The 54,616-nt window shown below is 67.5% G+C and carries 52 protein-coding genes, 1 tRNA gene, 1 other RNA gene and 1 pseudogene (1 of these 55 running past the window's edge); 27 read left to right on the top strand and 28 right to left on the bottom strand.

Features of this window, described 5'->3' with window-relative positions:
• The 6 genes from AC1DRO_RS04310 to AC1DRO_RS04285 form a co-directional block, all read right to left on the bottom strand.
• A protein-coding gene (locus tag AC1DRO_RS04310) for a PEP/pyruvate-binding domain-containing protein (protein ID WP_476949952.1) crosses the window boundary here: on the bottom strand, positions 1 to 2,780 show its 5' portion. Its footprint begins 1 nt before the window's first position; 2,780 of the gene's 2,781 nt are visible here — the first part of the coding sequence; the start codon lies at positions 2,778 to 2,780; only part of the stop codon is in view: it crosses the left edge, with 2 bases visible at positions 1 to 2.
• Between the two features lie 166 nt (positions 2,781 to 2,946).
• The gene (locus AC1DRO_RS04305) at positions 2,947 to 3,264 is read right to left on the bottom strand and encodes a hypothetical protein (RefSeq protein ID WP_079552423.1); all 318 of its coding nucleotides are present in this window, start codon (positions 3,262 to 3,264) and stop codon (positions 2,947 to 2,949) included.
• 145 nt (positions 3,265 to 3,409) lie between these two features.
• Complete coding sequence (locus AC1DRO_RS04300) at positions 3,410 to 4,465, bottom strand: zinc-dependent alcohol dehydrogenase family protein (protein ID WP_459383703.1); 1,056 nt, start codon at positions 4,463 to 4,465, stop codon at positions 3,410 to 3,412.
• A gap of 133 nt (positions 4,466 to 4,598) precedes the next feature.
• Positions 4,599 to 5,789 carry an acetyl-CoA acetyltransferase gene (locus tag AC1DRO_RS04295; RefSeq protein ID WP_476949951.1) on the bottom strand — a complete coding sequence of 397 codons (1,191 nt, stop codon included), beginning with the start codon at positions 5,787 to 5,789 and terminating at the stop codon, positions 4,599 to 4,601.
• Positions 5,786 to 6,466 (bottom strand): CoA transferase subunit B, encoded by a 681-nt coding sequence (locus AC1DRO_RS04290; protein ID WP_459383705.1) that lies wholly within the window; start codon positions 6,464 to 6,466, stop codon positions 5,786 to 5,788. Before AC1DRO_RS04290 ends, AC1DRO_RS04295 begins: the two co-directional genes overlap by 4 nt.
• Positions 6,467 to 6,547: 81 nt before the next feature.
• A complete protein-coding gene (locus AC1DRO_RS04285; protein WP_476949950.1) occupies positions 6,548 to 7,294 on the bottom strand; it encodes a CoA transferase subunit A in 747 nt (248 codons plus the stop codon).
• Between the two features lie 249 nt (positions 7,295 to 7,543).
• Between AC1DRO_RS04285 and AC1DRO_RS04280 the strand changes: the two genes are divergently transcribed.
• The gene (locus tag AC1DRO_RS04280; protein WP_230010098.1) at positions 7,544 to 8,326 is read left to right on the top strand and encodes an IclR family transcriptional regulator; all 783 of its coding nucleotides are present in this window, start codon (positions 7,544 to 7,546) and stop codon (positions 8,324 to 8,326) included.
• Between the two features lie 135 nt (positions 8,327 to 8,461).
• Entirely contained in the window at positions 8,462 to 9,367 is a 906-nt protein-coding gene (locus tag AC1DRO_RS04275) for an NADP-dependent oxidoreductase (RefSeq protein WP_476949949.1), read from the top strand.
• Positions 9,368 to 9,419: 52 nt separating this feature from the next.
• On the opposite strand, the gene nadE is transcribed toward AC1DRO_RS04275, so the two are convergent.
• Positions 9,420 to 10,241, bottom strand: a complete 822-nt coding sequence (gene nadE, locus AC1DRO_RS04270) for an ammonia-dependent NAD(+) synthetase (RefSeq protein WP_026539367.1) — start codon at positions 10,239 to 10,241, stop codon at positions 9,420 to 9,422.
• 243 nt (positions 10,242 to 10,484) lie between these two features.
• Positions 10,485 to 10,688 (bottom strand): annotated as a pseudogene (locus AC1DRO_RS04265) (substrate-binding domain-containing protein); the annotation flags it as partial.
• Between the two features lie 240 nt (positions 10,689 to 10,928).
• Between AC1DRO_RS04265 and AC1DRO_RS04260 the strand changes: the two are divergent.
• The 5 genes from AC1DRO_RS04260 to AC1DRO_RS04240 all read left to right on the top strand — a co-directional run bounded on the left by AC1DRO_RS04260 (position 10,929) and on the right by AC1DRO_RS04240 (position 15,544).
• Complete coding sequence (locus tag AC1DRO_RS04260; protein WP_476949948.1) at positions 10,929 to 12,176, top strand: FAD-dependent oxidoreductase; 1,248 nt, start codon at positions 10,929 to 10,931, stop codon at positions 12,174 to 12,176.
• A 71-nt stretch (positions 12,177 to 12,247) separates the two neighbouring features.
• Positions 12,248 to 12,832 (top strand): orotate phosphoribosyltransferase, encoded by a 585-nt coding sequence (pyrE, locus tag AC1DRO_RS04255; RefSeq protein ID WP_476949947.1) that lies wholly within the window; start codon positions 12,248 to 12,250, stop codon positions 12,830 to 12,832.
• Positions 12,833 to 12,926: 94 nt separating this feature from the next.
• Positions 12,927 to 13,736, top strand: a complete 810-nt coding sequence (locus AC1DRO_RS04250; RefSeq protein ID WP_243181431.1) for a GAF and ANTAR domain-containing protein — start codon at positions 12,927 to 12,929, stop codon at positions 13,734 to 13,736.
• A gap of 95 nt (positions 13,737 to 13,831) precedes the next feature.
• Positions 13,832 to 14,377, top strand: a complete 546-nt coding sequence (locus tag AC1DRO_RS04245; RefSeq protein WP_476949946.1) for a hypothetical protein — start codon at positions 13,832 to 13,834, stop codon at positions 14,375 to 14,377.
• Positions 14,378 to 14,515: 138 nt separating this feature from the next.
• The gene (locus AC1DRO_RS04240; protein ID WP_476946555.1) at positions 14,516 to 15,544 is read left to right on the top strand and encodes a thioesterase domain-containing protein; all 1,029 of its coding nucleotides are present in this window, start codon (positions 14,516 to 14,518) and stop codon (positions 15,542 to 15,544) included.
• A 23-nt stretch (positions 15,545 to 15,567) separates the two neighbouring features.
• Here the strand turns inward: AC1DRO_RS04240 and AC1DRO_RS04235 are convergent, their stop codons facing one another.
• Complete coding sequence (locus AC1DRO_RS04235) at positions 15,568 to 16,398, bottom strand: HAD-IIA family hydrolase (RefSeq protein ID WP_028277432.1); 831 nt, start codon at positions 16,396 to 16,398, stop codon at positions 15,568 to 15,570.
• A 58-nt stretch (positions 16,399 to 16,456) separates the two neighbouring features.
• On the opposite strand from AC1DRO_RS04235, the gene AC1DRO_RS04230 reads away from it, so the two are divergent.
• The 3 genes from AC1DRO_RS04230 (at position 16,457) to AC1DRO_RS04220 (ending at position 18,819) form a co-directional block, all read left to right on the top strand.
• Positions 16,457 to 17,134, top strand: coding sequence for a TrmH family RNA methyltransferase (locus AC1DRO_RS04230; protein WP_079555318.1), 678 nt, complete (start codon positions 16,457 to 16,459; stop codon positions 17,132 to 17,134).
• A gap of 237 nt (positions 17,135 to 17,371) precedes the next feature.
• Positions 17,372 to 18,391: a class II fructose-bisphosphate aldolase gene (fbaA, locus tag AC1DRO_RS04225; RefSeq protein WP_243181434.1), complete on the top strand. Its 1,020-nt coding sequence runs from the start codon at positions 17,372 to 17,374 to the stop codon at positions 18,389 to 18,391.
• A gap of 2 nt (positions 18,392 to 18,393) precedes the next feature.
• A complete protein-coding gene (locus AC1DRO_RS04220) occupies positions 18,394 to 18,819 on the top strand; it encodes a DUF3151 domain-containing protein (protein WP_476949945.1) in 426 nt (141 codons plus the stop codon).
• Positions 18,820 to 18,995: 176 nt separating this feature from the next.
• Here AC1DRO_RS04220 and AC1DRO_RS04215 read toward each other — a convergent pair whose 3' ends face one another.
• Together AC1DRO_RS04215 and AC1DRO_RS04210 are read right to left on the bottom strand one after the other, a co-directional pair.
• Positions 18,996 to 19,628: a uracil-DNA glycosylase family protein gene (locus AC1DRO_RS04215; protein ID WP_028277428.1), complete on the bottom strand. Its 633-nt coding sequence runs from the start codon at positions 19,626 to 19,628 to the stop codon at positions 18,996 to 18,998.
• Between the two features lie 187 nt (positions 19,629 to 19,815).
• Positions 19,816 to 21,024: a cobalamin-independent methionine synthase II family protein gene (locus AC1DRO_RS04210; RefSeq protein WP_476949944.1), complete on the bottom strand. Its 1,209-nt coding sequence runs from the start codon at positions 21,022 to 21,024 to the stop codon at positions 19,816 to 19,818.
• A gap of 403 nt (positions 21,025 to 21,427) precedes the next feature.
• Here AC1DRO_RS04210 and AC1DRO_RS04205 point away from each other — a divergent pair, with 403 nt between their 5' ends.
• On the top strand, positions 21,428 to 22,717 hold the full coding sequence (locus AC1DRO_RS04205; RefSeq protein WP_223983709.1) for an adenylosuccinate synthase: 1,290 nt from the start codon (positions 21,428 to 21,430) through the stop codon (positions 22,715 to 22,717).
• Between the two features lie 143 nt (positions 22,718 to 22,860).
• On the opposite strand, the gene AC1DRO_RS04200 is transcribed toward AC1DRO_RS04205, so the two are convergent.
• Positions 22,861 to 23,523, bottom strand: a complete 663-nt coding sequence (locus AC1DRO_RS04200) for a GntR family transcriptional regulator (protein WP_476949943.1) — start codon at positions 23,521 to 23,523, stop codon at positions 22,861 to 22,863.
• A 105-nt stretch (positions 23,524 to 23,628) separates the two neighbouring features.
• Here AC1DRO_RS04200 and AC1DRO_RS04195 point away from each other — a divergent pair, with 105 nt between their 5' ends.
• The 4 genes from AC1DRO_RS04195 to AC1DRO_RS04180 all read left to right on the top strand — a co-directional run bounded on the left by AC1DRO_RS04195 (position 23,629) and on the right by AC1DRO_RS04180 (position 26,937).
• On the top strand, positions 23,629 to 24,639 hold the full coding sequence (locus AC1DRO_RS04195) for a 1-aminocyclopropane-1-carboxylate deaminase (protein WP_476949942.1): 1,011 nt from the start codon (positions 23,629 to 23,631) through the stop codon (positions 24,637 to 24,639).
• 285 nt (positions 24,640 to 24,924) lie between these two features.
• Complete coding sequence (locus tag AC1DRO_RS04190; RefSeq protein WP_476949941.1) at positions 24,925 to 25,443, top strand: hypothetical protein; 519 nt, start codon at positions 24,925 to 24,927, stop codon at positions 25,441 to 25,443.
• Between the two features lie 130 nt (positions 25,444 to 25,573).
• Entirely contained in the window at positions 25,574 to 26,122 is a 549-nt protein-coding gene (locus AC1DRO_RS04185) for an RNA polymerase sigma factor (protein ID WP_476946016.1), read from the top strand.
• On the top strand, positions 26,119 to 26,937 hold the full coding sequence (locus AC1DRO_RS04180) for a hypothetical protein (protein WP_476949940.1): 819 nt from the start codon (positions 26,119 to 26,121) through the stop codon (positions 26,935 to 26,937). The genes AC1DRO_RS04185 and AC1DRO_RS04180 overlap by 4 nt, the downstream gene beginning before the upstream one ends.
• Before the next feature lie 120 nt (positions 26,938 to 27,057).
• Here AC1DRO_RS04180 and AC1DRO_RS04175 read toward each other — a convergent pair whose 3' ends face one another.
• Genes AC1DRO_RS04175 through acs form a run of 4 tightly spaced genes read right to left on the bottom strand, consistent with a single transcriptional unit; the run spans position 27,058 to position 32,132 of the window.
• The gene (locus AC1DRO_RS04175) at positions 27,058 to 27,552 is read right to left on the bottom strand and encodes a CoA-binding protein (RefSeq protein ID WP_018776128.1); all 495 of its coding nucleotides are present in this window, start codon (positions 27,550 to 27,552) and stop codon (positions 27,058 to 27,060) included.
• A complete protein-coding gene (locus AC1DRO_RS04170) occupies positions 27,552 to 28,892 on the bottom strand; it encodes an O-acetylhomoserine aminocarboxypropyltransferase/cysteine synthase family protein (RefSeq protein WP_476949939.1) in 1,341 nt (446 codons plus the stop codon). The genes AC1DRO_RS04175 and AC1DRO_RS04170 overlap by 1 nt, the downstream gene beginning before the upstream one ends.
• Entirely contained in the window at positions 28,892 to 30,085 is a 1,194-nt protein-coding gene (gene sfnG, locus AC1DRO_RS04165; protein ID WP_476949938.1) for a dimethylsulfone monooxygenase SfnG, read from the bottom strand. The genes AC1DRO_RS04170 and sfnG overlap by 1 nt, the downstream gene beginning before the upstream one ends.
• 10 nt (positions 30,086 to 30,095) lie before the next feature.
• Positions 30,096 to 32,132, bottom strand: coding sequence for an acetate--CoA ligase (acs, locus tag AC1DRO_RS04160; protein WP_476949937.1), 2,037 nt, complete (start codon positions 32,130 to 32,132; stop codon positions 30,096 to 30,098).
• A gap of 283 nt (positions 32,133 to 32,415) precedes the next feature.
• Between acs and AC1DRO_RS04155 the strand changes: the two genes are divergently transcribed.
• The 7 genes from AC1DRO_RS04155 to AC1DRO_RS04125 all read left to right on the top strand — a co-directional run bounded on the left by AC1DRO_RS04155 (position 32,416) and on the right by AC1DRO_RS04125 (position 36,354).
• Entirely contained in the window at positions 32,416 to 32,841 is a 426-nt protein-coding gene (locus tag AC1DRO_RS04155) for a CoA-binding protein (protein WP_476949936.1), read from the top strand.
• Between the two features lie 85 nt (positions 32,842 to 32,926).
• Positions 32,927 to 33,337, top strand: coding sequence for an MmcQ/YjbR family DNA-binding protein (locus AC1DRO_RS04150; protein WP_476949935.1), 411 nt, complete (start codon positions 32,927 to 32,929; stop codon positions 33,335 to 33,337).
• Positions 33,334 to 33,888 carry a DUF1990 family protein gene (locus AC1DRO_RS04145; RefSeq protein WP_476949934.1) on the top strand — a complete coding sequence of 185 codons (555 nt, stop codon included), beginning with the start codon at positions 33,334 to 33,336 and terminating at the stop codon, positions 33,886 to 33,888. Before AC1DRO_RS04150 ends, AC1DRO_RS04145 begins: the two co-directional genes overlap by 4 nt.
• A gap of 14 nt (positions 33,889 to 33,902) precedes the next feature.
• Positions 33,903 to 34,505, top strand: coding sequence for a hypothetical protein (locus AC1DRO_RS04140; protein WP_476949933.1), 603 nt, complete (start codon positions 33,903 to 33,905; stop codon positions 34,503 to 34,505).
• A gap of 81 nt (positions 34,506 to 34,586) precedes the next feature.
• A complete protein-coding gene (locus AC1DRO_RS04135; protein ID WP_079555298.1) occupies positions 34,587 to 34,904 on the top strand; it encodes a putative quinol monooxygenase in 318 nt (105 codons plus the stop codon).
• Positions 34,905 to 34,979: 75 nt separating this feature from the next.
• Entirely contained in the window at positions 34,980 to 35,273 is a 294-nt protein-coding gene (locus AC1DRO_RS04130; RefSeq protein WP_028277999.1) for a DUF503 domain-containing protein, read from the top strand.
• Positions 35,274 to 35,412: 139 nt separating this feature from the next.
• A complete protein-coding gene (locus tag AC1DRO_RS04125; RefSeq protein ID WP_476949932.1) occupies positions 35,413 to 36,354 on the top strand; it encodes a hypothetical protein in 942 nt (313 codons plus the stop codon).
• 88 nt (positions 36,355 to 36,442) lie between these two features.
• Here the strand turns inward: AC1DRO_RS04125 and purL are convergent, their stop codons facing one another.
• Genes purL through purS form a run of 3 tightly spaced genes read right to left on the bottom strand, consistent with a single transcriptional unit; the run spans position 36,443 to position 39,784 of the window.
• The gene (gene purL, locus AC1DRO_RS04120) at positions 36,443 to 38,776 is read right to left on the bottom strand and encodes a phosphoribosylformylglycinamidine synthase subunit PurL (RefSeq protein ID WP_476949931.1); all 2,334 of its coding nucleotides are present in this window, start codon (positions 38,774 to 38,776) and stop codon (positions 36,443 to 36,445) included.
• Positions 38,773 to 39,531 carry a phosphoribosylformylglycinamidine synthase subunit PurQ gene (purQ, locus tag AC1DRO_RS04115; protein ID WP_026539321.1) on the bottom strand — a complete coding sequence of 253 codons (759 nt, stop codon included), beginning with the start codon at positions 39,529 to 39,531 and terminating at the stop codon, positions 38,773 to 38,775. The genes purL and purQ overlap by 4 nt, the downstream gene beginning before the upstream one ends.
• Before the next feature lies 1 nt (position 39,532).
• Positions 39,533 to 39,784: a phosphoribosylformylglycinamidine synthase subunit PurS gene (gene purS / locus AC1DRO_RS04110; protein WP_018776110.1), complete on the bottom strand. Its 252-nt coding sequence runs from the start codon at positions 39,782 to 39,784 to the stop codon at positions 39,533 to 39,535.
• A 276-nt stretch (positions 39,785 to 40,060) separates the two neighbouring features.
• On the opposite strand from purS, the gene AC1DRO_RS04105 reads away from it, so the two are divergent.
• The gene (locus AC1DRO_RS04105) at positions 40,061 to 40,246 is read left to right on the top strand and encodes a hypothetical protein (RefSeq protein WP_028278002.1); all 186 of its coding nucleotides are present in this window, start codon (positions 40,061 to 40,063) and stop codon (positions 40,244 to 40,246) included.
• 331 nt (positions 40,247 to 40,577) lie between these two features.
• Positions 40,578 to 43,715, top strand: coding sequence for a S8 family serine peptidase (locus AC1DRO_RS04100; RefSeq protein ID WP_476949930.1), 3,138 nt, complete (start codon positions 40,578 to 40,580; stop codon positions 43,713 to 43,715).
• Positions 43,716 to 43,806: 91 nt separating this feature from the next.
• Here AC1DRO_RS04100 and AC1DRO_RS04095 read toward each other — a convergent pair whose 3' ends face one another.
• Genes AC1DRO_RS04095 through AC1DRO_RS04080 form a run of 4 tightly spaced genes read right to left on the bottom strand, consistent with a single transcriptional unit; the run spans position 43,807 to position 46,230 of the window.
• Positions 43,807 to 44,187, bottom strand: a complete 381-nt coding sequence (locus AC1DRO_RS04095; RefSeq protein ID WP_476949929.1) for a serine protease inhibitor — start codon at positions 44,185 to 44,187, stop codon at positions 43,807 to 43,809.
• Positions 44,184 to 45,164 carry a 3-methyladenine DNA glycosylase gene (locus tag AC1DRO_RS04090; protein ID WP_476949928.1) on the bottom strand — a complete coding sequence of 327 codons (981 nt, stop codon included), beginning with the start codon at positions 45,162 to 45,164 and terminating at the stop codon, positions 44,184 to 44,186. The genes AC1DRO_RS04095 and AC1DRO_RS04090 overlap by 4 nt, the downstream gene beginning before the upstream one ends.
• Positions 45,133 to 45,714: an SSI family serine proteinase inhibitor gene (locus AC1DRO_RS04085; protein WP_476949927.1), complete on the bottom strand. Its 582-nt coding sequence runs from the start codon at positions 45,712 to 45,714 to the stop codon at positions 45,133 to 45,135. Before AC1DRO_RS04085 ends, AC1DRO_RS04090 begins: the two co-directional genes overlap by 32 nt.
• 27 nt (positions 45,715 to 45,741) lie before the next feature.
• On the bottom strand, positions 45,742 to 46,230 hold the full coding sequence (locus AC1DRO_RS04080; protein WP_476949994.1) for a MarR family winged helix-turn-helix transcriptional regulator: 489 nt from the start codon (positions 46,228 to 46,230) through the stop codon (positions 45,742 to 45,744).
• Positions 46,231 to 46,348: 118 nt separating this feature from the next.
• On the opposite strand from AC1DRO_RS04080, the gene AC1DRO_RS04075 reads away from it, so the two are divergent.
• Positions 46,349 to 46,573 carry a hypothetical protein gene (locus tag AC1DRO_RS04075; RefSeq protein ID WP_028278007.1) on the top strand — a complete coding sequence of 75 codons (225 nt, stop codon included), beginning with the start codon at positions 46,349 to 46,351 and terminating at the stop codon, positions 46,571 to 46,573.
• Positions 46,574 to 46,716: 143 nt separating this feature from the next.
• On the top strand, positions 46,717 to 46,911 hold the full coding sequence (locus AC1DRO_RS04070) for a hypothetical protein (protein WP_043436631.1): 195 nt from the start codon (positions 46,717 to 46,719) through the stop codon (positions 46,909 to 46,911).
• 213 nt (positions 46,912 to 47,124) lie between these two features.
• Here AC1DRO_RS04070 and AC1DRO_RS04065 read toward each other — a convergent pair whose 3' ends face one another.
• The 4 genes from AC1DRO_RS04065 to ffs all read right to left on the bottom strand — a co-directional run bounded on the left by AC1DRO_RS04065 (position 47,125) and on the right by ffs (position 52,910).
• Positions 47,125 to 48,477 (bottom strand): aspartate kinase, encoded by a 1,353-nt coding sequence (locus tag AC1DRO_RS04065; RefSeq protein WP_476949926.1) that lies wholly within the window; start codon positions 48,475 to 48,477, stop codon positions 47,125 to 47,127.
• A 595-nt stretch (positions 48,478 to 49,072) separates the two neighbouring features.
• Complete coding sequence (recR, locus tag AC1DRO_RS04060) at positions 49,073 to 49,672, bottom strand: recombination mediator RecR (protein ID WP_018774392.1); 600 nt, start codon at positions 49,670 to 49,672, stop codon at positions 49,073 to 49,075.
• Positions 49,673 to 49,723: 51 nt separating this feature from the next.
• A complete protein-coding gene (locus AC1DRO_RS04055) occupies positions 49,724 to 52,786 on the bottom strand; it encodes a DNA polymerase III subunit gamma and tau (RefSeq protein WP_476949925.1) in 3,063 nt (1,020 codons plus the stop codon).
• A gap of 27 nt (positions 52,787 to 52,813) precedes the next feature.
• Positions 52,814 to 52,910: signal recognition particle sRNA small type (ffs, locus tag AC1DRO_RS04050), an RNA gene on the bottom strand.
• A 349-nt stretch (positions 52,911 to 53,259) separates the two neighbouring features.
• Between ffs and AC1DRO_RS04045 the strand changes: the two genes are divergently transcribed.
• Positions 53,260 to 53,344, top strand: a tRNA-Ser gene (locus AC1DRO_RS04045).
• Between the two features lie 192 nt (positions 53,345 to 53,536).
• Here AC1DRO_RS04045 and AC1DRO_RS04040 read toward each other — a convergent pair.
• A complete protein-coding gene (locus tag AC1DRO_RS04040; protein ID WP_476949924.1) occupies positions 53,537 to 54,448 on the bottom strand; it encodes an oxygenase MpaB family protein in 912 nt (303 codons plus the stop codon).
• Positions 54,449 to 54,616: the final 168 nt, after the last annotated feature.

Here is a 54,616-nt window from a genome sequence, read left to right as displayed (position 1 = left end):
CAGCCAGCCAGGCTGCCGGCGGCCGTCGCGGGGGAGAGCGGGGCATCCACCTGCCGCACCGTTCCGGCCGATCCGTCCACGGTCACGGTCTCACCGGTCCGCAAACGGGTGGTCGCGTCCGGCACGCCCACCACCGCCGGGATGCCGTATTCGCGGGCCACCACGGCGCCGTGCGAGATCACCCCGCCCATTTCCATCACCAGGGCGCCGGCTGTCATGAACAGCGGCGTCCAGCCGGGGTCGGTGGAGGGTGCCACGAGGATTTCCCCGGGCTCGAGGTGCGCGCCCACCGGATCCAGGATGACGCGGACCGTTCCGGTGGCGGTGCCGGCCGACGCCGGTGTCCCGGCGAGGGCGCCGGAAGCGGGGGACTTGGCCATCACGGCCGCCTCCACGTCCGTGCCGTCGGAGAGCAGGAGCCGGGGAATCCGGCGCCGGCGTAGTTCGACGTCGTAGATCCGGTGGCGGCCCGCGACGATGCCCTTCAGGTCGGCACCCCGCAAACCCACACGGACCTCGTCGAATTCCAGGAAATACACGTCGTCCGCGGCGGCGATCGCACCGGACCGGGCCAGCTCGATGCCGATCGCGTTGAGCTGGCGGTGCATTTCCGCGAGGGCGAGGATGATGTAGAACTTGGGCAGTTCGCGCAGTCCGGACAGCTGGCGGGTCCGGCGCAGGCAGAATTCCACCAGCCGGGCACGGATCCGGCCACGGGCCCTGGTCCGTTCCACCAGGCTGCGGATCCTGGCCTCGGCATGTTCCTCGGCGCGGGCGAACTGCCGGTCGGGCGCTTGCTCAGGGTCGGCCACATGAAGGTAGTTCGAGATCATCCCGAGGATATGGTCCGGTTTTTCCGACCACCGCGGCATGCCAAGGTCGATCTCTGCCACGGCGCGGTGGCCGTAGCGGTCCAGGAACCCGTGCAGGCCGGTCTGTGCCACTGCGGGCAGCGAGCCGGCCTTGTACAGGGCGGCCAGTTCCCTTGGCCCGTGGGCCAGGAACACTTCCCGGGACGCGGCATTCGCGCCGACGGTGACGGCCAGTTGCCAGAGTTCGAGGTCCATCTCGGTGGTGACATTGTTGGGCAGACCCCGCAACACGGCCTCGAGTTCCCGCGGTGCCGCGATGCCGCGCAGCAGCCTGCGCGCCCCGGCCAGCATGAGGTACCCAACGGACGGTCCGGGCAGCGTCGCCAGGATCAGCCCGTCCACGGTGTTCTCCAGGATGCGCTGGGCGTGATCGAGCCGGCCAAAAGTGGTGGCCGGTTCCGGCAGGACAAGTTCGGATTGAAGGCGATCTCCGTAATCGAAGGCGCGGCGCAGTTCGGCGGACGGCCGCACCGCGGCCCGCACCAGGGACGGAAGCAGCCGGACCGTCAGGCCCAGGCCGGCCATGGTTCCGGGATCGCGCCCTGCGCTATTGCCCGCTGCGCCGCTGCCGGTCCCCGGCCGCCGGGGGGCCAGCCTGCCCGCCGCGCCGTGCCGTGGCCGCCGGGACGGCCGTTTGCGCACGCCGAACCGCGGGTCATCCAGGAGTGCCGGAAAAACCGCGCCGGACCTGCCGTCCGCCAGCGGAAGCATGCGCAGCAGGTAGCGGCGGCCGTACCTGTTGCGCACCATGGGCGTCACGTCCACATACATCCGCAATCCCGGGTTGACGTACCGCCACGGCCCGTTGCGGTTCCGCATTGAGCCCAGCACGGAGAGCCCCATGGGGGTCAGGGGCCTGGTCAGGCCCTGGAGCAAGGTGCCGCACAGGTAGACGTGGGGGTCGACGTCGGCTCCTGCCTCCGCGCCCAGCGGTTCGGCGGCCGCAGGCTCCGGCAGCGGATACAACGTGGTGATGGGCCGCGACTGGGTCACCCAGATCCTGCCCGCGGCGTCGATCACCCATTCCACATCCTGGGGTGCCCCGAACAGCCGCTGGACGGTATCGCCGAGGGCCGTGAGTTCGCGGATCCGGGCGTCGTCCAGGCTCGGCCGCCGCCGGACTGACGTCCCCTTCGGTGAACGGAGGAGGATGCGTCCCGTGGCCGTATCCACGACGAAATGGTCCGGGTTGACGCTGCCGGAGACCACCGCCTGGCCGGGCCCGGCGCTCGCATCGATGACCGTTTCGGTCCGGGTGCCCGTCACGGGATTGGCGGTGAAGAGCACGCCGGCGCTGGTGGCGGTGATGAGGTCCTGGACGACGACGGCGAGGCCCACCTCACGGTGGCTGATCCCGTTGGCGGCGCGGTAGGCCACAGCCCGTTCGGTCCAGAGTGAGGCCCAGCAGCGCCGGACCGACTCGACCACGGCGTCGGCTCCGGAGATGTTCAGGAAGGAATCCTGCTGGCCGGCGAAGCTGGCGAAGGGCAGGTCCTCGGCGGTGGCGGAGGATCTGACTGCCACTGTGGCCCGGTTGCCGAGCACTGCATACGCGCCGCGAAGGGCGGCATCGACGTCGGCGGGAATCGGCGCGGTCACGATCATTTCCCGCGCCTGCCGGGCCAGTTCGCCCAGGTCCGGTCCGGGCCGGTGCAACCCGGGGCGGCCTGGCTGGCCGGGGCGGGATTCGCCGTCGTCTGTTTCGCCGTTGTTCGACGGGTGGGGCTGCGCGGCGTCCAGCCGGGCCGCCAGCGCGTCGAGTTCGGCCGGGGCCGCCTTCCGGTAGGCAACCGTGGTGAGGCAGAATCCGCGGGGTACGCGGAACCCGGCGGTCGTGAGCTTGCCGAGGTTCAGGGCCTTTCCGCCCACGAGCGGCAGGGGAGCGGAACCCAGTGCGCTGAGATCCATGACGAGACTTTCCGGCGCCCTGCCATCTGCAGAACCCATTTCCCTGCTCCCACGTCCTGTCCGCGTCTTCAAGCCACGTGTTCACGCCACGTATTCAAGCCGCGGGCGGCCGCCGGGTCCTCAGTCCGGCGGCGCGGCGGCACCTCTGCCAAGCGAGCCTGCCGGCCTACTGGCCGGCGTCGGCCTCGCCGGTGTCTTCCCACATAAGATCCAGGTTGCGGAAGACCGGAGGGCCGTCGCACAGGGCGGCCATCTGCGCGGCGAATTCGGAGGTCTCGGGCCGGTTGGAGTTCTCCATGGCCGACTCGTAGGAGTCGAATTCCACGATCGTGAGGTACGTTCCGGGGCGGTCGCGGTCTGCGGTGGCCATGATCCGGCGGAAGGTCGGGGCAGTGGTTCCCTCCGTCCTGGAGGGCCGGCCGAGTTGCTCGATCTCCTCAATGCGGGAGGTCTGAAATTCGATGATCTGCACGAACCTGGCCATGACGGCTCCCTTGACGGCGGCGGATGCTGATGCGCTTCACGCTAGACCCTCGTCCTTGCCCGTGCAAGGGCGGGAGCCAGCAGTACAGCCAGGGCCGGCGCGGGCGGCCGCGCGGGTGCAAGCGCGGCCGCCGTCGAGAGCCCGGCTACGGGGTCAGGAGGACCTTGATGGCGCGCCGTTCGTCCATCGCGCGGTAGGCCTCGGGTGCCTCCTCCAGCGGCATGACCGAGTCGAACACGCGGCCCGGATTGATGGTGCCGTTCAGCACGTCCGCCAGCAGTTCCGGAATGTACGTCCGGGCCGGGGCCATGCCGCCGCCGATCGAGATGTTGGTGTCGAACAGGAAGCGCAGCGGGGCTTCGGCGCCGCCGGTGGGGACGCCGACAAAGCCGAGGGCGCCTCCCGGGCGGACGCTGTGCAGGGCCTGTTCCATGGATTCCTTGGTCCCCACGCACTCCAGCACGGAGTCGGCCAGAACGCCGCCGAGCAGTTCGCGGACCTTGGCGACGCCCTCGTCCCCGCGTTCGGCGACGATGTCCGTGGCCCCGAATTCGCGGGCGATCGCCTGGCGGTCGGCGTGCCGCGACATGGCGATGATCCGCTCCGCGCCGAGGCGCTTGGCGGCCAGGACGCCGCAGAGCCCCACGGCGCCGTCGCCGACCACCACGACCGTCCGGCCGGGACCGGCCTTGGCCGCGAGTGCTGCGTGGTGGCCGGTGGCCATGACGTCGGAGAGCGTGAGCAGGCTGGCGCGGAGGGCGTCGTCCGGGTCGGTGACGCCTGGGACCTTGACCAGCGTGGACTCGGCGAGCGGTACGCGCACGGCCTGGCCCTGGCCGCCGTCGATCCCGTGGCCAGTGTCATCCTTGCCGCCCCAGCCGGCGAGGTGGTCGCAGGCCACCGTGACGCCGTCGAGGCACTGTGGGCACGCGCCGCAGCTGACCACGAACGGAGCGATCACGAAGTCGCCCACGGCGAGGTCTTTGATGTCGTCGCCGACGCTTTCGACCGTCCCGATGAACTCGTGCCCGATCGCGGACGGCTTGTGGGTGGGCTTGACCCCGCGGTACGGCCAGAGGTCCGAGCCGCAGACGCAGGAGGCGGTGACCTTCACGATGACGTCGGTGGGCAGCTGGAGGGTGGGGTAGTCGCGGTCTTCGACTCGGATGTCGCCGGGACCGTGGATGATGGTGGCGCGCATGGGTGCTCCTCGCATTGTGGTGGATGGGCTGGGAACGAGTTTAGTCCCGTGGCATCCCGGCCACGCAGGCGAGGACAAGCAACGCGGGGTCAGATCCGGCCCATTAAGGGCCGTATCTGACCCCCGCGTTGCTTTAGAGGGCTTCGAGCACGCTGACGTAGTTGGCGATGCCCACGCCACCCATGTTCTGCACCGCTGCCCGGCGCGGGTTGGCCAGCTGCATGTCTCCGGCCGTGCCGGTGAGCTGCATCGCGGCGATGACGTGCTGGGAGACGCCGGTGGCGCCGACGGGGTGGCCCTTGGCCTTGAGGCCGCCCGAGACGTTGACCGGCAGCTTGCCGTCCTTGAAGACCCAGCCTTCCTCGAGCGCCCGGGCACCCTGGCCGCGTTCGGTCAGCCCCATGGCCTCATACATGAGCAGTTCGGCAATGGTGAAGCAGTCGTGGACTTCCGCGAAGTCGAGCTCCTCCAGCCCGACGCCGGCCATCCGCAGGGACCGCTGCCAGGAGGCACGTGTGGCGGCGAATTCGGTCGGATCCCGGCGCTCGGCGGGGAAGAAGTCGTTCGCCTGGCCGAAGCCGGCGAGCCGCACCGGCGCGGTTGCCCCGCCGGTCGGGGCGACGCTGAGGACGACGGCGGCGGCGCCGTCGGAGACGGGGGAGCAGTCGGTGCGGCGCAGCGGGTCGGCCACCATCGGGTTCTTGTCCGAGACGGTGCGGCAGAAGTCCTCGCCGAGGTCCTTGCGGAGCTGGGCGTAGGGGTTGTCGACGCCGTTGCGGTGGTTCTTCGCCGCGATGGTGCCCAGGACGTCGCCGAGGCTGCCGGCGCCGTAGCGCTTGCCGTAGTGCTTCGCCACCTCGGCGAAGAGTCCCGTGAACCCGGTGGTGGAGGCCTTGCCGGCCATGTCGTAGTCCGCGCCGAGCAGGGCCGCGCCCACGACGTCGGCCCCGGCCTGCGTCATCTTCTCGGCACCGATCACCAGGACGGTCTTCGCGGTGCCGGCAAGCAGGGACTTGGTGCCCTGCTGGAACGCGGCAGAGCCGGAGGCGCAGGCGTTCTCGACCCTGGTGGAGGGAACGTTGGCCAGCTGATCCGAGACCTGCAATGCGAGGGAGGACGGGAAGGCCAGCGGCATCATGCCGGAGTTGAACTGGCCGAGGTAAATCTCATCGATCTGGCCGGGCTCGATCCCGGCGTTGCCGATCGCCTCGGTGGCGACCTCCACGATCAGGGACTCCAGGGTTTCTTCGCTCAGCTTGCCGAACCGGCTGTGGCCCCAGCCGGTGAGCAGGACGTCCTTGCCGAACTGGTCTTTGAGGCTCATGCCGTCGCTCCTTCAAATTCGAGCGCGACATCGAAGTCGGCTTCGGTTTTTTCGCGGATTTCCTCCACGGTGACGCCCGGCGCGAGGCGCGTGAGCGTGAGCTTCCGCCCGCCGTCTGCTTTGTGCTCATTCTTCACAAGGTCGAAGACCGCGAGGTCGCTGATGATGCGGTCCACGCAGCTGAGCCCGGTGAGGGGCAGCGTGCATTCCTTGACGATCTTGGCGGTGCCGTCCTTGGCGTTGTGCTCGGTGAGGACCACGACGCGCGGGGTGCCGGCCACGAGGTCCATGGCACCGCCCATGCCCTTGACCATCTTGCCGGGGATGGTCCAGTTGGCGAGGTCTCCGTTCCCGGAGACCTGCATGGCGCCCAGGATCGCGACCTTCACGTGACCGCCGCGGATCATGCCGAAGGACGTCGCGGAGTCGAAGATGCTGCCGCCGGGCAGAACCGTGACGGTCTGCTTGCCGGCGTTGATCAGGTCCGCGTCTTCCTCGCCCTCGAAGGGGAACGGGCCCATGCCGAGGAGGCCGTTCTCGCTCTGCAGGACAACGCGGACGCCGTCGGGCAGGTTGTTGGCCACCAGCGTGGGGATGCCGATGCCAAGGTTGACGTAGTCGCCGTCGTTCAGTTCTTCGGCCGCGATTGCGGCCATTTCATCTCGGGTCCAGGCCATGGTGGTTCTCCTTGGAAAGTCAGGGTGCAGGGGTGGGGCGCCAATGCCGGCGCGCCCGGGGTGGGCGGCGCTCGGGCCGGATTAGACGGTGACGGCGGAGGCGGCCTGCGCCGGCTCTGTTTCCGCTGCGGGCCGCGGGCGGACGGTGCGCTGTTCGATGTCCTTGACGCGGCCGCTGGCCTGGACCAGGCGCTGGACGAACACGCCGGGGGTGATGATGTGGTTCGGGTCCAGCTGGCCGGGCTCGACGATCACTTCGGCCTCGGCGACGGTCACGGCGGCGGCCGTGGCGACCACGGGGTTGAAGTTCTGCGCGGTGTACCGGTAGATCAGGTTGCCGTCGGTGTCGGCCGTGTGGGCGTGAACCAGGGCGACGTCGGCCTTGATGGCGCGCTCCTGGACATAGGTCTCGCCGTCGAACTCCGCCAGCGGCTTGCCTTCGGCGACGAGGGTGCCCACGCCGGTCTTCGTGTAGAACGCCGGGATGCCGGCGCCGCCGGCGCGCAGCCGCTCAGCAAGGGTGCCCTGCGGGGTGAACTCCACCTCCAACTGGCCGGCGAGGTACTGCTCGGCGAAGAGCTTGTTTTCCCCAACGTAGGACGCGATGACCTTGCGGACCTGGCCGCCTTCGATCAGGACCCCGAGGCCCTTGCCGTCCACGCCCATGTTGTTGGAGACGACCGTCAGGTCCTTCACCCCGGAATCCCGCACCGCCTCGATCAGATCAGCGGGGATCCCGCTGAGCCCGAAACCGCCGACGGCGAGCGTCATGCCGTCGCGCAGTACGTCCTGCAGAGCGGCCGCTGCCCCGGATTTCACCTTTGACATTGCATCTCCTCATTGAGCTCGTCTTGCTATCCACTCCGGCAATCCACTTTGTGGACTCCATGCCTGAAGAAGGAGCCTATGGTGTGTCACGGACCACTGTCAACGTGGAGTTTCCCCGCAAATTGGCGGAGTTTATAGTGTGGACGCTACCCTTGGCACTATCCATTATGTGGATACCTGATGGTAAAATCGGGTAAAAGCAACGTGGGTGACAGCATCACCCAGTTCCTGGCCGACGTGAGGCAAGCAATGAATACAACCCCCGTCCAGGGCGCCCAGGTGGTCAGCCGGGCAGCCGGCCTGCTGCGCCTGGTCGGCCGGAAGCCGGAGGGCTGCCCCCTGGTGGAGCTCGTGCGCGAATCCGGCCTGACGCGGCCCACCGTGCACCGGCTGCTGAGCTCGCTCGCGGCCGAGGGGCTGCTGGACCAGGACCCGGGCAGCGGCAACTGGGTCCTGGGTCCTGAGATCCTGCTGCTGGGGTCTGTGGCCTCGGCGCGCTTCCCCCTGGAGGACATCGCGAGGCCGAGCCTGCGCCGCCTGGCCGAAGAGACCGGCGAAAGCGCTTTCTTCTCCATCCGCCGCGGCAACGAGACCGTGTGCCTGCTCCGGGAAGAAGGCAGCTTCCCGGTCCGTTCCTTCGTGCTGCACGAGGGGGTGCGGTTCCCGCTGGGCGTCGCCTCCGCAGGCACCGCCATCATGGCCTTCCTGCCGGCACAAGAGCAGGAAGAGCTGCTCGCCAACTGGGCAGCCCACGCCGGCAGCTTTGCGGCCGCGCACACCGCAGCACTGGTTAGGGAGAACCTCGAAGCGACGCGGCAGGCCGGCTATTCGGTCAATCCGGGGCTGGTCCTGGAAGGCAGCTGGGGGATGGGTGCGGCGGTCTTCGACCAGCGGGGGCGCCCCGCCTGGGCGCTGTCCCTGACCGGTATCGAGCCGCGCTTCCGGGAGGACCGGCGTCCGCAGCTGGGGCGGCTGCTCCTGGAAGAAGCGCACCGGATCTCCACGCTGCTGACCCGCTCGCCAGGCGCCTGACCCTGGCCATGGACCCGGTCCGGCTCAGGCTGCCTCGGACGGTTCAACTCGCCGGGCGACTCTTGCGCAGTCGCCGCTTGTGCCAGAAGCTGGCAGCACAGGCCGCATCGCGTCGAGCCGAAGGAGCAAAGCCTCATGAAAGACATCAAGATCTCTTTCGATCACTATGGCAGCCCGGATGTCGTCACGGTTGGCGAGGAGGAACCGCCGGTTCCGGCGGAGATCGAGGTCCAGGTGGAGATCCGCGCCGTCGGCGTCAACCCGGTGGACTGGAAAATCGTTGCCGGCTACCTGGAGCCGTACCTTGCCCTGGACTTCCCTGCAGTTCCCGGTTGTGAGGCGGCAGGAATCGTGACCGCCGTTGGCCCCGGCGTGACCGGCTATGAGGTGGGCGACGACGTCATCTGGAATGGCATTTCCGGGGCCTACCGTGCCCTGGCCAATTTTCCGGCCAGCCAGCTGACGCCAAAACCCGCGGGCATCGATTTTGAGCAGGCCGCGTGTGTCGCGATAGCTGGCGGCACGGCGTATTCGGCGCTGGTTCAGCTTGGCATTGGCGTGGGGGACACGGTCCTCATCCACGGCGCAGCGGGCGGGGTCGGCTCGGCGGCAGTCCAGATCGCGCGGCAGCTCGGCGCCCAGGTCATCGGCACCGCTTCAGAGCAGAACCACGACTATTTGCGCGGCCTCGGCGCCGTGCCGGTGGCCTACGGCGAGGGGTTCGTGGAACGCGTCCGCGCACTGGGCACCATCACCGCCGTCGTGGACACCTTTGGCGGGGAGGAGACGACGACGGCGACGGTCCATTTGCTCGGCGGCCACGGCGCCGCGGTGACCACAGTGCCTGGAAAGGAGACCAACGCCGCCGGAATTGCACCGGTCAGGCTGCTGGACGGACGGGTAGCGGAGGCGGCCCGGCTGTCGGCCGAGGGAAAGCTCCGCTTCAGCATCCAGGAGCGGATTCCCCTCACCGATGCGGCCCGGGCACTGGGCATCAGCCGCGCAGGCCATGTCCAGGGCAAACTCGTGCTGATCCCGTAATTGGAACCCCGCGGGGCGAGCCTGCAGCCCGGCCCGGGGCTCCCGGCTCAGGCTATTTCCACCAGGTGTCGAAAATCGTCACCGGGACCGTGCGCTTGTGGCGGGTCCGCAGGTACATCGCCTCGATCCGTTCGGCAGCGGCATCGGGTACGTCACGGCCCTCGAGGTAGTCATCGATCAGGTCGTAGCCCAGGCCGAGTTCGTCCTCGTCGGTGCGGCCCGGCTTGCCGTCCAGCAGATCCGCCGTCGGAACCTTTTCCCAGATCCGGGCCGGTGCGCCGAGTTCCGCCAGCAGGGCGCGGTTCTGGCGCTTGTTAAGGCCGAACAGCGGCAGGATGTCCGCGCCGCCGTCGCCGAACTTGGTGAAGAACCCCGTGACGGACTCGGCGCCGTGATCCGTGCCGATCACCAGGTAGTTGTGCTCGCCGGCCAGGGCGTACTGGGCAATCATCCGGGTCCGGGCCTTGGTGTTGCCCTTGTGGAAATCGGAGATCTCCGTGCCCACGGTCTTCTCGAACTCGTCCTCGAAGCCATCTACCGCGGCCGAGATGTTGAACGTCCATTCGGTCTTGGCGCGCACGAAGTCCAGGGCCGCCTGGGCGTCGTCCTCGTCATGCTGGACGCCGTAGGGCAGCCGCACGGCCACGAAGTTCGCCTCGGTGCCCTCGGCCTCGAGTTCCTCGACCGCCAGCTGGGCCAGCCGCCCGGCCAGGGAGGAGTCCAGGCCACCCGAGATGCCCAGGACGAAGCCCTTGGTGTGGGTGGCCGTCAAGTATTCCTTCAGGAACGTCACGCGTTTGCGCACCTCCCCGGCAGGGTCGATCCGGGGCTGCACGCCCATTTCCTCGATGATCTTCGCCTGGAGTTCACGCATGCCTCACAGCCTAGTCAGCGGTGTCAACAACGCTCAACTATTGCGCCGGACCGGCGGCTGACACGCGGATCCGGCGTCGAAATGGCTTCGGTTCCGGACGGCGGCTACGGTTTCGGACCGTTGCGACTTAGATCCCCGGTGCGCCGGTCCGAATTCGGCGCCCCTGGCCGGAACCGCCCCGAAAACCGCACCGCCGGCCGCCGCCGGCCCGGTCCTGACTGGGCACCGGCCCGGACGCCGGGCCTATTGAGCCTGCCGCACCGGACCGGTGGAGCCGCGGACCGTGAGATGGGTGGGCATCACGGACCGGCTTCGGGTGCCACCGCCGGCGAGCGGGTTCAGCTGGGCCAGCAGCATGGACACCGCCACGCGGCCGGCCTGCTCGATCGGGGAGGCCATGGTGGACAGCGGCGGACTGCAGAAGTCGGCGCCAAAGATGTCGTCGCAGATCCAGGGCAAGTCGGAGTTCCAGGGCACGTTCAACGAGAACGTCTTCTGCGACTCCTTCGACACCCGGCTCTAAACTGGCGCGGCGGGGCTGCGGGCGCCTAGGTTTCGGCTCGCCGCTAGGGTTTCGGGCCGGTGCTGCGCGGATCCCCGCCGCGCCGGTCCGAAGCCGCGGCGCGGGTCCGAAACGTGCGCGAAAAACCCCTCCCGCGGCACCCCGCGCAGGCGTAGCGTGGGGCCATGGAGAAGACCGGATGTGCGGTGGTGGGCGGTGGACCTGCGGGGATGATGCTGGGCTTGCTCCTGGCACGGGCCGGGGTGCGGGTGACGGTGTTGGAGAAGCACGCCGATTTTCTGCGCGACTTCCGCGGCGACACCGTGCACCCGTCCACCATCCGGCTCATTGACGAACTTGGGCTCGGCCAGGAGTTCCGCCTGTTGCCGCAGAGCCGCCTGAAGAACGTCGTTTTCCCGGTCCCCGGCGGGCAGGCCGTGACCATGGGCGACTTTGACGCCCTGCCGCCGCCGTACAACTACATCGCCATGATGCCGCAATGGGATTTCCTGAGCTTCCTCGCCGAGGCCGCGGCCCAGGAACCGGGGTTTACGCTGCTCATGAGCCACACCGCCACGGGCCTGGTCCGCAACGGAGGCCGCGTCCGCGGAGTCCGCTTCCGGACCGCCGACGGCACGCAGGACGAGCTCCCGGCGGACCTGGTGGTTGCCACGGACGGCCGCCATTCTGTGCTGCGCACCGCGGCCGGGCTGGCGCCAAAGGAGTTCCCGGTGCCCTTCGACACCTGGTGGTTCCGGCTGCCCCGCTATCCCTCCGAAACGGGTGAGGTGGCCGGGCTCGTGCCGGCGTTCGGCCCCGGCGAGGCGCTGCTGGCCTTGTTCCGCAACGACTACTACCAAATGGGCTACCTCGCCGCCAAGGGCGCCGATGCCCGGATCCATGCGGAAGGCGTCGAGGGCTTCCGACGGCGCGTGGCGGCCCTCCGCCCGGATCTTGCGGACCGGGTTGACGCCATCGAATCCCTCGATGACCTCCACTGGCTGGACGTGCGCCTGAACCGGCTGCACTCGTGGCACATCAATGGGCTGCTGTTCATCGGGGACGCCGCGCACGCGATGTCCCCGGCCGGCGGCGTCGGAATCAACCTCGCCATCCAGGACGCGGCCGCCGCCGCCGAGTACCTTGCCCCCGCACTGCTCCGGGGCAGGGTGACCACCGCAGACCTGGAGAAAGTCGAACGACGGCGCCGGCTGCCCACCGTCATTGTGCAGAGCGCCCAACGGCTCATGCAACACACGATCTTCGGCCCGGTCCTGACCGGGAAGCGGACAAAGTTTCCGGCCGCGGCACTCTTCATCGCCCGGCACATTCCGGCGTTCCGCAAGATCATTCCCCGCTTCATCGCCTTTGGGCCGCGGCCCGAGCACGCACCGGCCTTCGCGCGGCGTGCCGAACCCCAGCCGCAGCCCTAGCCCTGACCCGGGACCGACATACAGCCCACCGGCTGGGAATCCGCGGCGGACCAGCCACTAAACTGGGAGCCATGACTGCCACCCGTGACTTCGCAGCCGACGCTGCCGCTGCCCGTGCCCGACTCCTGGAACTGATCAAGGAACTGGCCGTCGTCCGCGGCAAGGTCACCCTCTCCAGCGGCGCCGAAGCCGACTACTACATCGACCTGCGCCGCATCACCCTGCACCACGAGGCGTCCAAACTCGTCGGACAGGTCATGCTCTCGCTGATGGAGGACGCCGGGATCGATTTCGAGTGCGCCGGGGGACTCACCATGGGGGCGGACCCGGTGGGCACCGCCGTCATGCATGCCGCCGTCGACGCCGGCCGCCCGGTGGACGCTTTCGTGGTCCGCAAGGCGCAGAAGTCCTACGGCATGGGCCGCCAGGTGGAAGGCCCCTCGGTCGAGGGCCGCAAGGTCCTGGTCCTGGAGGACACCTCAACCACCGGCGGTTCCGCGCTGACCGCCGTCGAGGGCGTCCGCAAGGCCGGCGGCAACGTGGTGGCCGTCGCCGTGATCGTGGACCGCGACACCGGGGCCAAGGAAAAGATCGAGGCCGAAGCCGGTGTTCCGTATCTCTTCGCCTTCGGCAAGGACGAACTCGGCCTTAGCTAGGGGTCGACGCCGGACGGCAAAGGTGGACGGGGTATGGGCCGTGACCTATCATTTGTCCCATACCCGTCCATCCTTTATCTGGAGAACACGCGCCATGCTCCCGTCCGAAAAGTCCCTGAACAGCGGTGTGAACCGCGGCCCTGAGGGGCAGGGCGCCGACATCTCGGTGGGAACGGTCGACCAGATCCAGAACCTGATCCTGGACAGCGCGGACTTCGAAGAGTTCCTGAACGAACTCGCGCGTTTTTCCGCGCACCAGGTGGCCGGCTCCGGCGACGACGCGCTGTGCGGAATCACCCTGCTCCGGGACCGTAAGGCCGCCACGATCGGGTGGAGCAGCGACTCCGCCCGCGAAGTGGACGAGATCCAGTACTCACTGTCCCAGGGCCCCTGCCTGACCGCCGCCAAGGAGGAACGGGAGGTCTACGTCCCGGACCTCTTCGACGAGGACCGCTGGGGTCCTGACTACGCCTCCGCCGTCGCCTCGCACGGCCTGCGCTCGGTGTTGTCGGTGCCTTTCCACCTCCAGGGCGAAGCCCAGGCGGCCCTGAACCTCTACTCCGATGTCCCGCACAAGTTCGACGGCGACGTCGCGGTCCGGGCCCGCGGCTACACCCGCGAAATCTCCCAGGCGCTGCGGCTGGCAGTCCGGTTCTCGCTGCACACGGACAGTGCCACAAACCTGCGCGCCACGCTTGAATCCCGGACCGTGATCGACATGGCCATCGGGATCGTCATGGCGCAGAACCGTTGCGACCAGGAAACCGCCGTCCGGATCCTCACCGACGCCTCCAGCAACGGCAACGTCAAGCTGCGCGACATCGCCAAATCCCTGGTGCAGTCTGTCGGCGGAACGGCAACCCGGACGCACTACGAGGAGCCGGATAGGAGGCAGGCCGGCTGAACCGGCAGCAGTCTATGACTTGTGTGCGACCACAAGCGCGGATACGCTGAATGCGGTTGAGCCGTCGGCCATAGACATCCTTATTTGGAGTACCTATGGACCAAACACTGCAAGCCCACGTCAAACTCGATGTCGTTTCCGACGTCGTCCGGATTAGTGTCCGGGGGAGCCTCACACAGGCCTCCCGCCCCTCCCTGATGCAAATTATCCAGCGCGTCCGCCGCATGGGAATCATCTCGCACATCCGCGTTGACCTCGGCCTGGCCGCATTCGTGGAATCAGTGGCGCTGGCCGGCCTGCGCAACGACCTCAACGCGATCGACGGCGGGGCCTCCGGCTCGGAGGTCGCCGGCAGGCCGGCTCCCGGCGGAGTCTCCCTGGAACTGACCGCGCACCGCGACGATTCCGCCGCCTTGCCACCCCTGGACATGGCCGGGGAATTTACGGCCTCGATCGATCCCTCAGGCACCCGGAAGCTGAACCGGTTCTCCGACGACGAACTCTTCGCCGCGAGCGACTCTGTGTTCGGCCTTCTCGATGATCCCGCTGACATGGCCCGCTCGGAACTCCTGGCGACTTATGACGAGATCGGCATGGAAATCAGCCGCCGCGAGGTCGGCCGCGAGCCCGAACCCGCATAACCGGCAACGGCGTGCGAACGGCGCCAACCGCGCCAGCGGCCCGCCAGCGGCGCTTCCACGCTGGGCTTCGGGACCGCTGTATGGTCCGGTTTCTCATCCCCGACAAAGCGTGGCTACGGTAGAGATGTGCCGGCCGAGATGGATCCGAACCATCCGCGAGGCCCCGGTGCTTCCGAGGCCCGCATGCTCCGCCGCGCCGTCGAGCTTAAACGGGTTTCCCGGCGATCGTTCCTGATCGGCGCCGGGTCCGCGTCGCTGCTGGCGGCGGACATGCTGTTCACTCAGCGCGTGCAGGCCGAGCGGCGTGTCAGCCGGATCCTCGAAGTACCTGATGACGTTGCCGAACGGTATTACCCCCACGCCAGCTGGATCCTGTTCCCCGGCTATAAAACGAGCTGGGAAGAAGCCCTGTGGATCCTGAACGCGCTGCGCGGCTCCCTGAACAAGAGGGGCCAGCTCGCCGCCGTCGGGTATTCCAACGAAGGCCTGGACATCGACGAGGTGGTCATCGCCGTGATCGAGCACGTCCGCGCCCACAATCTCACCAGCCTCTACTTCTACGGCCATAGTTTTGGCGGCATGGTGGCAACCCAGGTGGCGGCCCGGCTGCGCGAACTGCACGGCGTCGAAGTGGCGTTCATCCTCCTCGACTCCAGCCCGGCGAGCCGGCACGACGTGCTGGACCAGAGCTGGTTCGAGGGCGTGGTGCTGCTCTACGAAAGCGGGTTCCGCTTCCCCACAGTGCTGCGCGGCGGCTACGAGCTCGGCGAGAGGATGCTGCACAAGAATGAACGCAGTTGGGGCCAGGTGGTGGACCAGACACTGGAACAGCTGTCCCCGATCGCGCCGTCCAGCGTGCTGATCCAGTCCGAATCCGCCTACATCTTCCACTTTGAGGCCAGCCGTTTCGTCGGGAAGCTGGGCGAAACGAAGATGGCGTTCATCGGCAACCCCCGGGACAAGACGGTGGATTACGAGACCGCCCGGGACAACTGGTCACTGTCCTTCAAAACCAACATGGTCTCGGATGACCTGCGCACCGACGGGGCGAGGCCGGAGCACGCGAGCCCTGGCTGGAGCCCGTTCATCTACCGGCCCATCATCGAAAAACTCCAGGACGACCTCTTCCCGCTGCCGGGCGGCGGCGGGAAGAAAACCGCGTTCTGAGGTATCGCGTTCTGGGGTGTTGCTCAGATCTGGTTCTTGAGGTCCGCCACGGAATTCAGGATCTGGTTCGGCCGGAACGGATACGCGGCGATATCGTCCCGGTGGGTGATGCCGCTGAGCACCAGCACCGTGTGCAGGCCCGCCTCCATGCCGGCGATGATGTCGGTGTCCATGCGGTCGCCGATCATCGCCGTGGTTTCCGAGTGCGCGTCGATCTGGTTCATCGCCGACCGGAACATCATCGGGTTGGGCTTGCCCACAATGTACGGCTCGCGGCCCGTGGCCTTGGTGATGAGGGCAGCGATGGCCCCGGTGGCAGGCATGGGTCCGTCCTTCGAGGGCCCGGTGGCGTCCGGATTGGTGGCGATGAAACGCGCGCCGGCGAGGATCAGGCGGATGGCCATGGTGATGGCCTCAAACGAATAGGTGCGGGTCTCGCCGAGCACCACGAAGTCGGGGTTCTGGTCGGTGAGGATGAAGCCGGCCTCGTGGAGCGCCGTCGTGAGTCCTGCTTCGCCGATCGTGTAGGCGCGGTTTCCCGACTCCGAGCCGCGGACCTGGTCCTTGAGGAACTGGGCCGTGGCCAGAGCCGAGGTCCAGATGTTCTCCTCCGGGATTTCCAGCCCGGAAGAGCTCAGCCGCGCCGCGAGGTCCCGGGGCGTGAAGATTGAGTTGTTGGTCAGCACGAGGAACCGCTTGGAGGTGTCCACCCAGCGCTGGATCAGCTCCGCCGCGCCAGGGATGGGCTGGTTCTCGTGGACCAGCACACCGTCCATGTCCGTGAGCCAGCACTCGATTTCCTGGCCGCTGCGGTACACCGACGCCGATGAACGTACTTCGTCTGACTCTGCCATGGGGGACCTCCGCCGCTGGTGATGTGCTGCTTACTGGCTCCCAGTCTAATGTTGAGGAGTGACTGAACAGCCCGAAAGCCCCGCCCCGTCCCTTCCCGCCGCAGAGGAAGGGCCGGAACCGAAGGCGGAGGTCGGCGTCGGCCCCTGGGAAGGCGAACTTCCACAGGGCGGGCACTGGGACCCGGACCTGCTGGCGGACGGCGACCGGCGCAACGTGGTGGACAAATACCGCTACTGGAAGCACGAGGCGATCGTGGCCGACCTGGACTCCAAACGCCACAATTTCCACATCGCCATCGAGAACTGGCAGCACGACCTCAACATCGGCACCGTGGTCCGGACCGCCAACGCGTTCCTGGCCAAGGAAGTCCACATCATCGGACGACGCCGGTGGAACCGCCGCGGGGCCATGGTCACCGACCGCTACCAGCACGTCCGCCACCACCCCACCGTTGAGGACTTCGTGGCCTGGGCGCAGGGGGAGGGGCTGGCGATCATCGGGATCGACATCTTCCCGGACTCGGTGCCGCTGGAGACCTACGAACTGCCCAAGGACTGCGTCCTGGTCTTCGGCCAGGAAGGCCCGGGCCTGACCCCTGAAGTCCACGAAGCGGCGCTGGACACCCTGTCGATCGAACAGTTCGGCTCCACCCGTTCCATCAACGCAGCCTCCGCCGCCGCGATCGCGATGCACGCCTGGATCCGCCGCCACGTGTTCGGCCAGCTCCCGGGCTAAAGCCACCGCCGGCGGCCGGCGCACCGCCAGCGCCCGGCGCAATGCCGGCGGCGGGGCCGGCGCCGGCCAGTCCGCCGGCAGGCCGGAACCATGACCGAAGCGCCCGGCCGCGAGTGTTACAGGGGCCACGTGACCGGAGACACGGCCCCGGCGCAGGAATGGCTAGGATGGTTCCTAGCCGACGAGGTTCCCTCCAGGATCACCAGCCCGTAGACGAAATTCACATTAGGAGTCAGCATGCCCATTGCAACCCCAGAGATCTACTCCGAGATGATCGACCGTGCAAAGACGGGCGGCTTCGCCTTCCCGGCGGTCAACGTCACGTCCTCCCAGACCCTGAACGCCGCCCTGCGCGGCTTCGCCGAGGCCGAGTCCGACGGCATCGTCCAGGTCTCCACCGGCGGTGCAGCTTACTGGTCCGGCGCCTCCACCAAGGATATGGTTGCCGGCTCCCTCGGCTTTGCCGCGTTCGCCCGCGAAGTCGCGAAAAACTACGGCGTGAACATCGCCCTGCACACGGACCACTGCCCGAAGGACAAGCTGGACGGCTTTGTGCTCCCGCTGCTTGCCGCCTCCGAGGCCGAGGTCAAGGCAGGCCGCAACCCCCTCTTCAACTCGCACATGTGGGACGGCTCCGCCGAGACCCTGCAGGAAAACCTGCGGATCGCCCGTGAACTGCTCGAGCGCACCGCGGCCGCCAAGATGATCCTCGAGGTCGAGATCGGCACCGTGGGCGGCGAGGAAGACGGCGTCGAGAACGCCATCAACGACAAGCTCTACACCACGGTCGAGGACGCCCTGGCCACCATCGACGCGCTCGGTTCCGGCGAAAACGGCCGCTACATCACGGCGCTGACCTTCGGCAACGTGCACGGCGTCTACAAGCCGGGCGGCGTCAAGCTCCGCCCTGAGATCCTCAAGGACATCCAGGAGCAGGTCGGCGCCAAGATCGGCAAGGCCAACCCGTTCGACCTCGTGTTCCACGGCGGCTCCGGCTCCTCGGACAAGGAAATCGCGGACGCCGTCTCCTACGGCGTCATCAAGATGAACATCGACACCGACACCCAGTACGCCTACACCCGCCCCGTGGTGGATCACATGTTCCGCAACTACGACGGCGTGCTGAAGGTCGACGGCGAGGTCGGCAACAAGAAGCTCTACGATCCCCGCGTCTGGGGTGCTTCGGCGGAGGCCGGCCTGGCCGCCCGCGTGGTCGAGGCCGCCCAGCAGCTGGGCTCCACCGGCAAGACCTTCTAACCATGTCCGACGAGTTCCGGAAAAACCTGATGGGTCCCGAGCCCACGCTCCTGCCTGCCGAGAGCGAGATCTACCAGCATCTCGCGCTCGGCCGGGAAGCCGTGGACCTCGTGGCGAAGCACCCCACCTCCTCGCTCCTGTGGGCCATCCTCGCCGAGGAGGCCTGGGACGAGGGCCGCACCATCGATTCCTACGCGTACTCGCGGGTCGGCTACCACCGCGGCCTGGACTCGCTGCGCCGCAATGGCTGGCGCGGCGTCGGGCCGATCCCGTGGGAGCACGAACCCAACCGCGGCTTCCTGCGCTCCCTCTACTCGCTTGGCCGTGCGTCCGCGGCGATCGGCGAGGCTGAGGAGCCGGAGCGGATTGAAAAGTTCCTGAAGGATTCCGATCCCGGCGCGAAGGCGGCCATCGAAGCCGAGGGCTGAGGCGGCACCAGACACGGCAACGCGGGGTCACTTACGGTCCATCCCACCGTGGTGGGATGGACCGGAAGTGACCCCGCCTTGTGGTTTAAGCTGCGACGGTTTAACGCGTTAACGTGCGACGGCGGGCTCTCACCTTGAGGTGGGAGCCCGCCGTCGTTTGTGCGTGCGCGGGTGGGTCAGCTGGCCTTGGCCAGGCCTGTGCGGGCCATGGCGTCCGCGTACGCGGTGTGCATCTCCGCCAGGTACTCTTCCTGCCGGGCCGGGGTGCCGGCGAACGCCCGGCCGCTGAGCGAGCGGACCTTGTAGGTCTTCAGGCCGCGGCGCCAGATCATGGGCACTTCGGTCTTGAGTAGCAGGTTGGCCAGACGGTTGGCCTCGGTGCCGTGGGCGACGATCACGGAGGCGCGGGGAACGAGGGCCAGGAACTTCAGCAGCGGCTTCAGGCCCGCGGAAATCTGGTCCGGCGTGAACTTGCCGTTCGGCTCGCCGGGGACGTGCCACGGGTGGACGTTCCAGGGCATGACGAATTCGGGGCGAAGGCCGAGTTTCCACTGGATGCCCAGCATGCGGGTGGCGGCCTCGTCGTCGCCGGCGGTGATGAAGCCTGACGCGTCAGCGGTGCCGATGTTGGAGTACAGGCTGATGATCCGGCACTCGTCGACGTCGTGCATGGGGTCCACGTAGGGGACAGCGGTGCCAGCTTTGGTTGCCTGGAGGACGTCAAGGAGCTCGTTGACGGGGGCGACGTTAGGTTCGTACCGGCGGCTCAGAAGCTCTTCGCGGAAATTTTCGGTGGCCAGGGCTGTCATATGTTGCTGGGTCTCCTGCGGGATTGGCAAAGCTGCCACACCGGATGCAGGCACGCCGAATACGGGCATGCGGAGCAATGGTGTGGTTTGAAAATGTGGTGTGGACCGATTCCTGGTCGATCCTTATCAGTCTATCAAGCCCCGCGAAATGCGGCGCCGGGCCGGACCCCGCCACCCAGCGGCGCTGCTACCAGAGCCGCTGGGTGGCGCGGCGTGCGCCTTCGCCTAGGGCCTCCAGCTTGGCGTAGGCGATTTGGGGATGCACCCTGCCGCCCAGCCCGCAATCGGTGGACGCAATCACGTTTTCCCGTCCCACGAGCTCGGCGAAGCGCACGATCCGGTCGGCCACGAGGTCCGGATGCTCCACGACGTTGGTGGCGTGCGAGACGACGCCGGGGATGATGACCTTCCCCTCGGGGAGGTTCGCTTCCTCCCAGACGCGCCATTCGTGCTCGTGCCGGACGTTGGCCGCCTCGAAGGAGTAGCCGCCGGCATTGACCTGCAGGACTGAGTCGACGATGTCCGCGAAGGGGATGTCCGTGGTGTGCGGGCCGTGCCAGGAACCCCAACAGACATGCAGCCGGATCTGCTCCTGGGGAAGACCGCGCAGCGCCCAGTTCGTTGCTTCGACCCGGAGTTGGATGAACTTCAGGTAGTCCGCCAGGCTCGGCTCGGGGTTGATCTGGTCCCAGCTCTCGGCCAGGGAGGGGTCGTCGAGCTGGACTGTCAGGCCGGCGTCGATGATGGCCTTGTATTCCTCTCGCATCGCGTCGGCGCAGGCGTAGAGGAGTTCCTCGTCGCTGCCGTAGTAATCGTTGGCCACGCGGGCGCACGAACCGGGCGAGAGGGAGGCGATGAACCCCTCGGCGAGTCCGGCAGCGGCCAGGCCGGTCTTGAGGTTGGCAACGTCCGAGGCCACGAGCTCCTGGCCCGTGTACGTCAGCGGCCCGGCGATCTTGGGCTGCGTGACGGCCCTGCGGTGGGCCAGGATACCGGAGGAGGGGTCGTTGTAGGCGTCATCGAACTTCTCCCGGTCCCGGCGGTCCGGGAACGAGGTCAGGACGATGTGGCCGGGCGAGGAGCGGTGCACCGTGGCGTCGGCCCAGCGGTCCACGTCGGTCGGTTCCAGGCCGCCGAGCCGTGAGAAGGAGTAATTCCACCAGGCTCCGTAGTCCACGGAGCTGGACATCGTGTGCCCATACTCGCCGTCATTGGGGATGTCGATGCCCAGCTCCTTCTGGCGCTGGACGACGTCCACCACCGAGGTTTCGAGCAGGTCCAGGAATTCGGGCGTGATGCCGTCCGTTTCCTTGGCCTCGTTCGCGGCGATCAGCTCCGGCGTGCGGGGCAATGAGCCGGCATGGGTCACACGGATGTGGTCTGTGGTCCGGGGCATGGCGCGCTTTCCTTTCGGCCGCTCGGGATTCTCACTCCCACTCAATTCCACCCCGCGCCGTCCCGCAAGTAGTGCCCGCTATGTGTCGGGCCTGAGCCGGCGGATGATGCAGCTACGACGAACGCCATGAAAAAGAACGGCTCGTCCGCCGCGGCGGACGCGTGGCCCTCCCTCGCGGAAGCCGCCCCGGCGTTCACCACCGTCGGGACGGCGCGTCCAAGCAGGGACCCAAAGCGATGCCGGGCACCGATTTCGGCTAAACTTGGGTGGTAAGAGCCCCGGAACTCTGGCGTTGGATACGAACACAGCGATAGATTCGGGGCATTCTCATGAACGGCGCTGAACTGCGGTGACCGCCTGGTCATCAAACGCAGTTCGGCCCGAACGAATGGGGGAGGATCCCATGCCAGCAATCGTGATCGTCGGAGCCCAATGGGGCGACGAAGGCAAAGGTAAGGCCACTGACCTGCTTGGCGGCCGCGTCGACTATGTCGTCAAGCCCAACGGCGGCAACAACGCCGGGCACACCGTCGTCGTAGGCGGTGAGAAGTATGAGCTCAAGCTCCTTCCGGCCGGCATCCTGAGCCCGAACGCGGTTCCGATCATCGGCAACGGCTGCGTGGTGAACCTGGAAGCGCTGTTCCAGGAGATCGACGGACTGGAGGCCCGCGGCGCGGACACCTCCAAGCTGCGCGTCTCCGCCAACGCGCACCTCGTGGCGCCCTACCACCAGGTCCTGGACAAGGTCACCGAGCGGTTCCTCGGCAGTCGCGCCATTGGCACCACCGGCCGCGGCATCGGCCCGGCCTACATGGACAAGGTGGCCCGCCTCGGCATCCGCGTCCAGGACGTCTTTGACGCCTCGATCCTGCGCCAGAAGGTAGAGGGTTCGCTGCGTCAGAAGAACGAGCTCCTGGTCAAGGTCTACAACCGCCGGGACATCGAGGTGGACGAGATCGTGGAGTACTTCCTGTCCTTCGCCGAGCGCCTCCGCCCGCTGGTCATCGACAGCACCTACGTCCTGAACACCGCCCTGGACGAGGGCAAGGTGGTCCTCATGGAGGGCGGCCAGGCCACCTTCCTGGACGTTGACCACGGCACCTACCCCTTCGTGACGTCCTCGAACCCGACCGCGGGCGGCGCCTCCGTGGGCTCCGGCATCGGCCCCACCCGGATCTCGCGTTCCATCGGCATCATCAAGGCCTACACCACCCGCGTGGGCGCAGGGCCGTTCCCGACGGAACTGTTCGACGAGATGGGCATGTACCTGCAGAAGACCGGCGGCGAGTTCGGCGTCAACACCGGCCGTCCCCGCCGCTGCGGCTGGTACGACGCAGTGCTGGCGCGCCACGCCTCCCGGGTCAACGGCTTCACGGACTACTTCGTCACCAAGCTGGACGTGCTGACGGGCATCGAACAGATCCCGGTCTGCGTGGCCTACGACGTCGACGGCGTGCGGCACGACGAAATGCCCATGACCCAGACCGAGTTCCACCACGCCAAGCCGATCTTCGAATACTTCGAAGGCTGGACCGAGGACATCACCGGCGCCCGCACCCTGGAGGACCTGCCGGAGAACGCCCGGAACTACGTCCTGGCCCTGGAAAAGCTCTCCGGTACCCGGTTCTCCGCGATCGGCGTCGGCCCGGACCGCGACCAGACGATCGTGGTCAACGACCTCATCAACGATTAGCACCGGTTGACGCAACACTGACCGGCGCACGACGGCGGCGGGTCGCCCTTGCAGGGGCGGGCCGCCGCCGTCGCCGTTAAGGCCGCAGCCAAGGCCGTAGCCGCGCCTGGGCCACAGCTGGCCTGGGCGGGACCACAACGGTCCTAGGCGGGGTTTTCCGCGGCCGTGAACCGCAGCGAGAGCCAGTTCTCCCGGCACGCCCTGGCCGCGGCCTCGGCGTCGCCAAGGCGGGCGAGCCGGATGATTTCAGCGTGCTGCGCCACCGATTCCCGGGCGGCAAAGGAGCCGAAGCGCATCCGCTCCACCCGGCGCAGGACGGGGGTGGTTTGTTCCAGGAGTTCCCGGAGCACCGGGTTGCCGCCGACCATGACAAAGACGGCGTGGAACTCGTCATCGGCCCGCAGTGCCGACTCGACCTCCGCCGCCTGCAGGGCCTGTTCGAAGCGCGCATTGGCCCCGGCCATGGCGGCGAGATGCTCCTCGGCCAGGAGCGGGACCGCCAGGCGTGCGGCCAGCTCGTGCAGTCCCGCCACCACCTGCTGCGTGCTGAGGGTCGACGCCGGGTCGCACGGGGCCACGATGGTCGCCTTGCCCGGCAGCGCAACCACCAGGCCGGCGCGTTCCAGCCGCAGCAGCGCCTCGCGGATGGGTGTCCGGCTCACGCCGAGCCACGCTTCCAGTTCGGCGTCCTTCAGCCGTTCGCCGGGCTCGAAGGTGCCATCGACGATCGCGTTACGGATCGATTCAAAGACGTTGTCCCGCAGCAGCGGCCGCTTGTGGACTCCGGCGAGCGAGGGGACGGGCATGCAACATATCGTATATCCCTCTTGCCCTCCCGGAGCCCGTATCCGACAATGCAATATATTGCATATTTGCTGTGACCGTTTCCCACCGCGAGCGAAGGACCGACGATGGCCATCACCGATTTCGAACGCTACCCCCTGATGTTTGGCCCGAGCCCCATCCATCCGCTGCCGCGGCTCAGCGCACACCTGGGCGGGGCGCAGATCTGGGCGAAGCGCGAGGACGTCAACAGCGGCCTCGCGTTTGGCGGCAACAAGACGCGCAAGCTGGAGTACTTCGTCCCGGAGGCCCTGGCGCAGGGCGCGGACACCCTCGTCTCGATTGGCGGCTACCAGTCCAACCACACCCGCCAGGTCGCGGCGGTGGCCGCGAAACTCGGCCTCAAAGCCCGCCTGGTTCAGGAAAACTGGGTCGACTGGCCCGATCCGTTGTCCGACCGGGTAGGCAACATCCTGCTCTCGCGGATCATGGGCGCCGACGTGCGGCTGGACAGTGCGGGCTTCGACATCGGCATCCGCAGCAGCTGGGAGACCGCCATCGAAGAGGTCAGGGCCGCCGGCGGCACGCCCTACGCGATCCCGGCCGGCGGGTCCGACCACAGGCTGGGCGGTCTGGGCTTCGCCAACTGGGCCTACGAGGTGGAAGAGCAGGAGCGCGAGCTCGGCGTCTTTTTCGACACGATTGTCGTCTGCACCGTCACGGGCTCCACCCACGCCGGGATGATCGCGGGTTTTGCCGGCCAGGACAAACCGCGCCGCGTGATCGGCATCGACGCGTCGGCAACCCTGGCGAAGACCCGTGACCAGGTGGAACGCATCGCCCGGAACACCGCCGAGCTGATCGGCATGGGCAGGGAACTCCGGGACGAGGAAATCAACGTCATGGAGGGCTGGGCCGGGGACCTCTATGGGATTCCCGTCGATTCCACCCTGGAGGCCATTCGGCTGGGCGCCTCGCTCGAGGCCATGATCACCGATCCCGTCTACGAGGGAAAGTCCCTCGCCGGGCTGATCGACCTCGTGAAAAGCCGGGAAATTCCGGCCGGCAGCAATGTCCTTTATGCCCATCTGGGTGGCCAAGTCGCCCTCAATGCCTACAGCGGGCTCTTCCGCTCCTGACGCGCCGTCGTCGTTAATCCCCGGCAGCACCGGCTCAAAAAAGAAACCAAGAAACTTCCGCTTGGTGCGTAACCTTTCGGGCCCGCCCAGCGATTACTCCTTTGTAAGCGCCTCCGGAGTCTTGGACCCCCCACCAGACACCGGCTGGCCTTCCACCGTAAGTGCCGGCCGGCGCCTGCCCCCATGGGCGCCGGCCAGCCTTTTCTGGCGAGAGTGGGCTGTCAACTGCCCCCATGAGGCCTCAGCCCGCCTTCAAACCAAAAAAACAAAGGATATACGTCTGTAATGAAGAGTGTTAGCAAGACCACCAAGATCGTTGTCGGCGCCGCCATTCTGGCAGTCGGAGGTTTCTCCGGCATCGGACTGGCCAATGCCGCTCAGATGTCCAGCACCGAGCAGGCTGAAGTGAGCCACGCTACGCCCGCCACGCCGGCTGTCCCGGCCACGCCTACGCTCCCGGCAAAGCCGGCCGTCCCCGCAGTTCCGGCCGCGCCGTCGACTGACGGCAAGGCCAAGGGCGACGCCGAAGCCGACGTGGACGGCACCGAAGGTGCCGTCGACGGCTCCGCCGACGCGAAGGACGGATCCACCGTCAAGGGCGACGCCAGCGTCAAGGGTGCTGCCAGCGTCAAGGGTGCTGCCGGCGAGGCACGCGCCAACGCCAACATCCACGCCGCAGTTCCGGCGACCCCGGCGACACCTGCCGTCCCCGGTGCCAAGGGCGTTCCGGCAACCCCCGCTATTCCGGCAACCCCGGCTGTTCCGGCCCAGCCGTCCGTCGAGCTGCCCCAGCACGACAAGTAAATTCCGGCTGTTTGGCCTGGACCCGGCATGGGTCTGAAAGCAAGGAGGGAGCCCTCACTTTGGAGGGCTCCGGGGTGCGGCCGCTAGACTTGCGGGGGCCGCACCCCAGCAGTAACGGAAGGACAGCCTCTTGGCACAGCAGCTAAGCGATGACGAATTGTCAGCCGCCTTAGCTGGTGACCCTTCAGGTTTCAGCGCGGTGTACACGGTTATTTCCCCGGCCGTGCTGGGCTACTTCCGGGCCCGGGGCGTGGACGACGCCGAGGCCCTGACCCAGGATGTGTTCGTGGACGTCCTGCCAAAGCTGGCCAGCGTCAGCGGCGGCCACGCAGGTCTAAGGACCTTCATTTTCTCCGTCGCCCACGCGCGGCTGGTCGACTACAGGCGGCGGGCAGAACGCACTCCGCATTTGGCCGAATACGATCCCCTGAACGACGCCCGGTACTCGGCATCCGCCGAGGACGAAGTGCTCGGATCCCTGGGCGGTATCTCGGACACTCTCGCGAGGCTCAATGAGGAGCAGCGCGAAGTTCTGGTCCTGCGGATCGTCGCGGACCTTTCCATCGAACAGGTGGCCGGCATCATGGACAAGACGCCGGGTGCCATCAAGCAGCTTCAGCGCCGCGGGCTCAGTGCCCTGCGCGAACTCGTAACCGAAAAGGACCACGCAGCATCATGACCGGCACCCGCGACCCCCAGCAGGATGGCACCATCCAGGCGATGCTGGGCGACTCCGGCCTCGAATCCGCGGCCGAGCTTCGGAGCGCGCTGGAACAGCTCCGCGCCGTGGTCCCGGATGCGGCTCCCGCGCCCCGCGCCGACCTCGCGGCCCTGCTCGCGGCAGGGACAGCCGGAGCAGCCGGTCTTGCCGCCGCCCCTGACACAGCCACGACGACGGCGCTGCCCACCGGCGCGTCCGCGAAGAATGACGCCGACGAATCGCTGCCGGCCGGGGTCACCAGCTTGGCCGAGCGCCGCCGCCGGAAGCGCCGGCTGGCAATCGTCGGTGGCGCCGTCGTGGGTGCCATGACCCTTGGCGCCGGCGCCGTGGCGGCATCCAGCGAGGACTTCCGGCACAGCGTCAGCCACACCGTCGGGGTCATCTTCCAGACTCCGGGCCACGGTACACCGGTCCCCGAGCATGTCCAGCCGTCGCCGTCCACCATCCCCGCCCTTCCCGCGCCCGCCGCCACGCCGGGTCACGGCACGTCCGGAACACCGGGTGCTGACCAGTCCGGAGCATCGACACCCACCATCTCCAGCGCCCCGGGCGCCCCGGCGGCCGGACACGCGCCCCCTGCCACACCGCCCGCCGTCGGCCGCGACGGCATCCTGCCGACGCCCGGGCAGCGGCCCGGGGCGCCGGGGCTGCCCGGATCACCCGATCTTCCGGGCGGCGGCGGAAACGCAGGCAAGGATCTGCCGCGCGTTCCGGGCCACATCACGCCAACCCTGCCGGGCGTCGTTCCGACCAAGGCCCCCGGCCAGCCATAAGCCGCCCTTGAATTCCTTTGTTAACCCGGTTGCGCTATCACTTAGGGCGGTTCTGAGCGCTCAGAACGACCCAAAGTGATAGCGCAACGGGTTGGCCGGTGGGTTGGTTGGCGGCTGGAGTTAGGCCAGGACCTGCCGCTTGGAAGAGATGACGCCAGTGTCGAACCCGGCCAGGTGCAGGCCGCCGTGGAACCGGGCATGCTCAATCTTCACGCAGCGGTCCATCACGACGTCGAGTCCGGCGGCCTCGGCCTCCTTGGCAACGTCCTCGTGCCAGGAGCCCAGTTGCAGCCAGAGGGTCTTGGCGCCGGCGGCGATGGCCTCGTCCAGGACGCCGGGCAAGTCGCCGTGCTTGCGGAACACGTCCACAATGTCCGGGCTTTCCGGCAGGTCCGCGAGCGACGCATACGTCGGCTGACCCAGGATTTCCTTCACCACAGGGTTCACGAAATAGACCTTGTACCGGGTGGAGGACTGCAGATAGGTGGCCACGAAATAGCTCGCGCGCGAGGGCTTGTCGGATGCTCCCACAATCGCGATCGACTTCGCCTGCCGCAGCAGGTTCAGGCGCTCCGGCGCCGAGGGGCCGGTCCAGGTCCGTTCTTCAACACTCATCAGTTCGCTCCGATCGTGCAGGCTTCAGCCTCTGCGGATGCATCCGGGGCTGCTGCTTCCGAGGCGGCGTCCAGCGCCTGGTCCAGGTCCCAGAGGATGTCATCGATGTCCTCGAGGCCCACGGAGATGCGGACAAGGTCCTCGGGGACACCTGCCGACTCGAGCTGTTCGGGGCTCAGTTGCTGGTGGGTGGTGGACCCGGGGTGGATGACCAGGGTCCGGGAGTCGCCCACATTGGCCAGGTGTGAGGCCAGCTGCAGGGACTCGATGAACTTCTGCCCCGCGGTCCGGCCGCCCTTGACGCCGAAGGAGAACACCGAGCCCGGACCCAGCGGCAGGTACTTCTGCGCCCGCTCGAAGTGCGGGTGCGAGGGCAGTCCGGAGAAGTTCACGTAGGCCACGCGCTCGTCCGCTTCCAGCCATTCGGCCACGGCCTGGGCGTTCTTCAGGTGCTCGTCGAGGCGCTGGGGGAGCGTTTCCACGCCCTGCAGCAGCTGGAACGCCGACTGCGGGGACAGCGCCGGTCCGATGTCGCGCAACTGTTCGCAGCGCAGCTTAGTGAGGAACCCGTACTCGCCGAAGTTCCCCCACCAGGAGACGTTGCCGTAGGAGGCCACGGGCTCGGTCATGGCCGGGAAGTTGCCGTTGCCCCAGTCGAAGCGGCCGCTTTCGACGATCACGCCGCCGAGGGTGGTGCCGTGGCCGCCGAGGAACTTGGTGGCGGAGTGGATCACGATGTCCGCCCCGTGCTCGATCGGCCGCACGAGGTAGGGCGTGCTCAGGGTGGCGTCGACGACGAGCGGGACGCCGGCGTCGTGCGCCACCTTCGCGAGGGCCGCAAGGTCCTGGACCTCCGAGGACGGGTTGGCCACCACCTCCACGAAGATCGCCTTGGTGTTCCCGCGCACCGCGGCAGCGTAGTCCGCCGGATCGGTGCCGGCGACGAATGTGGTGTCCACGCCGAAGCGGCGCAGTGTGACGTCCAGCTGGGTCACCGTGCCGCCGTAGAGCTGGGAGGCGGCCACGATGTGGTCCCCGGCCTGGGTCAGCGCGGCAAAGGTGATGAACTCCGCCGCCATCCCCGACGACGTCGCCACGGCGCCGATTCCGCCCTCCAGGGACGCGATGCGCTCCTCGAACGCGGCCACGGTGGGGTTGCCGATCCGGGAATAGATGTTGCCGTATTTCTGCAGCGCGAAGAGGTTCGCGGCGTCCTGGGTGTCCTTGAACACGAAGGAGGTGGTCTGGTAGATCGGCACGGCGCGGGCGCCGTGCTCGGCGTCGGGGGTGCCGCCGGCGTGCAGCGCACGGGTGCGGAAACCGAACTTGCGGTCGGCCATTAGGCAGCCACCTCAACGTTTGCCACCGGGGTCCGGGACAGGTCCAGTTCGGTGCCGTTCTTCCGGGCCAGATCCGCCTCGAGTTCGCGGACGATCGGCAGGATGTCCTGGCCGAACGCGGCGACTTCCTCCTGGAAGTGCAGGTAGCCGGTCAGGAACAGGTTCACGCCGATCTTCTTGTACGCCACGATCCGCTCGGCGATCTGCTCCGGGGTGCCGATCAGCTGCGTCTTGAAGCCGTCGTTGTACTGGACCAGGTCCTCGAAGCTCGAGTCGGCCCACATGCCCTTGCCGTCCTTGGTGGACGCCCCGGCTTCCTGGACGGCGGCGCGGAACCCCTCCACGGCAGGCTTGTGCGCCTTCTCGACGATCTCGCGGAGGGTGTCGCGGGCTTCCTTCTCGGATTCCCGGGCGATCACGAAGCCGTTCAGGCCAAACTTGGGAGAGGGGAGCGCACCTTCCGGGCCGCGACCGGCGGCACCTGACGCCGCCACCACACCGGCGATGTTCTCCTTGAACCCCTCGAGGTCCTTGCCGTTGGAGAAGTACCAGTCAGCCACCCGTCCGGCGGTGGCCTGCGCGGCCGTGGAGTTGCCGCCGAAGAAGATCTCCGGGTGCGCCCGGTCCGGCACGTCCACCGGTGCCGGGTTCAGGGTGAAGTCGGTGATGTTGTAGTACTTGCCGGACTGGCTGTAGTCCTGCTCGGTCCAGAGCCCGCGGAGGACCTTGATGAATTCCTCGGTGCGGACGTAGCGCTCGTCGTGTTCGAGCCATTCGAGGCCGAAGTTGGTGAATTCGTCCTTGAGCCAGCCGGAGACGATGTTCACGACGGCGCGGCCGTTGGAGATGTGGTCCGCGGTGATGATGTACTTCGCCAGCACGCCGGGGTGCCACATGCCCGGATGGACGGCGGAGATCACCTTGAGGCGCTCGGTGGCGGCCAGCAGCGCCAGGCTGAACGAGGTGGCCTCGTGCTGCTTGTCCGCGCCGTAGGAGGCGGCGTACCGGGTCTGGGTCAGGGCGTATTCGAAACCGGAGTTCTCCGCGATCCTGGCCAGCTTCTTGTTGTATTCGAAGTCCCAGCCGGTGCGCTGTTCGATGGTGGACACCACCAGGCCGCCGGAGACGTTGGGGACCCAGTAGGCGAACTTGAGCGGTTCGGACAGACGGGCGACGTTGCTGATCTCAGTCATGGGTGTTCCTTTACTTCCGGGTGGGGCTTGCTGTTGCCAGGAATTCCGCGGCGCGGTCGCGCAGCACATCCTGGATGCCCGCGATGGATGGTTCGTTCTGCAGCGAGGTGGTGTCGCCGAGCGTTGTGCCTTCGAACAGCTGGGTCAGCAGCCGGCGCATGATCTTGCCGCTGCGGGTTTTCGGCACGTCGGGAACGACGACGACGTCCCGCGGCTTGGCGATCGGCCCGATGTGCTTCGCGACGTGCGCCTTCAGGACGCCCTGGATGTCGGGGGTGGCCGCCGAATCCTTCAGCACCACGAACGCGACGATCGCGTGGCCGGTCTTTGGGTCCGCGACCGGGCAGACGCCGGCCTCCACCACGTCCGGGTGGGTGACGAGCGCCGATTCGACCTCGATGGTGGAGAGCAGGTGTCCGGAGACGTTGAGGGTGTCGTCCACCCGCCCGAGGATCCAGATGTCGCCGTCGTCGTCATACTTGGCGCCGTCACCGGCGAGGAACCAGCCCTGCTCGGCGTATTGGCGCCAGTACGAATCGAAGTAGCGGCGCGGGTTGCCCCAGACCGTCCGGGCGAGCGCCGGGCCGGGGGAGTCCACCACGATGAAACCCTGGACGCCGGGCGGCACCTTATTGCCGGCGTCGTCCACGATGCGCGTGCTGACGCCGGGCAGCGGGCGGGCCGCGCAGCCGGGCTTGAACGCGGCGTCCGTCGGTGCCGGGGAGAGGATGGTGGCGCCGGTTTCGGACTGCCACCACGTGTCCACCACGGGGGCGGTGCCGGCGCCGATGTTGGTCCGGAACCAGCGCCAGGCCTCGGGGTTGATGGCCTCGCCCACCGTGCCGAGGAGACGGATGGAGGAGAGGTCGTACGCGTCCGGGACGCCGTCCGGGAACCAGCCCATGAGGGCGCGGACCAGGGTGGGTGCGGTGTAATACTGCGTGACCCCGTACCGTTCGATGATCTCAAAGTGCCGGCCCGGGTGCGGGGTGTTGGGCGTGCCCTCGAAGATGACCTGCGTGGCGCCGTTGGAGAGCGGGCCGTAGAGCTCGTAGGTGTGCGCGGTGACCCAGGCGAGATCGGCCGTGCACCAGTGCACGTCCTTCTCCCGCAGCGCGGGGTCGGGGTTGCTGAACAGGTGCTCGAAGCTCCATGACGCCTGCGTGAGGTAGCCGCCGGAGGTGTGGACCAGGCCCTTGGGCTTGCCGGTGGTGCCGGAGGTGTACATGATGAACAGCGGCGTCTCGGCGTCGAACGCCTCGGCTTCGTGAGTCTCGGAGGCGGTGCCGACGGCGTCGTGCCACCACACATCGCGGCCGGCAGTCATCGGGACGGTGTCCAGCTCGTCCGCGGGAGTGGTCCGGTTGACCACCAGGACGTGTTCGATGGCGTTGTCGCCGGCGACGGCGGCGTCCGCGTTGTCCTTGACCGGCACGGCGGTGCCGCGGCGGAACTGGCCGTCGGTGGTGACCAGGAGCTTGGCGCCGGTGTCCTCCACCCGGAACTTCAGGGCCTCGGCGGAGAATCCGCCGAAGACCAGGGAATGGATGGCGCCGATCCGGGCCACTGCGAGGGTGATGATCACGGTTTCGGGGATGACGGGGAGGTAGATGACCACCCGGTCGCCCTTGGTGATGCCGAGGTCCAGGAGGGCATTGGCGGTTTTGGAAACCTCGCGCTGGAGTTCGGCGTAGGTGACGGCGCGGCGGTCGCCGGGCTCGCCCTCAAAGTGCAGGGCCACCTTGTCTCCGCGCCCCGCCGCCACGTGGCGGTCGACGCAGTTGTAGGCGACATTGAGCCTGCCCCCTTCGAACCAGGTGATCTGCGGTCCGAGGCCGGCCTCGACGTCGGCAGGGACCCGGCGGTGCGCGGTGTGCCAGGGCTTGCCGCCGTCCGAGGATCCGGCATCCGTTGAGCCGCCGGGCAGGTGCGCCCAGTCGAGGCGGAGGGCCTGGGTTTCCCAGAAGGCAACCGTCTCTGCCTGGCCTGGTACCGCAGTGGCAGTCCGGGCAAGGACGGGCAGGGCGGAAGAATTCTCAGGGGACATCGGGGCACTCCATCGGTCCTGGCAGTGGCACCCCTGGTTCCTCCGCGGGCGAAGAAGCAGTTCCGCGGGAATGGTCGTCTCACGTCACTGGGGTTGCTGCGGCTTCATTGATCCAGGTCTCTCGGCCGCTCGGGATGGTCACTCCCTACTAGACCCGAAATGCAGGATTCCGCAAAATCCAAGCCTTCCGCACTGTAATATTCGTTCACCGCGGAATGGGAGGAGTGGAGTCATTCATTTATTCGATGATTGTTCGGAAAGGTTGCAGGAGTAATGTTGATACATGGCCCACGTTAACGATCCGGCAGTCATTGACCGCCTCATGCGAACTAAAGGCACGTGGGCGGTGGTCGGCCTGACCACCAACCAATGGCGCTCGGCGTATGAAGTCTCCCTGTTTGTCCGTGACCGGATGGGCATGGAAATCATCCCGGTCAACTTGCCCGGCGACGACGTGCACGGGGAGAAGGGGTACCGCTCCCTGGCGGAGATTCCCGCTGAGAAGCACCCGATCGACGTCGTGGACTGCTTCGTCAACTCCCAGAAGGTGGGGGCCGTCATAGACGAGGCCATCGCCATAGGCGCCAAGGCCGTCTGGCTGCAGCTGGGCGTCTTCGACGACGCCGCGGTGGACCGCGCCAAGGCCGCCGGGCTGGACGTCGTCGTGAACGAGTGCCCCGCCCGCGAAGGGTGGCGAGTGGGCCTCTAGCGGCCCAGGATTCACGATCAACAGATTCGGAAGCAGCGGCGATGCCCGCCCTGCCGGGCAGGCCGCAGCCGGATAGGCTCGTGCCATGGACGTTGCCACCCTCCGCGAGATCTGCCTGAGCTTCCCCGGCGCCTTTGAGGACTTTCCCTTCGGCCCGGAGACATCCGTCTTCAAGGTGCGGGCTGCCGTGGCGGGGGGCGCGCGCCAGGACGCCAAGATGTTCGCGGCGTCGGCCATGGACCCGGCCAACTGGTCCGTGAGCCTCAAGTGCGAACCGGCCCTGGCGGAACAGCTGCGGGCCATCCATCCGGAAATCACCGGCGCCTGGCATATGAACAAGACGCACTGGAACGGGGTCCGGCTGGACGGATCGTTGCCGGACGACATGATCCGGGACATGGTGGAGGATTCCTACGATCTGGTGGTCGCCTCGTTCAGCCGGAAGCAGCGGGAACAGCTGGGCTGGGCGGGACTCGCCAGGGGCGAGGACACATGAGCGGTGATCCCGGTGCCGGCGCGCGGGACGGGCTGAACTATCCGGGCATTGGCTCCACTGAGCACGGCCAGGCGCCGGCGGGCTTTCCCTGCCTGGTGTCCCGGGCATACCTCGGCGACGGCCCGGCACTGTACCGGAGGGTGGAGCAGGGGATTCTGAGCTGGCAGCTGCAGAAACGCTCCGGGCTGCGCGTCCGCACCGACTCCGACGCCGTCGCGCCCGGCGCGCGTGTGGTGAGCGGATTCGGCGTCGGCCCCTTCCGGATCAACGCGCCCTGCGAGGTGGTGTGGGTGCGCCGGCCCGTGCCCGGCGACGGGCCGCAACGAGCCGGGTTCGGGTACGGCACACTCCCCGGTCATCCCGTGCGGGGCGAGGAGGCCTTCGAAGTGGAGATCGACGCCGCCGGGCAGGTGTTCCTGAAAATCACGGCCTTCAGCCGGCCGTCCAACTGGTTCTACGAGACCGGCCGCGCCCTCACGGGACGGGCACAAAGGCATGTCACTTCCCGCTACATTGGGAGTGCACACGAACTGGCCGCAGGTGAAAGCTGATCAGGAGCCGAAGGATGCTGGAACAGAAAACCCTTGACCAATTGTGGAACTTCGACGACCCCGCCGGGTCCGAAGCCCGGTTCCGGGCGGCCGCCGCAGATGAACGCTACGACGCCGACGAACGTGCCGAGCTCACCACGCAGCTGGGACGGGCCATCGGGCTGCAGGGCCGCTACGAGGAAGCCGACGCCCTGCTGGATGCGGTCGATGCCGACGACCCCACCGTGGCCGTCAGGGTGCTGCTCGAACGCGGCCGGGTGCTCAATTCCAGCGGCCACCCCGAGATGGCCGTGCCGCTGTTTGAACAGGCGGCCGAACTGGCTGACTACCTGGTCGAGGAATTCCTGGCCGTGGACGCGCTGCACATGCTCGCCATCGCCGATTCCGCCCACGCCGAGACCTGGACCCGAAGCGCGCTGGAGTACGCCTCCACGGTTCACGATGAGCGGACCAAACGGTGGGTGGTTTCGCTGCACAACAACCTCGGCTGGACGCTGCATGACGCCGGCCGGTGCACCGAGGCGATGGTGGAGTTCCAGCTCGCCGAACAGTGGGCCGACCGGATCGGCACCCCGCGGCAGCAGGAACTGGCCCGCGAGGCCATCAAGGCCTGTTGACCCGGCAACTGGCCATGTGGCCCGGCATTGTCATGCTGGAAGAATGGAACCTCCGGAAAACCAACGAAAGGCTTCAGCCAAATGATCTTCATCGTCGTCAAATTCAAGGTCAAGCCGGATTGGTCGGAGCGCTGGCTGGGACTCGTGAACGATTTCACCCAGGCCACCCGCCAGGAGCCCGGCAACCTGTGGTTCGACTGGTCCCGCAGTGTGGAGGACCCCAACGAATTCGTCCTGGTTGAGGCCTTCAAGGATGACGCCGCCGGGGCCCACGTGAACAGCGCCCACTTCAAGCAGGCTATGGCGGACATGCCTCAGGCCCTGGCCGAGACGCCCCGGATCATCAGCCGGCAGCTCGACGGCGACGGCTGGGACCGGATGGGCGAGCTCACCATCTAACCCCACCGGTTGCTCCGTAGGCGCCCTTTTGAGGCCTCAAAAGGGCCGTTACGGAGCACTGGATAGGCTTATGGCATGTGGATTGGATGGATCGAATTCGACATCCTTCTGGGCGACGTTCACAGCCTCAAGGAGAAACGCTCCGTGGTGCGCCCGCTCCTGGCGGAGCTGAAGCGCCGCTTTGATGTCTCCGTGGCCGAGGTCGGGGATCATGAGCAGCACCGGCGCACGCAGTTGGGCGCCGGCTTGGTTGCAGCAGACCGGGCACACGTCGTGGAGGTGCTGACCGGCGTCGAACGCTTCGTGGCGGCCCGGCCCGAACTCGAACTCCTCAGCGCACGGCAACGGGAGCTCCGCAGCGACGACTGACCCCGCGGATTGCTCCGCCAACCCCCGTCGATTGCTCCGTAGTCGCCCTTTTGAGGCTCCATAACGGCACTTATGGAGCAGTCGATGGGCGTTGTGGATAACTACTGCGGCGTCGACGCCGAACTGGTCTGATGAAGCCATGAAGACCGCGCGCCCGCTGCCGGACGATTTCCAGCGACGACCCTTTACCGTCGTCGAAGCGGCAGCGGCTGGTGTGTCACTAAAAAGGCTCCGCCACCAGTCCCTGGCCGCGCTGGGCCGGGGAATCCGTGTGCAAAGCCCGACGCCGGGGCTTCCCTTGTGCGTGCGAGTGCGGCCTTTCATTGAGGTCAATGAGCGATGCGCCGCGTCGCACCTCACCGCGGCGGAGCTTGGTTCGCTTCCGGTGCGGCAGCAGAAGGAGGCACCACCGATGTACCACGTGATCAGGCCCGAGGGCGCGGCCCATCTCAACCGGCCACACGTCATCGTCCACCGCATGAAGCTCTACGACGACGAAATCACGCTGCTGGACGGGATCCCCATCACCACCCCGGAGCGGACCTGGCTGGATCTAGCCGAAATGTTGACCGTAGACCAACTCGTTGTGGCCGGCGACAGCTGCGTTCGGATGCCCAGACCTGAGCTCGAGGGCAGGGATGCGCCGCTCTGCAGCCTTCAGGACTTGCAGCGGATGATCGACCGCCACAAGGGAAAACGAGGAATCCGCAAGGCGAAGGAAGCCATCGCCCTCATTCGCGTGGGCTCCGATTCGCCGCAGGAGTCCTTGCTGAGGCTGGCCATAGTCCGGGCCGGCCTTCCGGAACCAGAGCTGAACGTGCCGATCATCGACAATGCAGGAACCCGGCACCACGAACCCGACCTGTCCTATCGGAAATACAGAATCGGCGTCGAGTACGAGGGCGAACTCCACGGTGAGGAGGGCCAGATCGTCCGGGACATCGCCCGTTCGGAGAAGTACACGGACCTCGGTTGGACCGAGGTCCGGATCTCCAAGCGGCATATGCACGATGATGCCAAGGCCGCGGTGGCCAAGGTCCGTGCCGCACTCCTGCAGGCGGGCTGGCGGCCCGGCCGTTAACGAACGATTGCTCCGCAACTGCCGTTTTGAGGGTTCAAAAGGGCAGCTGCGGAGCAATCGATGGAACTAGGGCTGCGGTGGGTGGGGACTAGCCGAAGTACTTCGGCAGGGTCGCCTCGTGGGCTTCGCGGAGCGCGTCGAGGTTCATGGTCTCGACGCCGTTGATCTCCAGCGTGCCGCCCTCGGCGTCCACCACACCGATCCGGACGTGCGCGAAGCCGCGGGCGGTGCACATGTCCGTGAAGCGGATTTCCTCCGAGCGGGGCACAGCGACGACGGCGCGGCCCTGGGTTTCGGAGAACAGCGCCGTGAACAGGTCCACGCCGTCGCGGTCCAGGACGTCCTGCAGGGCGATCCGGGCGCCCACGCCGTAGCGCAGGGACGACTCCACGAGGGCCGCGGCGAGGCCGCCTTCGGAGAGGTCGTGGGCGGAATCCACCATGCCGTCGCGGGAGGCGTTGATTAGGATCTGGCCCAGTTCGCGCTCGGCGTCGAGGTCAACCTTCGGCGGCAGGCCGCCCAGGTGTCCGCGCATGTTCGACCATTCCGAACCGTCCAGCTCTGCCGCCGTCGTGCCGAGGAGGTAGATGGCCTGGCCGTCTTCCTTCCAGCCCGACGGCGTGCGGCGGGCGACGTCGTCGAACTTGCCCAGCACAGCCACCACGGGGGAGGGATGGATGGGGGTGGTCCCGGTCTGGTTGTACAGCGAGACGTTGCCGCCGGTGACCGGGATGCCGAGGACCATGCAGGCGTCGGACAGACCGCGGATGGCTTCGGCCAGCTGCCACATGACGTCGGGGTCCTCGGGGGAGCCGAAGTTCAGGCAGTCGCTGACGGCCATCGGCACAGCACCGGAGGTGGCGACGTTGCGGTAGGCCTCGGCCAGGGCCAGCTGTGCGCCGTGGTACGGGTCCAGGTAGGTGTAGCGGCCGTTGGCGTCGGTGGCCAGTGCCACGCCGAGGCCGGTCTCCTCGTCCACCCGGACCACGCCGGCGTCGTCCGGGAACGCCATGGCGGTGTTGCCGCCGACGTAGCGGTCGTACTGCTTGGTGATCCAGGACTTGTCGCACATGTTCGGGGAGGCGACGAGTTCGGTGATGGCGGCGGCCAGGTCCGCCGGGGCGGAGGGGCGGCCGGCGTCCTGCACGGACCCGGTGAAGGAGTCGGCCTGGACGGCGTCCTGCCAGTCGGGGCGGGCATAGGGTCGGTCGTAGACCGGACCGTCGTGTGCCACGGTGCGCGGGTCGACGTCGACAATGACCTCGCCTTCCCACGTGATGATGAGGCGGCCGGTATCGGTCACCTCGCCCAGCCAGGAGTACTCCACCGCCCACTTGTCCATGACCGCTTCAAACGCGGCGATGTTCTCGGGGGTGACCACGGCCATCATGCGTTCCTGCGACTCGGACATCAGGATTTCGCCCGGGGTCAGGGTGGGGTCGCGGAGCAGGACGGAGGTCAGCTCGACTTCCATGCCGCCGTCGCCGTTGGAGGCAAGTTCGGAGGTGGCGCAGGAAATGCCGGCGGCGCCGAGGTCCTGGATGCCCTCCACCAGGGATCCCTTGAACAGCTCCAGGCAGCACTCGATCAGGACCTTCTCGGCGAACGGGTCGCCCACCTGGACCGCGGGGCGCTTGGACGGCTTGGTGTCATCGAAGGACTCCGAGGCCAGCACGGAGGCGCCGCCGATGCCGTCGCCGCCGGTGCGGGCACCGAACAGCACCACCTTGTTGCCCTTGCCGGAGGCGTTCGCGAGGCGGATGTCCTCGTGGCGCATCACGCCGACGGCCAGCGCGTTCACCAGCGGGTTGCCCTGGTAGACGGAGTCGAAGACCATTTCGCCGCCGATGTTGGGCAGGCCCAGCGAGTTGCCGTAGCCGCCGATCCCTGCCACGGCGCCGTGCATGACGCGGGCGGTGTCCGGGTGGTCAATGGCGCCGAAGCGCAGCGGATCCATCACCGCTACCGGGCGGGCGCCCATGGAGATGATGTCGCGGACAATGCCGCCGATGCCGGTTGCGGCGCCCTGGTAGGGCTCCACGAACGACGGCGAGTTGTGGGACTCGATCTTGAACGTCACGGCCCAGCCGTCGCCCAGGTTGGTGACACCGGCGTTTTCGCCGATACCCACGAGCATGTCCTTCTTCATTTCCTCGGTCACCTTGTCGCCGAACTGGCGCAGGTGGTTCTTCGAGGACTTGTAGGAGCAGTGTTCGCTCCACATCACCGAGTACATGGCGAGTTCCGCGCCGGTGGGGCGGCGGCCCAGGACCTTGACGACCTCGTCGAACTCGTTCTGCTTCAGGCCCAGTTCGGCCCAGGGGAGTTCGGTGTCCGGGGTCTTGGCCGCGTTCTCGACGGTGTCGATGTTGAACTTCCGGGCGGTCTCCGCGGGTGCCGCCACTGCGGGTGTCTCCGTCATTTGTTGTCTCCCACGATCTTGTTCAGGACAGAGGTGAAGAACCCGAGGCCCTCGGTGCCGGAGCCGAGCTCGGGACCGAAGCCGGCCTCCACGGCGTGCTCGGGGTGCGGCATGAGGCCCACCACGTTGCCCGCGGCGTTGGAAATGCCGGCGATGTCGCGGCGGGAGCCGTTCGGGTTGAAGCCGACGTAGCGGAACACAACGCGGCCTTCGGCCTCGAGCGCGTCCAGGGTCTTCTCGTCGGCGATGTACTGGCCGTCCTGGTTCTTCAGCGGCACGGTGATTTCCTGGCCGGCGGCGTAGTCCCCGGTCCAGGCGGTGGTGTTGTTCTCCACGCGCAGGACCTGGTCGCGGCACATGAACTTCAGGTGGTCGTTCTTGATCATGGAGCCGGGCAGCAGGTGCGACTCGGTCAGGATCTGGAAGCCGTTGCAGATGCCCAGCACGGGCAGCTTGGCCTCGGAATTGGCGGCGTCGATGATCTTGGACATCAGCGGCGCGAAGCGGGCGATCGCGCCGGCGCGGAGGTAATCGCCGTACGAGAACCCGCCGGGAATCACGACGGCGTCAACGTCACCCAGGGTGGTGCCGGCGTGCCAGAGCTCCACCGGGGTGGCGCCGGCCAGACGGACCGCACGGGCGGCGTCGCGGTCGTCGAGGGTGCCGGGGAAGGTGACGACGCCGATCTTCGCACCAGCGAGCCTGGGGTTGGCGGCGACGGCGACGGCCTCGCCGATCAGGGGGAGTTCAGTCATTTCAGGCCTCAACGACCTCGACGTTGACGACGTCTTCGATGACCGGGTTGGACAGCAGGGTCTCCGCGGCGTCGCGGGCCTGGGCCAGGATCTCCTCGGTCACCTCGCCGTCGACCGTGAGTTCAAAGCGCTTGCCCTGGCGGACAGAGCTGAAAGCGGTGAAGCCCAGCCGGGGCAGAGCACCGACGATGGCCTTCCCCTGCGGGTCCAGAATCTCGGGCTTGGGCATGACGTCGACAACGATCCGGGGCATCCGGCAACTCCTGTGCGTGAGCGTTGGGTAAGGGCGCAGCGGAGTGGTGCCGTCTCACGCCGATCCGCTGTGTGTTGGACTGCCTGGTGAATGCAGCGTGAAAGGGCGCTCCGCGAGCTTGCATGCCCATTCTACCGGCCACCGCGCGTCCGGCCGTATTCGCAGCTGGGAGTGTGAACCCGGCCTCCCTGGCGAAGTCCTTGAGCTGGAGAAATGGCGTCGCGGGGGCGGCTGCGCCCTATGGTCGGGGCTACCGCGGGTCAGTAGGATGTGCGCATGGCTGAGAAACCGAAATCCGTGGTGTTGTCTGTTGTGGCCGTCGCAGTGTTCGCCGGGCTGGGCCGGATGGTCCTCCAGAAGATCAAGGCCGACCGTGCGGCGAAGGCGACCAAGGTGGCCGGGCCCTTGGATGAGAAGACCCGCGCATGGATCAGCGACGTGGTCCGGACTCCGCGAAAGTAGGCTGGCGGCAGTCCGCCTGGAGGCCACGGTAGGCCCGCGGACCATGACGGGCCGGATCCCCCCGCGGCGAGGTACCGCAGGGGTGCGGCCGCGCGGGGCCGGAAGTACCAATTGACGCAGTTCAGCGACGTCCCCATCGCGTCGTGTCGTATTGCGTGACAAATTTTAAATACCCCTCAGTGACCTATGTCATATCTCGCTCTCAGTCTGTACTGTATGAATCGGCTGGTATCCGTGGGGGCTGGCCGGGCGACCGCCCGGTGAGTTCCCGCCAGTCCGTTGGGCCCGGCCTTGAAGCCGGGCCGTTCCTTTACGAAAGGTTCGAACACTCGTGACATCACCAGGAAAGAGCTTCCTTCGAAGCGGGGGACTCCGGAGGGCCGCGGCACTGACCCTGGGCTTGCCGGTTCTTCTGTCCAGCATCGCGATCGCCCCCGCCAATGCGGCCCCGGGGCAAGGCCTGGCCGTAGCCGGCGTCGCACAGAAGAATGTTGATCCGAACAACTACAAGGACGGCCGCTACATCGTTGTCCTGACCGAGAAAGCGGCAGCCACGTATGACGGCGGGACGGCCGGCATGCCAGCCACCAAGCCTGCGCCCGGCAAGAAGCTGGATGCCAACAAAGCTGAAGTGAAGAAGTACCAGGCGCACCTGGAGCAGAAGCAGGCCCAGGTGGCCGGCAAACAGGGCGTCAAGATCAATCGGCAGTTCACTGCTGCCCTCAACGGATTCAGCGCACACCTCACCGCGGATCAGGCCATCAAACTGGCCAAGGACCCCAGCGTGCTGACGGTTGCCCCTGACACGGAAAACGCTCCGGACTACTCCAGCACCGATTTCCTGAAGCTCAGCGGGGCCAACGGAACCTGGAACACGAAGTTCGGCGGCCAGAACGGCGCCGGCAAGGGCGTCGTCGTCGGCGTCATCGACACCGGCTACACCCCGTCCAGTGCGTTTTTCGCCGGGGAAGAGGTCAAGCCCCTCGTCGGCAAGCCTGTCGTCGGTGTGCCGTACAGGACGGCGGACGGCAAGATCGCAATGCTCAAGTCCGACGGCGACACTTTTATCGGTGAGTGCCAGAAGGGCCAGGACTTCGACGGTTCTGCCTGTAACTCCAAGGTCCTGAGCGCGCACTACTTCGCCGAGGACTTCCTGCAGTTCGTGCCCCCGGCCGAGCGTGCTCCGGAAGAACTGCTGTCCCCGGTCGATGTCGCCAGCCACGGCACCCACACGGCCAGCACCTCGGCGGGCAACGCCAACGTCGAGACCTTCGTCGACGGGCGCAGCTTCGGCCTGACCAGCGGCATCGCACCGGCCGCCAAGCTCTCCGTTTACAAAGTCTGCTGGGAAGACACCGACCCCAACACGGGCGGCTGCTACAGCTCCTCGTCCGTTGCCGCCGTCGAACAGGCCATCAAAGACGGCGTCGACGTGCTGAACTACTCGATCTCCGGTTCTGCGACGTCAGTTATCGACCCGGTCTCGATTGCCTTCCTGAACGCTGCCTCCGCAGGCATCTTCGTCGCAGCATCGGCCGGAAACTCCGGTCCGACGGCGAGCACTGTCAACCACGGCGGCCCCTGGGTCACCACGGTTGCGGCCAGCAGCTTCTCCCAGGAGCTTCAAGGCACTGTTGAATTCGCAGACGGCACCAAGTTCCGCGGCGCCAGCATCATGAACAAGGAAGTCAAGGACGCCGGCGTGGTGCTGGCTGCCAACGCAGCAGCCGCCGGGAGCACCAGCCCGGCCTTGTGCGGCCCCGGCACCCTGGAGCCGGCGAAGGTCGCCGGCAAGGTCGTCGTCTGCGACCGCGGCGTTGTCGACCGCGTCGCCAAGAGCGCCGAGGTTGCCCGTGGTGGCGGCGTCGGCATGATCCTGGTGAACCTGAGCAATTCCTCGCTGGACACCGATCAGCACGCTGTCCCGACCGTCCACGTGAACCCGCCGGCCACCGCGGCCATCAAGGCCAAGGTAACCGCCGCCCCGGACATCAAGGTGTCTCTTGTTAACAAGGACACGACCGGACTGCCGCTGGAGGCGCAGCCGCAGATTGCCGGCTTCTCCTCCCGAGGCCCGCTGCTGGCCACCGACTCGGACCTGCTGAAGCCGGACGTCACTGCGCCGGGTGTTGCAGTCCTGGCCGGTGTGTCGCCGATTGGCGCTGACGGTGCAAAGTTCGGCTTCCTGTCCGGCACCTCCATGGCGGCACCGCACGTTGCCGGTTTCGGCGCGTTGCTCCTGGGCAAGAACCCGACCTGGTCCCCTGCAACGGTCAAGTCCGCCATGATGACCACGGCAGGCAATGTGGTGAACGCCGACGGCTCCAAGAACACCGACGTCCTCGCCACCGGTGCCGGCCAGGTGGATCCGGCACGCATGGTCGATCCGGGTCTTGCCTACGACGCCAACGAAGGGGACTACTGGAAATTCATACAGGGTACGGGGATCAACCTCGGCCTGCCGTCCAGCACCCTGCCGCGGGACATGAACGTCCCGTCCTTCTCGCTGGGCAACCTCACCGGCAAGATCACCGTGACCCGGACCCTGACCGCTCTGACTCCGGGCGTCTACAAAGTCAAAGCCAATGTACCCGGAATTCAGGTCAATGTGGCTCCGGCGGCCCTGAACTTCAAGGCCGCTGGCGAGAAGAAGACCGTCAAGGTCAGCTTTGAAAACACGAGCGCTGCCCTGGGCAAGTTCGCCATGGGCTCACTGAGCTGGGAGGGCGCAGGCAAGACCGTCACCTCGCCGATCGCAGTCCGGCCGCAGTCTGTCGTCGCCGCGAAGGATGTCTTCCTCAGCACCGAATCCGGCACGGGCTCGGGCGACATCAGCGTTGTGTCGGGCACCAACTCGCCCGTCAACATGACGCTGGACGGCCTGTCCAAGGCGGATTCTTCTGCCGTGGAGCTGGTTCCCGGCCCGTTCGCGGCCCGCGCCGATGCCTCGACGTTCGTCAAGACTGTGAACGTCCCGGCGGGTGCTCCGCTGGCCAAGTTCTCGGTCATCTCCTCTGACCCGGCCTCGGACTTCGACATGTGGGTGGTCACGCCACAGGGCGTCGAGCAGGTGGCGACGTCGTCGTCCAGCGAGACGCTCTCGATTGCGGATCCCGTTGCGGGCTCGTACACGATCTACGCGAACCTGTACTCCAGCCCGGGCGGCAAGACCACGAAGGCAAGCGTTGATGCCGCGGTTCTCGGTGCCAACGAGAACAATGCGACCATCACGCCGAACCCTCTGGTGCTGCCGAACGGTGAAACAGGCAAGATCACGCTGAACTGGACCGGCCTTAAGCCCGGCTCCTACATTGGACGGATCACCTTTGCCGGTGCCAGCGAGCCGACGTTCGTCACCGTCGTCGTGAACGCTGCAGGAGCTGCCTCGGTGGCGCCGACCTCGGAAGGCGCGGCCGCGCAGTCCAAGTTCCAGCACCAGGAGCTTGAGCGCCCCAACAACGCCATCTAGGCGCGGCTCAACCCTTATAGCAGAGGCAATGGCCGGCGGTTCGCACCGCCGGCCATTGCTGTCTCGTGACGCCTGCGAGGTTCCGCGTGGCTCAGATTGCGCCGGTGGAGCCTGCAACCCCGCCCAGCAGCGGCGCCATGGCACGCCAGCGGGCGATCTCGCAGCCATCGGTGCGGCTGAACGTGCTGTGGACTTCCCGGCCCAGGAACCAGCCGGTCACCACGGCGACCTGCGGACCGCCGTACTGCTGCGTGCACATCTTCGGCGGTCCCGGCTTGGGAAAGAAGATGTCCTCGCCGTGCCGCGTGACCGCCGCGAGGGCGGCCGCCGAATCCGGCAGCGTGGACGCCGGGGCGACGCTGCCGCCGTCGGCCGCCAGGCGGAAGGTGTACTCCGGCGCTTCCGGGGCCTCCGCCAGCCGGACGGTGAGATCGATGTCGTGGTGGCTGTGACGCTCGTGAGTGGCGGTCATTGCTGTCCTTCCGTGCGTTCGGGGGCAGGGCCGGAACCCATCGACTGGAACAGGGGAGCGAGCTCCTGCAACAGCCGCTGCCGCAGTACTTGTGATTCGGCTGAAAAAGCCCGCTGGTACTCAACGTACGCCGCTTTGCCCTCGGGTGTTTCGATCCTGATGGCGGGATAGCCCCACTCTTGCAAGTCGTACGGCGATGCCCGCATGTCCATGGCCCGGATCCGCCACGAGAGTTCGAAACAGTCCATGACGAGCTCGCTGGGCAGCAACGGGGACAGCTTGTAGGCCCACTTGTAAAGGTCCATGTTGGCGTGCAGGCAGCCCGGCTGGTCCATGGCGCGCTGGTTCTCCCGGCTGGGAACCATGCTGTTCAGCGGAACGGCGTCCGGGGTGTAGAAGCGGAAGGCGTCGAAGTGCGAGCACCGGATCCGGTTCTCCTCCACCACCTCGTCGGTGCGCCCGGACCCGAGCCGCAGCTGCAGGTACTCGTGCCGGAGATCGAACTTGTCCTGCCGGTAGACCATGGCCCACTCGTGCAGTCCGAAGCAGCCGAACTGGGCCGGCCGCGCGGCAGTCCCGGCCAGGATGATCCCTGCGAACTGCAGTGCCTCCCGGCGCTCCCTCAGGAAGGCGTCGACGTCGACCGTCACTGCCGGCGACTCCGCCGGCAGCCCGGCGGCCGCGAGTTCTGCGGCGTCGGCCGCGCGGTAATACTTCCACCCGGTCCGCGCTTCAGCCTCGGGGCCGGAGAGCACGACGCCGGCGCCCGGGTGCCAGCGCAGCAGCTGTCCGGGCTTCTGGGTGTAGTAGGTGAAGAGGAAGTCCTCCACCGGGTGCTTCCGGCCGGCGGAGCGCCGCTCGAGGTAGGGGTCCGCGTAGCGGCGGACACGTTGGACGTGGGCGACCTGGCGCGGCAACCACTCTTCCTGCTGAAGGTGCAAGGGCTTAGCTCGCCCCGCCGGATGAGCCCAGAACATCTTTGGCGGCGTTCCAGGCGGCGATTTCACAGCCGTTTGTCAGGCTGAAGCTCGCCTGAACCGCCCTGCCATCCACGACGCCGGTGACGGTGGCCACCTGCGGGCCGCCGTACTGCTGGGTGCAGGTCTGGTTCTTGGCGGGCGGGGCGGGGCTGAGGATGGCCGGATTGTTCTTGATGGCGATGCACGCGGCGGCGGCGTTGGGGTGCTGGCTTTCGGCCGCCGGAACCCCGTTTTGGCAGACCAGCGTGAAGTTGGCCGCGGTGCCGGTTTCGTTCGGCTTGACCATGATGGCGAGTTCGGCGTTGCCCTTACCCGGTCCGGACGGCAGCGGGGCCGCGGAGGGTGACGGTGCCGGTGACGTCGTCTCCGTCTCCGGGGACGGCGAGCCCGACGGCGCTGTGGGTGACGGGCTGGAGGGGGTGCCCGTCGTCGTGCTGGGGGAGGGGGAAGGTGTGGGACCGCCGTTCGGCGTGCAGGCGGTCAATCCGGCCACGGCCATCAGGACGGCCGCCAGGACAAGTGCCGGGCGGCCCGATTGCGTGCGCATCAGCAGTCCTCCTCTGTTTTGCCCAGTCTACCGCCGGGGCGCGTCGTCCGGGCCGGGCCGTGTGGCGGCGATCAGGTCCATCATGGTGGCGTGCAGCTGGCCAACCTGTTCACGCGTCAGGCCCAGCCGGGCCATCATGATGCCCGGGACTTCGGTGGCCTGCTCCCGAAGGGCGGTGCCGCGCGGCGTCAGCCGGACATCCAGGGTGCGCTCGTTGCCTTCCATCCGCTGGCGGGTGATGAAGCCGGCCGTCTCGAGGCGGCGCAGCAGCGGCGAGATGGTTGCCGGCTCCTGGGCCAGGGCCTCGCTAATGTCGCGGACCGACCGGGGGCTTGCTTCCCAAAGGCACAACATGACGAGGTACTGCGGGTGTGTCAGGCCGAGCCTGTCCAGGACGGGTTTGTAGGCGCCTACGACGCTGCGGGAGGCCACCGTCAGGGCGAAGCAGAGCTGCTGTTCCAGCAGGAGGTCGTCCTGCGCTGCCTGCGAGTCCTGGGCTCCATGCGCTCCCGGCATGACGTGCCTGTCCTGGATTGCTGGGGTTCCTTCGGTCACACCGACTCCTTCGAATGATTAGTGCACTAATGATTAGCGTACACTGGGAGCATTGTCTTGCTCCCACGAAAGGATAGCCATGGCCAAGGAAAATGCCGTCGAGCGGTTCATGCGGGCCACCGGGAAGTTCCGGGCCGTGTTCGGGCCGGCCAACCGCAGTTCACTCGGCCACGAGATGACCGACCAGAACAGGCGGCTGCTGGCGGCGCGGCAGGCTGAAACTGAACAGTGGGAGACCTTGCACCGGCCCGACGGCAGCACTTATGTGGTGCCTCGAAACCCTGACGACAAATCCCTGCGCTAGGTCCCTTTTAGCGCCACCCCACCCGAGCCATTTCCCGCTGCCGGGCGTAAAATGAGGGCACTGACACACCGCTGTGCAGCATCCTGAACCATCCGGGACGAGGAAAGGGGGTGGGACTAGTGACACGTGCTGTCAGAGCTTTCATGGAAAAGACCGACAAGCTGAGGCTGCTGTTCGGGCCCGCAAATCGAGGCGACACCGCGGCGCCTGTAGTTCACAAGCACGACGACTTCGAGCACGCCTCGGAAGACGACCTGGCAGGTTTCGAAGTCGAGACGGACGACCACGGACACCACTACGCTGTCCGGAAAACGGATCTCGGGAAAGAAGAGGTCTGACGAGGCCCGCTTCGCCGGTTCCGACGGTTCCGGGGGACCCCGGATGCCGGGGGCATCCTGGGCGGCCGCGTGGTACGCGGCCGGAAACGTGGGTATGCGGCCGGAGCTGTGGGGAAGCGGCCGACGACGGGCGGAGACGGGGAAGGGAGCGGCAGGTGCCGCTCCCTTCCCCGTCTTTATGCGGTCCGGGTCCGCCCGGATGCGCAGGTGCGGCTAGCGGCCGGTGCCGCCGTAGACCGTGGCCTCGTCCTCGCTGTCGAGGTCAAACGCCCTGTGGATGGCGCGGACGGCGTCGTCGAGCAGATCCGCGTGGGTGACCACGGAGATGCGGATCTCCGAGGTGGAGATCATGTTGATGTTGATGCCGGCCTCGGAGAGGGCCGCGAAGAAGCGGGCGGACACACCCGGGTGCGAGCGCATGCCGGCGCCGATCAGCGAAAGCTTGCCGATCTTCTCGTTGTATTCGATGCTCTCAAAGCCGATCCGGTCCTGCGCGGCGTGCAGGGCGGCCAGGGCCTCGGCACCCTCGACGATCGGGAGCGTGAAGGAGATATCGGTCCGGCCCGTGCCGTGGGTGGAGACGTTCTGGACGATCATGTCGATGTTCGAGTGGGCGTCCGCGATGACCTGGAAGATCGCCGCTGCCTTGCCGGGGATGTCAGGTACGCCGACAACCGTGACCTTGGCTTCGGACCGATCGTGTGCCACACCGGAGATGATTGGCTGCTCCAAGGCAACTCCCTCTTGAGTCGTGATCTTGTCGTCGGCGCCGGGGAGAACCCAGGTGCCTTCGTTCTGGTTGAATGAGGAACGGACGTGCAGGGGCACCCCAAAGCGGCGGGCGTATTCAACACAGCGCAGGTGCAGAATCTTAGCGCCGGACGCGGCCAGTTCCAGCATTTCCTCGCTGGAGATGCGGTCGATCTTCCGGGCCGACGCGACCACGCGCGGATCGGCCGTGTAGACGCCGTCGACGTCGGTGAAGATCTCGCAGACATCGGCGTCAAGCGCCGCGGCGAGGGCCACCGCCGTCGTGTCCGAACCGCCGCGCCCGAGCGTCGTGATCTCATTCGTCGTGTGGCTCATGCCCTGGAACCCGGCCACAATCGCGATGTGCCCCTTGTCCAGGGCGGTGCGGATGCGGTGCGGGTCGACGTCGATGATCCGGGCCTTGCCGTGGATGCCGTCGGTGATCATGCCGGCCTGGGAACCGGTGAAGGACTGGGCCGAGGCGCCGAACTTGTTGATGGCCATGGCCAGCAGCGCCATGGAGATTCGTTCCCCGGCGGAGAGGAGCATGTCCATCTCGCGGGCGGGCGCGGAATCGGTGACCTGGCCGGCGAGGTCAAGGAGCTCATCGGTGGTGTCGCCCATGGCGGAAACCACCACGACCACCTCGTCGCCGGCGTTTTGGGCGTCCACCACCCGCCGGGCGACGCGCTTGATGCCTTCTGCGTCCGCCACCGAGGAACCGCCAAATTTCTTCACGACAAGGTGCTTGGTAGCGGCGGCCGAGACGGGCAACGTCTGCGATCCGGGCTGGACTTCGGTAGTGGGCAAACTCATTCGCGCACCCTCACTGGATCATCGGGGTTCTGGGCCAGGCAACCAAACGGCGCGACGGCGTAACTTCTCACCCCAGTTTATCGCCGTGCCGCCCGCGCCGTTGAATTGTGACCGAATGGCAGACACTCCGGGTTTGTCTCTACCGGACATGCCCAGTGCTGCGGGTCAGGAGTGGACATGCTCAGTGTTTCCGCGGGACATGCTCATTCTTGGCGGGCTGGAGTGGGCATGAGGGCATTGTGTCCATTCCCGGGCGTGGGCGCTGGACATGTCCGTCGGGCCGGGTGGGGGAGCTCGGGTCAGGAGTGGACATGCTCAGTGTTTCCGCGGGACATGCTCATTCTTGGCGGGCTGGAGTGGGCATGAGGGCATTGTGTCCATTCCCGGGCGTGGGCGCCGGACATGTCCATCGGGCCGGGTGGGGGAGCTCGGGTCAGGAATGGACATGCTCAGTGTTTCCGCGGGACATGCTCATTCTTGGCGGGCTGGAGTGGGCATGAGGGCATTGTGTCCATTCCCGGGCGTGGGCGCCGGACATGTCCATCGGGCCGGGCGGGGGAGCTCGGGTGTCGCCGCCGCGGCGGCCACGAGTGCGTCAGCTCAGGGCGTTGCGGCGGCCCTCGAAGGCCCTGCCGAGCGTGACTTCGTCGGCGTATTCCAGGTCCCCGCCTACGGGCAGGCCGGACGCCAGCCGGGTGACGGCGATGCCAATCGACTTGAGCATCCGGGCCAGATAGGTCGCCGTTGCCTCGCCCTCGAGGTTGGGGTCGGTGGCGATGATGATTTCCTGGATGGCGCCGTCGTTGAGCCGGGTCAGCAATTCACGGATCCGGAGCTGTTCCGGACCGATCCCGGCGATCGGATTAATCGCGCCGCCCAGGACGTGGTACCTGCCGCGGAAGGACCGCGTGCGTTCCACCGCCAGGACGTCCTTGGATTCTTCGACGACGCAGATCACCGTGGGGTCCCGGCGCGGGTCACGGCAGATGTTGCACAGTTCCTGCTCGGTCACGTTACCGCAAACCGTGCAGAACTTGACCCGTTCCTTCACTGTGGTGATGGCATCGACAAGCCGCTTCATGTCCTGGGGATCGGCCTCGAGGATGTGGAAGGCCAGCCGCTGGGCGGACTTAGGCCCCACTCCGGGAAGGCGTCCGAGCTCGTCGATCAGCTCTTGAACTGCGCCTTCGTACACAATGTCCTCGTTCGTTTGGAGTAGGGCCGGGGCCAGCCGGCAGGGGTTTTGCTAGAAGCGGGGCGGCAGCGGGCTTCCATCCAGGGAGCGCTCCTCCACCAGTTTCCCGCCCAGAATGCGCTCGACGGCGGCCCGGCCGAAGACGCCCGATTCCTCGATCGTTTCGTCGTCGGCGCTCGGTATGTCCTGTACGTAGACGGTGGTCGCAGCGGCAGCGCGGGTGGGGGCCTTCGCCCGCCCGGCCTCGGCCTCGGGACTGTTCGACAGCCGCTGGTACAGGCTTTGGCGGCCTGCCGGGGCGGCAGGCTCGGGAACGGCAGTGACCGCAACAGCCTCCGCGACGGCAGCTACTGCAGCGGCGGCCACACGCGGCGCAACAGACACCGCAACCGCCGGCGCCGCTTCGGCCCGGGCCGGGCGGTCCGAGGTCAGTCCGGACGGCGCGGACACGACACCCGCGTACTCCGGGATCTGTGCCGCCGCCGGCTCGTAGTGCACAGGCTTCGGCTCGGGCTCGGGCGCAGCGGGCCCGACATCCGGGCTCGTGTACCGGCCGAGGTTCGAATCTGTGCCGACCGTCCAGACGCCGGGTGACTGCTCGACGGCGCGGGCCCACGCGTCATCCGACGCGTCCGGGTCTGCGCCCGGTGTCCCGGCCGGGGAGCCGGCGGTTTTGGATGCCGGCGCGGCAGGGGACTTACGGGCCGGAGCCGTAGCGGCAGCCGCGGGCTCGGGGCGGCGCGGCGTGGCTACGGGCGAGGGGTCCCAATCCAGGGGTGGTTCCTCGTCCAGCGGAGGAGCGTCCTCGTCCCGGGGCGGTCCCCAGTCGTCATCGGCGTCGGCGTAGGACCCGGAAGGCTCCGAAGGGCCGTCCGATTCGGCTGCTGGCTCGGCTGCGCGGACCTGAGTTTGGATCGCGGGGGCAGGCGCCTGCGGTTCCGCTACCGGCTCGGCTGCCGGCTCGGCTGCACGGACCTGATCCTGGGCCGCGGGGGCTGGAGTGGGTTGCGTCGAAGATGTTGAGGCGGCGGGAACGTGCGCGGGGGCCACCCGCGAGGGGACGGCTTCAGCGGCATCGTTGGCCGGAGATGGGGCCTGCTGGGGAGCCGGGCTCAGGCCCCAAGCGACGTCTGCCGATGTCGCCTGGCTTGCGGACGATGCCGGGGCCTCCGGGCTAGCCGGCGGCGCTTTTGGGTTTGGCTCAGAGCTCGCTGGGCTGTTGCTGCTGCCGGCCACGGCCCGGATCTGGCAATCGATGCCGATCGTCTTGTGGATCGCCTGCCGGAGGTTCTCTGCGTGGTCGGCCCGGCCGAAGGCCCCCGCCAGCCCCGTGGTGGTGAACGCGAGGGTCAGGACGTGGTCTTCGAAGTGGCCGACCTGGGCGTTGGGTTCCACCAGCGCCCAGGTGCTGCGTTTGATCTTGGTGAGCGTTTGCAGGATCTCGGGCCAGGCGCGACGCAAAACCTCCACGTCGGCTCCGGGTCCGGCGGCAGACCCGGGCGCAGGGCTGGGAGCAACGGCAGGCGCCCTGCCGGGCTCGGCCGGCTCGGGGCGAGCAGGGACGGAAGGTGCGGATGGGGCCGCCGCTGGGGCAGTCTCTGACGCGGGTGGGGACGGAGGCGCGGCGGCGGGACCTGCGGCAGGGGCGGGCCGGCTGGCCGCCGCGGGTTCGTCCACAGGCCAGTCGCTGGTGCTGACCCGTGGTGCCGTCAGCGGTTCGCGGACAGGCTCGTCCTGACGGGCGGGCGCGGAGACTGTGGCCGGCGGCTGCTCGCCCCGGGGCGGGGCGGAGGGGGTGGTGGTTGCGGCAGCCGGTGCGGCGTGCGAAGGTGCGGCGGGCACGTGCGCTGCCGGCGGCTCTGGCGCGGCTGCCTGCTCCGTGCGTGCAGGCGAAACGGCAACAGGTGCGGGAGCGCCAGCGAGGGGGGCTCCGACGTCGTTCCCGGCGTAGTTCAAGCGCCGCTCGACGCGGTCGATCCGGGCTGCAATGCCGCGCTCGGTCTGCTCGGAGCTGGGCAGCAGGATGCGGGCGCACAGCAGTTCCAGGTGCAGGCGCGGCGAGGTGGCCCCGGTCATGTCCGTGAGCGCGGTATTGGTCACGTCAGCGGCGCGGGAGAGCTCGGCCGCCCCGAGGTTGTGCGCCTGGTTCTGCAGCCGGGCGATCTGGTCCGCCGGCATGCCGCGGAGGATGGACTGGGCGCTTTCGGGCATGGCCTGGACGATGATGAGGTCGCGGAAGCGTTCCAGCAGGTCCTCGACGAAGCGCCTTGGATCGTGCCCGGTCTGGATGACGCGGTCCACAGCGCGGAACACCGTGGCGGCATCCGACGCCGCGACGGCCTCCACGACGTCATCGAGCAGGGAGGCGTGCGTGTAGCCCAGGAGGGCGACAGCGAGTTCGTAGTCCAGTCCGTTTGGTCCGGCGCCGGCCATGAGCTGGTCGAGCACGGAGAGGGAGTCGCGGACCGAACCGCCGCCCGCGCGGATGACGAGCGAGAGCACCCCGGGCGCCACAGGGACGTTCTCCTGGGTACAGAGCAGCTCCAGATACGCCATGAGAGGCTCCGGCGGCACCAGCCGGAAAGGGTAGTGGTGCGTGCGGGAACGGATGGTGCCGATGACCTTGTCCGGCTCCGTGGTGGCGAAGATGAACTTGATGTGTTCCGGCGGTTCTTCGACGATCTTGAGCAGGGCGTTGAACCCGGCCGACGTGACCATGTGGGCTTCGTCGATGATGAAGATCTTGTAACGGTCCCGGACGGGGGCGTAGGTGGCCCGTTCCCGGAGGTCGCGGGCGTCGTCGACACCGCCGTGGCTGGCGGCGTCGATCTCGATGACGTCCAGGGAGCCGGAGCCGCCGCGGGCGAGTTCCACGCAGCTGGGGCACTCGCCGCAGGGGGTGTCCGTGGGGCCCTCGGCGCAGTTCAGGCAGCGGGCCAGGATGCGGGCGGAGGTGGTTTTGCCACAGCCGCGGGGGCCCGAAAAGAGATAGGCGTGGTTGACGCGGTTCTTGCGCAGGGCCGTCATGAGAGGCTCGGTGACGTGCTCCTGCCCGATAACGTCCGCGAACGAATCGGGGCGGTATCGACGGTAGAGGGCGGTAGTAACAGTCACAGATAAACCCTACCAATCGGCACAGACATAAAAGACCCCTCATGCACCCGCCAGAGCCCGTTTACCCTTGCTACCTTCCGGTCCTGGGGGAGTTCAACAGGATGACGCCACATGAGGGGCCGTCAGCCAGTTTACCTGACGATTGGGTGTGCCCCGAATTGGCCCGGTTTGGCCCTTCATCCTCGGCGGGACATGCCCATTTTTCGCGGCAGGAGCGGGCTGCAGGAGCGGGCGCGGTGGGACTGTGTCCGGCGGTCGGGCGGGCCGCGGGGCATGTCCAGTCGCGGGAGTAGGCAATGTGGGGCATGCCCATTCTTGGCGGGAAGGAGTGGGCTATTTGGGGCTATGTCCAGCCCTCGAGTGGGCCGTGGGGCATGTCCCGCGGAGGAGCCGCAGGCCGGGGCGGGAGGCCCAATTGGGCGAAGCCGGAAAGTTCAGGTATTCTAGTATCTGCTTTTGATTCAGAAGCTACTGGAGAATTCGCCTAGCGGCCTATGGCGCACGCCTGGAACGCGTGTTGGGTTAACGCCCTCGGGGGTTCAAATCCCCCATTCTCCGCGGTTGGCCCCGGTCCTCGGACCGGGGCCTTTTTGCGTCTCCGGCATTTCTATCCTCGTGAGGTTCCCGTGAGGTTCTGGCCAAGGTTGCGTCCTCCGGCAGTACCGGCACCGATTCATCCACCCAGCCGCCCCGTGCCCAGCCGCCCCGCCACGAACCAGCAAACCACCCCAGCCGCCCGGCGGCCCAGACTCAGGCCAGGTAGCCCAGCCGGCGCAGCCGCGCGCGGGCAGCTTGCTCGCTCGGGCCCATCCGTCCGAGGGCCACATGCACCACGCCGAGCGTGACCCGGGTGGCCAGGGTTACCGGCAGCGGTATCGGGCCCAGCCGCGCGGTCCGTAGGCCCAGAAGCTCCCGGTACTTGGGCTCGAGGCTTGCCACGGCGGCCGCGAACAGCACCCGGTAGCCAGGCCTGAGCGCGGGGTGCAGGGGCGGGTCGCGAATAAACGCCACCGTTTCGGTGACCCGTTCGTCACAGCGGAGCTCGCCGTCGTCGTACCAGCGGTCCAACTGCTGCCGCATTTCCGCTTCGCTCAGCGGCGGTGCCTCGACGCCCATCAGCCGGCCGGCCTGGGCCCACTCACGGACGTAGGCATCAGGTCCGCCAGGAATCGGCCGCCCCCACAGCTTGTGGGCAGAGAGGAAAGCGTCTGTGAAGGCAATGTGAACCCACCGGAGCAGCTCGGGATCATTGGCCGCGTAACTGCGCCTTATGCCGTGGCCGTCCACAAATTCTCCCCGCACCGTCCGGTGCAGCCGAAGAACCCAGTCCGACGCCGCCTTCGCCGTATCCGTGGAGCCATACGTCAAGGTGAAGATCCAGCGGATCGTGCCAGCCAGCCGGCCCAGCGGGTCTTCGCGGAAACGGGAGTGATCGTGGACTCCGGCCAACGCGCCGGGATGGAGCGCCTGCATCAGCAGTGCCCGGATTCCCGCCACGATGGTTGGCATGTCTCCGTGCACGGCCCAGACGGCCGAGCCGGGCAAGTGGTAACCGGCGTCGTCCCCCTCGGCCAGGCCCGGCACCCACTCGGGCACCGAATCGCGCGTCCCCGTGAACGTCTGTTTGAGCTCCGCCTGCCATTCCCTGAGGACATTTCGCATCCTTCATTCTTACCCGTCCCGGCGGCGTGCGGCACCTGCAATTGTGCGGAGAACTACTGGGCCGCGGCCGGCAAGCTACTGGGGACATCCGCGGATCTCCGATTGGTCCCGCAAAGGAACCCGTTGACGGTTCACAGACCCGGCCGTCTGTGGTCACATAGGGAGGTA

The organism is Arthrobacter sp. P4_F11 (genome assembly GCF_056401395.1).
The sequence above is the reverse complement of the archived record's forward strand: the minus strand, read 5'-3'. Positions and strand labels throughout refer to the sequence as shown.

Excerpts from the sequence above, each read along its gene's own strand:
- AC1DRO_RS04305 (WP_079552423.1), bottom strand. The coding sequence starts at position 3,264 with ATGGCCAGGTTCGTGCAGATCATCGAATTTCAGACCTCCCGCATTGAG.
- AC1DRO_RS04300 (WP_459383703.1), bottom strand. The coding sequence starts at position 4,465 with ATGCGCGCCACCATCATCCACGGTCCCGGCGACATCCGAGTCGAAGAC.
- AC1DRO_RS04295 (WP_476949951.1), bottom strand. The coding sequence starts at position 5,789 with ATGAGCCTCAAAGACCAGTTCGGCAAGGACGTCCTGCTCACCGGCTGG.
- AC1DRO_RS04290 (WP_459383705.1), bottom strand. The coding sequence starts at position 6,466 with ATGGCCTGGACCCGAGATGAAATGGCCGCAATCGCGGCCGAAGAACTG.
- AC1DRO_RS04285 (WP_476949950.1), bottom strand. The coding sequence starts at position 7,294 with ATGTCAAAGGTGAAATCCGGGGCAGCGGCCGCTCTGCAGGACGTACTG.
- AC1DRO_RS04280 (WP_230010098.1), top strand. The coding sequence starts at position 7,544 with ATGAATACAACCCCCGTCCAGGGCGCCCAGGTGGTCAGCCGGGCAGCC.
- AC1DRO_RS04275 (WP_476949949.1), top strand. The coding sequence starts at position 8,462 with ATGAAAGACATCAAGATCTCTTTCGATCACTATGGCAGCCCGGATGTC.
- nadE (WP_026539367.1), bottom strand. The coding sequence starts at position 10,241 with ATGCGTGAACTCCAGGCGAAGATCATCGAGGAAATGGGCGTGCAGCCC.
- AC1DRO_RS04260 (WP_476949948.1), top strand. The coding sequence starts at position 10,929 with ATGGAGAAGACCGGATGTGCGGTGGTGGGCGGTGGACCTGCGGGGATG.
- pyrE (WP_476949947.1), top strand. The coding sequence starts at position 12,248 with ATGACTGCCACCCGTGACTTCGCAGCCGACGCTGCCGCTGCCCGTGCC.
- AC1DRO_RS04250 (WP_243181431.1), top strand. The coding sequence starts at position 12,927 with ATGCTCCCGTCCGAAAAGTCCCTGAACAGCGGTGTGAACCGCGGCCCT.
- AC1DRO_RS04245 (WP_476949946.1), top strand. The coding sequence starts at position 13,832 with ATGGACCAAACACTGCAAGCCCACGTCAAACTCGATGTCGTTTCCGAC.
- AC1DRO_RS04240 (WP_476946555.1), top strand. The coding sequence starts at position 14,516 with ATGGATCCGAACCATCCGCGAGGCCCCGGTGCTTCCGAGGCCCGCATG.
- AC1DRO_RS04235 (WP_028277432.1), bottom strand. The coding sequence starts at position 16,398 with ATGGCAGAGTCAGACGAAGTACGTTCATCGGCGTCGGTGTACCGCAGC.
- fbaA (WP_243181434.1), top strand. The coding sequence starts at position 17,372 with ATGCCCATTGCAACCCCAGAGATCTACTCCGAGATGATCGACCGTGCA.
- AC1DRO_RS04220 (WP_476949945.1), top strand. The coding sequence starts at position 18,394 with ATGTCCGACGAGTTCCGGAAAAACCTGATGGGTCCCGAGCCCACGCTC.
- AC1DRO_RS04215 (WP_028277428.1), bottom strand. The coding sequence starts at position 19,628 with ATGACAGCCCTGGCCACCGAAAATTTCCGCGAAGAGCTTCTGAGCCGC.
- AC1DRO_RS04210 (WP_476949944.1), bottom strand. The coding sequence starts at position 21,024 with ATGCCCCGGACCACAGACCACATCCGTGTGACCCATGCCGGCTCATTG.
- AC1DRO_RS04205 (WP_223983709.1), top strand. The coding sequence starts at position 21,428 with ATGCCAGCAATCGTGATCGTCGGAGCCCAATGGGGCGACGAAGGCAAA.
- AC1DRO_RS04200 (WP_476949943.1), bottom strand. The coding sequence starts at position 23,523 with ATGCCCGTCCCCTCGCTCGCCGGAGTCCACAAGCGGCCGCTGCTGCGG.
- AC1DRO_RS04195 (WP_476949942.1), top strand. The coding sequence starts at position 23,629 with ATGGCCATCACCGATTTCGAACGCTACCCCCTGATGTTTGGCCCGAGC.
- AC1DRO_RS04190 (WP_476949941.1), top strand. The coding sequence starts at position 24,925 with ATGAAGAGTGTTAGCAAGACCACCAAGATCGTTGTCGGCGCCGCCATT.
- AC1DRO_RS04180 (WP_476949940.1), top strand. The coding sequence starts at position 26,119 with ATGACCGGCACCCGCGACCCCCAGCAGGATGGCACCATCCAGGCGATG.
- AC1DRO_RS04175 (WP_018776128.1), bottom strand. The coding sequence starts at position 27,552 with ATGAGTGTTGAAGAACGGACCTGGACCGGCCCCTCGGCGCCGGAGCGC.
- AC1DRO_RS04170 (WP_476949939.1), bottom strand. The coding sequence starts at position 28,892 with ATGGCCGACCGCAAGTTCGGTTTCCGCACCCGTGCGCTGCACGCCGGC.
- sfnG (WP_476949938.1), bottom strand. The coding sequence starts at position 30,085 with ATGACTGAGATCAGCAACGTCGCCCGTCTGTCCGAACCGCTCAAGTTC.
- acs (WP_476949937.1), bottom strand. The coding sequence starts at position 32,132 with ATGTCCCCTGAGAATTCTTCCGCCCTGCCCGTCCTTGCCCGGACTGCC.
- AC1DRO_RS04155 (WP_476949936.1), top strand. The coding sequence starts at position 32,416 with ATGGCCCACGTTAACGATCCGGCAGTCATTGACCGCCTCATGCGAACT.
- AC1DRO_RS04150 (WP_476949935.1), top strand. The coding sequence starts at position 32,927 with ATGGACGTTGCCACCCTCCGCGAGATCTGCCTGAGCTTCCCCGGCGCC.
- AC1DRO_RS04145 (WP_476949934.1), top strand. The coding sequence starts at position 33,334 with ATGAGCGGTGATCCCGGTGCCGGCGCGCGGGACGGGCTGAACTATCCG.
- AC1DRO_RS04140 (WP_476949933.1), top strand. The coding sequence starts at position 33,903 with ATGCTGGAACAGAAAACCCTTGACCAATTGTGGAACTTCGACGACCCC.
- AC1DRO_RS04135 (WP_079555298.1), top strand. The coding sequence starts at position 34,587 with ATGATCTTCATCGTCGTCAAATTCAAGGTCAAGCCGGATTGGTCGGAG.
- AC1DRO_RS04130 (WP_028277999.1), top strand. The coding sequence starts at position 34,980 with ATGTGGATTGGATGGATCGAATTCGACATCCTTCTGGGCGACGTTCAC.
- AC1DRO_RS04125 (WP_476949932.1), top strand. The coding sequence starts at position 35,413 with ATGAAGACCGCGCGCCCGCTGCCGGACGATTTCCAGCGACGACCCTTT.
- purL (WP_476949931.1), bottom strand. The coding sequence starts at position 38,776 with ATGACGGAGACACCCGCAGTGGCGGCACCCGCGGAGACCGCCCGGAAG.
- purQ (WP_026539321.1), bottom strand. The coding sequence starts at position 39,531 with ATGACTGAACTCCCCCTGATCGGCGAGGCCGTCGCCGTCGCCGCCAAC.
- purS (WP_018776110.1), bottom strand. The coding sequence starts at position 39,784 with ATGCCCCGGATCGTTGTCGACGTCATGCCCAAGCCCGAGATTCTGGAC.
- AC1DRO_RS04105 (WP_028278002.1), top strand. The coding sequence starts at position 40,061 with ATGGCTGAGAAACCGAAATCCGTGGTGTTGTCTGTTGTGGCCGTCGCA.
- AC1DRO_RS04095 (WP_476949929.1), bottom strand. The coding sequence starts at position 44,187 with ATGACCGCCACTCACGAGCGTCACAGCCACCACGACATCGATCTCACC.
- AC1DRO_RS04090 (WP_476949928.1), bottom strand. The coding sequence starts at position 45,164 with ATGTTCTGGGCTCATCCGGCGGGGCGAGCTAAGCCCTTGCACCTTCAG.
- AC1DRO_RS04085 (WP_476949927.1), bottom strand. The coding sequence starts at position 45,714 with ATGCGCACGCAATCGGGCCGCCCGGCACTTGTCCTGGCGGCCGTCCTG.
- AC1DRO_RS04080 (WP_476949994.1), bottom strand. The coding sequence starts at position 46,230 with ATGCCGGGAGCGCATGGAGCCCAGGACTCGCAGGCAGCGCAGGACGAC.
- AC1DRO_RS04075 (WP_028278007.1), top strand. The coding sequence starts at position 46,349 with ATGGCCAAGGAAAATGCCGTCGAGCGGTTCATGCGGGCCACCGGGAAG.
- AC1DRO_RS04070 (WP_043436631.1), top strand. The coding sequence starts at position 46,717 with ATGGAAAAGACCGACAAGCTGAGGCTGCTGTTCGGGCCCGCAAATCGA.
- AC1DRO_RS04065 (WP_476949926.1), bottom strand. The coding sequence starts at position 48,477 with ATGAGTTTGCCCACTACCGAAGTCCAGCCCGGATCGCAGACGTTGCCC.
- AC1DRO_RS04040 (WP_476949924.1), bottom strand. The coding sequence starts at position 54,448 with ATGCGAAATGTCCTCAGGGAATGGCAGGCGGAGCTCAAACAGACGTTC.